Source organism: Rhizobium sp. Root483D2, from assembly GCF_001426685.1.
Lineage (GTDB): Bacteria > Pseudomonadota > Alphaproteobacteria > Rhizobiales > Rhizobiaceae > Pararhizobium > Pararhizobium qamdonense.
The window spans coordinates 1-41,849 of the sequence record NZ_LMFB01000030.1; the positions used below are offsets into that span (position 1 = coordinate 1).

The 41,849-nt window shown below is 55.5% G+C and carries 37 protein-coding genes and 4 pseudogenes; 24 read left to right on the top strand and 17 right to left on the bottom strand.

The genetic code is table 11. The features are described from left to right. Positions 1–1,205: 1,205 nt before the first annotated feature. Positions 1,206–1,460: pseudogene (locus ASD32_RS20750) on the top strand (transposase); the annotation flags it as partial. 450 nt (positions 1,461–1,910) lie between these two features. Here the strand turns inward: ASD32_RS20750 and ASD32_RS20755 are convergent. Next, the gene (locus ASD32_RS20755; protein ID WP_060639962.1) at positions 1,911–2,327 is read right to left on the bottom strand and encodes a hypothetical protein; all 417 of its coding nucleotides are present in this window, start codon (positions 2,325–2,327) and stop codon (positions 1,911–1,913) included. Between the two features lie 252 nt (positions 2,328–2,579). On the opposite strand from ASD32_RS20755, the gene ASD32_RS20760 reads away from it, so the two are divergent. Next, the gene (locus ASD32_RS20760) at positions 2,580–2,792 is read left to right on the top strand and encodes a hypothetical protein (RefSeq protein WP_060639963.1); all 213 of its coding nucleotides are present in this window, start codon (positions 2,580–2,582) and stop codon (positions 2,790–2,792) included. A 140-nt stretch (positions 2,793–2,932) separates the two neighbouring features. Here the strand turns inward: ASD32_RS20760 and ASD32_RS29735 are convergent, their stop codons facing one another. Further along, the gene (locus tag ASD32_RS29735; RefSeq protein WP_156383275.1) at positions 2,933–3,076 is read right to left on the bottom strand and encodes a hypothetical protein; all 144 of its coding nucleotides are present in this window, start codon (positions 3,074–3,076) and stop codon (positions 2,933–2,935) included. A 435-nt stretch (positions 3,077–3,511) separates the two neighbouring features. On the opposite strand from ASD32_RS29735, the gene ASD32_RS20765 reads away from it, so the two are divergent. The 5 genes from ASD32_RS20765 to ASD32_RS20785 all read left to right on the top strand — a co-directional run bounded on the left by ASD32_RS20765 (position 3,512) and on the right by ASD32_RS20785 (position 7,903). Beyond that, entirely contained in the window at positions 3,512–4,126 is a 615-nt protein-coding gene (locus tag ASD32_RS20765; protein ID WP_244490217.1) for an RNA polymerase sigma factor, read from the top strand. After that, positions 4,119–4,517 carry a hypothetical protein gene (locus ASD32_RS20770; RefSeq protein ID WP_060639964.1) on the top strand — a complete coding sequence of 133 codons (399 nt, stop codon included), beginning with the start codon at positions 4,119–4,121 and terminating at the stop codon, positions 4,515–4,517. Before ASD32_RS20765 ends, ASD32_RS20770 begins: the two co-directional genes overlap by 8 nt. Before the next feature lie 3 nt (positions 4,518–4,520). Next, complete coding sequence (locus ASD32_RS20775) at positions 4,521–4,967, top strand: periplasmic heavy metal sensor (protein ID WP_060639965.1); 447 nt, start codon at positions 4,521–4,523, stop codon at positions 4,965–4,967. Positions 4,968–5,357: 390 nt separating this feature from the next. Beyond that, positions 5,358–7,124, top strand: a complete 1,767-nt coding sequence (locus ASD32_RS20780; protein WP_060639966.1) for an SLC13 family permease — start codon at positions 5,358–5,360, stop codon at positions 7,122–7,124. Positions 7,125–7,174: 50 nt separating this feature from the next. After that, positions 7,175–7,903, top strand: a complete 729-nt coding sequence (locus tag ASD32_RS20785; protein WP_060639967.1) for a DUF2270 domain-containing protein — start codon at positions 7,175–7,177, stop codon at positions 7,901–7,903. Positions 7,904–8,289: 386 nt separating this feature from the next. Here the strand turns inward: ASD32_RS20785 and ASD32_RS20790 are convergent, their stop codons facing one another. The 6 genes and pseudogenes from ASD32_RS20790 to ASD32_RS20815 form a co-directional block, all read right to left on the bottom strand. Further along, on the bottom strand, positions 8,290–9,228 hold the full coding sequence (locus ASD32_RS20790; RefSeq protein ID WP_060639968.1) for a fructose bisphosphate aldolase: 939 nt from the start codon (positions 9,226–9,228) through the stop codon (positions 8,290–8,292). Between the two features lie 130 nt (positions 9,229–9,358). Then, a complete protein-coding gene (locus ASD32_RS20795) occupies positions 9,359–10,174 on the bottom strand; it encodes a GNAT family N-acetyltransferase (protein ID WP_060639969.1) in 816 nt (271 codons plus the stop codon). 39 nt (positions 10,175–10,213) lie between these two features. Then, positions 10,214–10,686: pseudogene (locus ASD32_RS20800) on the bottom strand (nuclear transport factor 2 family protein). After that, entirely contained in the window at positions 10,683–11,306 is a 624-nt protein-coding gene (locus tag ASD32_RS20805) for a pyridoxamine 5'-phosphate oxidase family protein (protein ID WP_060639970.1), read from the bottom strand. The pseudogene ASD32_RS20800 and the gene ASD32_RS20805 overlap by 4 nt, the downstream one beginning before the upstream one ends. Before the next feature lie 88 nt (positions 11,307–11,394). Continuing rightward, entirely contained in the window at positions 11,395–12,381 is a 987-nt protein-coding gene (locus ASD32_RS20810; protein ID WP_060639971.1) for an MBL fold metallo-hydrolase, read from the bottom strand. Between the two features lie 122 nt (positions 12,382–12,503). Then, positions 12,504–13,223 carry an alpha/beta hydrolase gene (locus tag ASD32_RS20815; protein WP_060639972.1) on the bottom strand — a complete coding sequence of 240 codons (720 nt, stop codon included), beginning with the start codon at positions 13,221–13,223 and terminating at the stop codon, positions 12,504–12,506. Positions 13,224–13,527: 304 nt separating this feature from the next. On the opposite strand from ASD32_RS20815, the gene ASD32_RS20820 reads away from it, so the two are divergent. The 4 genes and pseudogenes from ASD32_RS20820 to ASD32_RS30730 all read left to right on the top strand — a co-directional run. Next, positions 13,528–15,429, top strand: a complete 1,902-nt coding sequence (locus ASD32_RS20820; protein WP_082546854.1) for a PAS domain S-box protein — start codon at positions 13,528–13,530, stop codon at positions 15,427–15,429. Further along, positions 15,419–16,039, top strand: coding sequence for a response regulator (locus ASD32_RS20825; RefSeq protein ID WP_060639974.1), 621 nt, complete (start codon positions 15,419–15,421; stop codon positions 16,037–16,039). Before ASD32_RS20820 ends, ASD32_RS20825 begins: the two co-directional genes overlap by 11 nt. Positions 16,040–16,508: 469 nt before the next feature. Beyond that, positions 16,509–17,414, top strand: a complete 906-nt coding sequence (locus ASD32_RS20830) for an Abi family protein (protein ID WP_060639975.1) — start codon at positions 16,509–16,511, stop codon at positions 17,412–17,414. A gap of 485 nt (positions 17,415–17,899) precedes the next feature. Then, positions 17,900–18,016: pseudogene (locus ASD32_RS30730) on the top strand (cytochrome b); the annotation flags it as partial. 66 nt (positions 18,017–18,082) lie between these two features. On the opposite strand, the gene ASD32_RS20835 reads toward ASD32_RS30730, so the two are convergent. Further along, on the bottom strand, positions 18,083–18,736 hold the full coding sequence (locus tag ASD32_RS20835; protein ID WP_060639995.1) for a hypothetical protein: 654 nt from the start codon (positions 18,734–18,736) through the stop codon (positions 18,083–18,085). Positions 18,737–19,374: 638 nt separating this feature from the next. Continuing rightward, positions 19,375–21,186: a sensor domain-containing phosphodiesterase gene (locus ASD32_RS20840; RefSeq protein ID WP_060639996.1), complete on the bottom strand. Its 1,812-nt coding sequence runs from the start codon at positions 21,184–21,186 to the stop codon at positions 19,375–19,377. A gap of 304 nt (positions 21,187–21,490) precedes the next feature. Here ASD32_RS20840 and ASD32_RS20845 point away from each other — a divergent pair, with 304 nt between their 5' ends. Further along, entirely contained in the window at positions 21,491–22,471 is a 981-nt protein-coding gene (locus tag ASD32_RS20845) for a L,D-transpeptidase (protein ID WP_060639997.1), read from the top strand. Positions 22,472–22,642: 171 nt separating this feature from the next. Continuing rightward, positions 22,643–23,392: an exonuclease domain-containing protein gene (locus ASD32_RS20850; RefSeq protein ID WP_060639976.1), complete on the top strand. Its 750-nt coding sequence runs from the start codon at positions 22,643–22,645 to the stop codon at positions 23,390–23,392. Positions 23,393–23,461: 69 nt separating this feature from the next. On the opposite strand, the gene ASD32_RS30735 is transcribed toward ASD32_RS20850, so the two are convergent. The 4 genes from ASD32_RS30735 to ASD32_RS20875 all read right to left on the bottom strand — a co-directional run bounded on the left by ASD32_RS30735 (position 23,462) and on the right by ASD32_RS20875 (position 27,347). Then, entirely contained in the window at positions 23,462–23,914 is a 453-nt protein-coding gene (locus ASD32_RS30735; RefSeq protein WP_244490219.1) for a helix-turn-helix domain-containing protein, read from the bottom strand. A gap of 660 nt (positions 23,915–24,574) precedes the next feature. After that, positions 24,575–24,757 carry a hypothetical protein gene (locus tag ASD32_RS20865; RefSeq protein WP_060639979.1) on the bottom strand — a complete coding sequence of 61 codons (183 nt, stop codon included), beginning with the start codon at positions 24,755–24,757 and terminating at the stop codon, positions 24,575–24,577. Positions 24,758–25,147: 390 nt separating this feature from the next. Next, positions 25,148–26,176: an HWE histidine kinase domain-containing protein gene (locus tag ASD32_RS20870; RefSeq protein ID WP_060639980.1), complete on the bottom strand. Its 1,029-nt coding sequence runs from the start codon at positions 26,174–26,176 to the stop codon at positions 25,148–25,150. Positions 26,177–26,579: 403 nt separating this feature from the next. Then, the gene (locus tag ASD32_RS20875) at positions 26,580–27,347 is read right to left on the bottom strand and encodes an EAL domain-containing protein (protein WP_060639981.1); all 768 of its coding nucleotides are present in this window, start codon (positions 27,345–27,347) and stop codon (positions 26,580–26,582) included. 161 nt (positions 27,348–27,508) lie between these two features. Here ASD32_RS20875 and ASD32_RS20880 point away from each other — a divergent pair, with 161 nt between their 5' ends. From ASD32_RS20880 to ASD32_RS20890, 3 genes and pseudogenes are all read left to right on the top strand, one after another. Continuing rightward, positions 27,509–27,748 (top strand): hypothetical protein, encoded by a 240-nt coding sequence (locus ASD32_RS20880; RefSeq protein ID WP_060639982.1) that lies wholly within the window; start codon positions 27,509–27,511, stop codon positions 27,746–27,748. Between the two features lie 25 nt (positions 27,749–27,773). Beyond that, positions 27,774–27,975 (top strand): annotated as a pseudogene (locus ASD32_RS20885) (hypothetical protein); the annotation flags it as partial. Between the two features lie 118 nt (positions 27,976–28,093). After that, positions 28,094–28,855 (top strand): YoaK family protein, encoded by a 762-nt coding sequence (locus ASD32_RS20890; protein ID WP_060639984.1) that lies wholly within the window; start codon positions 28,094–28,096, stop codon positions 28,853–28,855. 482 nt (positions 28,856–29,337) lie between these two features. On the opposite strand, the gene ASD32_RS20895 is transcribed toward ASD32_RS20890, so the two are convergent. The 3 genes from ASD32_RS20895 to ASD32_RS30480 all read right to left on the bottom strand — a co-directional run bounded on the left by ASD32_RS20895 (position 29,338) and on the right by ASD32_RS30480 (position 31,988). Then, positions 29,338–30,243, bottom strand: coding sequence for a sugar phosphate isomerase/epimerase (locus ASD32_RS20895; RefSeq protein WP_060639985.1), 906 nt, complete (start codon positions 30,241–30,243; stop codon positions 29,338–29,340). A 31-nt stretch (positions 30,244–30,274) separates the two neighbouring features. Then, a complete protein-coding gene (locus ASD32_RS20900; protein WP_060639986.1) occupies positions 30,275–31,207 on the bottom strand; it encodes a sugar ABC transporter substrate-binding protein in 933 nt (310 codons plus the stop codon). 622 nt (positions 31,208–31,829) lie between these two features. After that, entirely contained in the window at positions 31,830–31,988 is a 159-nt protein-coding gene (locus ASD32_RS30480; RefSeq protein ID WP_156383277.1) for a hypothetical protein, read from the bottom strand. Positions 31,989–32,722: 734 nt separating this feature from the next. On the opposite strand from ASD32_RS30480, the gene ASD32_RS20905 reads away from it, so the two are divergent. Genes ASD32_RS20905 through ASD32_RS20940 form a run of 8 tightly spaced genes read left to right on the top strand, consistent with a single transcriptional unit; the run spans position 32,723 to position 41,619 of the window. Beyond that, positions 32,723–33,592 (top strand): MurR/RpiR family transcriptional regulator, encoded by an 870-nt coding sequence (locus ASD32_RS20905; protein ID WP_060639987.1) that lies wholly within the window; start codon positions 32,723–32,725, stop codon positions 33,590–33,592. Positions 33,593–33,646: 54 nt separating this feature from the next. Further along, on the top strand, positions 33,647–35,233 hold the full coding sequence (locus ASD32_RS20910) for an ABC transporter substrate-binding protein (protein WP_060639988.1): 1,587 nt from the start codon (positions 33,647–33,649) through the stop codon (positions 35,231–35,233). 21 nt (positions 35,234–35,254) lie between these two features. Next, complete coding sequence (locus ASD32_RS20915; protein WP_060639989.1) at positions 35,255–36,184, top strand: ABC transporter permease; 930 nt, start codon at positions 35,255–35,257, stop codon at positions 36,182–36,184. Then, a complete protein-coding gene (locus tag ASD32_RS20920; protein ID WP_060639990.1) occupies positions 36,181–37,035 on the top strand; it encodes an ABC transporter permease in 855 nt (284 codons plus the stop codon). Before ASD32_RS20915 ends, ASD32_RS20920 begins: the two co-directional genes overlap by 4 nt. 2 nt (positions 37,036–37,037) lie before the next feature. Then, entirely contained in the window at positions 37,038–37,994 is a 957-nt protein-coding gene (locus tag ASD32_RS20925) for an ABC transporter ATP-binding protein (RefSeq protein WP_060639991.1), read from the top strand. Continuing rightward, a complete protein-coding gene (locus tag ASD32_RS20930) occupies positions 37,991–38,983 on the top strand; it encodes an ABC transporter ATP-binding protein (RefSeq protein WP_060639992.1) in 993 nt (330 codons plus the stop codon). Before ASD32_RS20925 ends, ASD32_RS20930 begins: the two co-directional genes overlap by 4 nt. Next, positions 38,973–40,463: a M81 family metallopeptidase gene (locus tag ASD32_RS20935; RefSeq protein WP_060639993.1), complete on the top strand. Its 1,491-nt coding sequence runs from the start codon at positions 38,973–38,975 to the stop codon at positions 40,461–40,463. The genes ASD32_RS20930 and ASD32_RS20935 overlap by 11 nt, the downstream gene beginning before the upstream one ends. A gap of 16 nt (positions 40,464–40,479) precedes the next feature. Further along, positions 40,480–41,619, top strand: a complete 1,140-nt coding sequence (locus ASD32_RS20940; RefSeq protein ID WP_244490220.1) for an FAD-binding oxidoreductase — start codon at positions 40,480–40,482, stop codon at positions 41,617–41,619. Positions 41,620–41,849: the final 230 nt, after the last annotated feature.

The following is a 41,849-nucleotide window of genomic DNA, read 5'->3' on the forward strand; positions in this document are numbered from 1 at the left end:
CGCCGCCGTCAAATTGGCAGCAGTAAGAATTTGGATCAGATCGTTATGAGTCCACGGCCTAGAAGATGTGACAGGGTCGGCGGGCGTGGCCGGAGATGATATTTCGGCAGCATGCGTGACGGCGAACTTTGAAGATCGTGTTTGCTATCTGCGTTGTGCTCGGAGTGGCGCAGGCTGCGGTTGCACTGTGGGTATACTTCGGCACCTGAAGAGCTCGTCAAACTCAATGCGGGCAGTTTGGTTAGCGCTTAGGATGGAAGATTCGAGAATGGATAGTCTTTAGAAAAAGCTGCCAATGCTGGACCCTGCCAGAAGATAGATGATTGTTCCAACATCGCCTCGCAGTCGGTTGGCTGCCGCTTGGACGGCCGGCCAGTCGCGGCGGCTGTTCCCTATATGCGGGTCCTTGATCAATCGAATACCAATTTTGTTCCTCTGAAGCAGCGGCATAAGACGCCATTGTGGCCTTGTATCTCGTGTTCTGCTGGTGAGCTGCGTCGATACGGTTGCCCGCGCCTGTTAGAGATATTGGCCGTCGTCACATTCGACGTGCTGCCAGCCGCGCTCGTATTTGTAGATCGGGAGATCGGTTTCGCCGCACTTGGGCACGGCTTCAGTCTCTGAATTATCATTGGCCGAGCCCTCCAACGCAGTGGCGAATAGCGTTCGCAGCCTACCTCTAATGGTTGATAGGGGATTAGGAGAACGAGGCGTATGGTCGATGCGTGACTTTCTCCTAAGTGGAGTTCCGCAGTGCCAGATACTGATAGAAAAAAATGGGATTTCGATAATAACGGGGCAATCAAGACGAGTCGGTTGGTCGAATGGGGCGTCGCGTCGGTCCTGGAGAAAGTTGTCCTGCGAATAGGATACGTTCGTTCGCAGCGCGAACACGAAATTTACAACACTGACGACAAGGCACCTCATCAAGTCCAAGTTGAGATTTCGGCGTCCGCCGCCAGGGCTCTGTCGGTCCAGTTGTCCAAATACGCTGATTGGGTTGAACTCAAACTTCCCGCGGGAACAGAGATCAACGGGCCATAAGTGGAACTCTCTAGTTCATTCGGCAAGGTCGAGCCATTTAACGCCGGCCGGCATCAGTGAGGCTTTGGCACGTCTTTCGCAAAGCGCTCTGGTCATCCCCCGCAAATTATCGGGCTCCAAAAGTAGAATTTTCTCGGGCTGAATGATCGAGGAGATTTTTGATGAAAACGAACAGATTTGGCGAACCGCAAATCCTTGCCATTCTGAGCCACGCAGAAGGCGGCGTTCCTGTGCCGGAGCTATGCCGGGAACACGCGATGAGCGCGGCCTCCTTTCAAGGGGCATTCGAAGTATGTATGGACGCCTCGATAATCAGCCAGATGAAGGCACTGGAGGTTGAGAACCGCCGGCTGAAGAAGATGTATGCCGAGATGAGCATGCAGGCAGAACTGGTGAACGAGGCTTTCAGAGAAAAATGACACGATCGTCTCAACGCCGAAAGCCTTACGTCAGAAGCGAGCATTTGCCTGTCAGCCAAGGGATGGCTGGAAAGCAGTGGCTTTGGGCAGAGTGAGCATTGTTGTTGATTAGCAGGTGAGATTAATCCACATTTTTTATTTCTACATGCTCCGGCTCAACCTGTGGTATTCGTTTGCATGCAATAAGTTACGACAAGTTATGTGGGCCAGACAAAGTTGTTAAATGGTTCAAATCGCGGAAAATTGACAGCATAGCGTGTTAAGCCCCCACAATCACGGCGCGATATCAATACTAAAAATATCCGACACACAAGGGTGCACCCTACCGGACGCATGTAACGCGATAGGTCAAGCCCGTGACTGCGAGTCTGAACGATTGAAAAAAATCGGCGGCTGGGGCAATGGGTTCAAGTCGGCACCACCCGTCTAAGGCGCAGGTTTACACTGTCAGGTATCACTGGATCGGGCATCAGGTTGCGGGATCGTTTTCATCTCGACCAGTTGGTCGACGCAACGCCCCGTCGCGCCTGGAACAGTCTCGACGCCCGCTATAGCCATCCAGCCGCCATCTTTCATGAACTTCTTTCGATCCCAGTTGGCGATGGCCTTTAGCGCACTGAGGTTACTCGTTGCATCTGATGAAGAGATAAACCTTTGAACGCAAATTTCCGCCGCAAGACGTGCACTGGCGTTCCTTGCTGCAATTTCCGCCATTACGGATGCCCTGCCAGCGGGCATCCAACCGGCAGCACCAAAGCCAAGGGCCATGGTCAGAACCGACGATCCGATTGTTGACCAGATCCAAATTTTTTTGGTCGGTTGATATTCACTCCAGCGAATTGAAAGCTTCTTTTTTTCTGACATATTGCTATCTCCAATTATGCTCCCAATAAAATATACCATATTTTATGAGTGCAACTGAGCTTCCAAGAGTTCACATTTTTTTTATTGCTTGGGGAAGAGTCTGTTTTCGAAAAATCGACGCGGGTTTCCATGCTGAATTGAGGAGGTTGGGCAGCTTTCCCAGGAAGCCCACAGTAACATGCCTCCTGACAACCAACCGCTAAAGGAACCAATTCCCTATTTCACGTGTTTCTTAAACAAAGGAGCACAAAAATGTCCGATAACATGAGCAACTCAAAATTCGATTACTCGCCTGAGGAACTCGCTGGAGAGTACGGGCTCAGCATCGAACAAGCACGTCGTCATATCAGCCGTTTTGGGGCCTCACGCGTGGAGCTCGACTGCTTTTTGGCATCGTCAAGCAGAACGGTGCAGCATCGCGAGGAAGACATTGAGAGAACGTTGGACGAGGTGACATTCGGGTAGCTCTTGACCGCTAGATGGTGGTGCACCCTCACGGCACGACCTGACAATTCATCATATGAATCAGCCACAGGCCAAAAGCTTCTCTGCTGAACGGCATTACCTTGACCGACAAATGGTAGAGAGTTGTTTTTACGGAACTGTCACATATCTGGTATTGCAGCCTTGGCATCCTCAAAAAATTTTGCCCTCATGCCGACGGAAGCGCCGCCCTCGGGCGTGTAAGTGATGTTCGGCGGCGCGTCCGCCGAGTTGAAGCTGAAAGAGGACACCATGAAAAACATCATATTGTCGGCCGTTGTGGCGATTGCGACCTTTGCGTCTATGTCGCCAGCTGAAGCGCGCCAAGGGTGCGGCAGGGGATTTCATCGCGGCGCGTACGGGGTATGCCGGCCAAACCAAGGCGTGATTGTTGTCCCTCCCCGCCACTTGGCAATTGGCGTGTTTTACCCGGGACGGGGTTATTGGGACGGCCACCGCTACTGGCAGCACCGTTACCGGCACCACAGCGGCTGGCGCTACCGGTAAATCCTTCCACCATGGCAAGGATATGCGGTTCTGGCTTATCGCTGGACCGCATATCGTTGAGTGGGTTGGAGGGCGGGAGGCAGATCCGATCATTGTGCGTCAGATTAAGCGTCACGACACAAACGGTGAAGGGTTCCTTTTGCTGATAAACGACGACGAAGCGCAGGCAAGCCGACCGATGTCAGACAATCGCATTGGGTCTTTTCTGGATATTGCAGGATATAGACGCCGAGGCGTCTGAGGCCGAGCCCCGACTGATGCATGAAGATTCAGATTCAGAATTGATGCGCGACGTTGCCCGTGGCGATTCCGAAGCGCTTAGACGCATGGTCGACACTTACCTGCCGCGCATCCATGGCTTTGCGTCGCGCATTTTACGAGATCGTGTGGAAGCAGAAGACGTGGTGCAAGAAGCGTTGATGCGTGCCGTCCGGCGTGCGGCAGACTGGAGACCCGGGGCTACGCGGTTCGATACCTGGCTTCATACAGTTGCGCTCAACCTTTGCCGCGACCGGCTGCGCAGATGCAGAGAGCATGTAATCGATCGGCTGCCGGAACGTGCTGATCCTGCCGCTGGTCCCGAGTTAGAGCTCTTGACCACTGAGCGCTCCCGATCGGTGGAGATCGCTGTGCACGCCTTGCCAGAACGACAGCGAGACGCAATCCTGCTGGTGCACTATCAGGATCTTTCCGGCGCGCAAGCAGCCGAAGTCCTCGGCGTCAGCACCGAAGCGCTGGAATCGCTTCTGTCGCGCGGGCGAAGAAGTTTAAGGGAAAAATTCAAAAATCAGGGTCCTGCCGATGACTGAACCTCTCCATATCAACCGCTTTCACGCGCTCGCTAATGCTTACGGTAGCAATCTTGCCCGCTGGCCTTCTGAGGTTCAGGCGGCGGCCAGGCAATCGGCGGAAAACGACGCTGAGAAAGTGATTTTGCGGGATGCAGCCGAGATGGACAATATCCTCGATCGGTGGGAGGCGCCTCCGATACCAATAAGCCTTTCGTGCAGTGTCACTGATATAGCTTCTTACCTGCCGGTACGAATGACCCGAAAAGTCCGGATTTGGTGGGCTAGTGTCGGCTTGGCGGCAGCGCTTTCCGGGGTTGCAGCAGGGACGGTTGTCGCCGTCACGTTTGGGCAGCAGCCGCAAATCTACAGCAGCACTGTCTTTGGCGACATAAGCGGCGATGGAGACTGATCGATGACGAAGATGCGTATTGGCTTGGCCATTTCCGTAATCCTCAACATCTTCCTTGTCGGCGCCCTCAGCGGTGGGGCGGCCTGGCTGAACTACGGGCATCGGATGATCTTTGCAGGATCGCTTCGTATAGCCGGGTCGGAGTTACCGGCTCCGGAGCGCCGGGCATTTCGTGCAGCGTTGCGCCAAGCGCGAGACGACATTTCAGATCAGATTGGCAATGCCCGAAATGCGCGTGCCGAAGCTGCGGAACTTCTCGTTCAGCCAACGCTTGATACCGCGGAAATCATGGCTGCCCTTGATAAGGCCCGCATCGCCGACTTTGCTGTTCGGGCAGCAATCGAGAAGCGTGCCGTGGTTTTTGCGGCGACGCTCTCAAAAGAAGATCGAGCCAAACTCGCTGACGCTATCAGAGAACGGATTCGACGGGGAATCCAAAACGGCCGCTGAAATCAATGTCAAGATAGCTGCAAACTTGTTTATACCATTGGCGCAGACATTCCGCAGTGCCGGCCATTGCGGGCAAAGCGGCTACGCACCAAACCTCCAAGTCGAGCGAATGTACGCGTTCAGGAACCAGCAGAAGACAGCGTCACTCTCAGCCAAACTATCGAGAAATCCCGTGTTGCCAGCCTAAATCGTTTCACACAGCCAGATTCAGCGCATAAAGGTTCAGGGAAACGAAGCCGTATAAGATCAGCTCGAAGAAAGATCTGCGGTTGCATTCGTGCGCCATTTTGTACGACGCATTTGATAATATTTATCAATTGTAAAACAATGTTCTGTGCTTGCATCGTTTTTCCGTTTCAAGCGTTATTGCGCACCCACCAGGATGGAAATATGCGCACAGACCAATGGCTTTCCCTTCTCATCATCGCTTTGATGATGGGCGCGTTCGTTTGGGGACGTTATCGCTACGATCTCGTTGCGGTCGCCTCACTTCTCGCTGCAGTTGTCGTGGGAATAGTCCCTGCCAAAAATGCATTTTCGGGCTTTGCCGATGACATTGTTATTATCGTCGGGAGTGCCCTAATCGTCAGCGCGGCGATATCCAGATCAGGACTTATGGATGTGGCGCTGCGCAGGTTTTCTCCTGAGAAACGTGGACCGCGGTCACAGTTAATCATTCTCGTGGTTATTGTTGCTGTCCTCTCTGCGTTTATTAAGAATATCGGGGCTCTTGCGATTATGATCCCCGTTGCCGTGCAAATGGCGCGAAAGTCCAGTGTGTCACCATCGATGTTCTTGATGCCAATGTCCTTTGCATCCCTGCTGGGAGGCTTGATGACGCAGATCGGCACATCGCCCAATATCATCGTTTCCCGCCTGCGGGAGGAGATCACGGGGCAGCCGTTCACAATGTTCGACTATACGCCTGTCGGCTTGGCGCTTGCCGTCATGGGCATCATATTCTTGGCGCTCTTCTACAAGCTTCTTCCTGAACGAGTTCGCGAAGAAACGTCCATGGAGGAGGCTGTGAAGATCAAGAATTATACGACCGAGGCCAGGATTACTGCATCATCGGGCGCGATCGGGCAGTCTGTCAGTTGGCTGCAGAAGCCGGCCGGTGGTGAAGCTATGGTGACAACGATCATCAGTGATGGCGGTCAGAAACGTAAGCCACTGCCCGATACAGTCTTGAAGGGTGGCGATCTGCTCATTATCGAGGGAGAGCAAAGTGCTCTCGACAAGATTGTCAGTGAAGCCAAACTCCAGCTCTCCGACCGTAAGCATGAGCTTCAAGCAGACAAAGATATCAGTTCCGTCGAAGCTATCGTGGGCGAACACTCGCGTCTCATTGACTTAAGCGCGAAGGACGTCTCACTCTTCGAAAACACTGGCCTCAATCTTCTTGCGGTCAGCCGCCGCGATAAACGCTTCACCGAACGTCTGGGAGAGATTAAGATTCGCAACGGTGATGTTGTCGTCCTGCAGGGCGATCTGCAAAAGCTGCCGGATCTCCTGCGAGAATGGGGATGTTTGCCTCTTGTCGAACGGGACCTAAAGCTTGGTAGCGTCCGAAAAGGGGCCGTTCCCGTGATTATATTGGCCGCCACGATGGGAGCAACAGCCTTTGGTGGCGTGCCAGTTGCCGCCGCATTCTTTGCTGCCGCCTTCATGATGGTCATAACCAAGTGCATTCCGCTACGTGATATTTACAGCCATCTCGACGCGCCAATTTTGATAATGTTGGCTGCTCTCATACCAATTAGCGATTCCCTGAAGACCACAGGGACCACCGACGTTATTGCCGATTTACTATCGCGCACCGCCGAAATGCTCCCCCCATACGGCGCCTTGGCGCTCATTCTGGTTGCTGCGATGGCAGTAACACCATTTCTGAACAACGCTGCGACGGTTTTGGTCATGGCTCCGATCGCCGCAACATTCGCTGCAAAACTCGGCTTCCAACCCGATGCCTTCCTGATGGCTGTCGCGATCGGAGCGGGCTGTGATTTCCTCACCCCCATTGGACACCAATGCAATACGCTGGTGATGGGACCCGGTGGATATCGATTTGGTGACTACGCGCGACTTGGCCTGCCTTTGTCGATTATCGTTCTGCTCGTCAGCGTCCCAATGCTGATGTTAGTCTGGCCGATATGAATAAGTGAACACTCGCACGATCGATCGTTTCAAGATGGGAGGGAAATACCATGGATCCTTTGATCGGACTGAAGCCGGCAGCCACGGGTGATGCGACCGCTTCGGTGGGCCCTCCCCTTCCCTTTAACTCGTCTGAAAAAGTCAACGCGGTTATCCATTACTATCGCGGTGAAATGGGGCGAATGACCAGTTGGCGCGATCGCATCGACCGAACGTCAAACTGGGCGATCACTGTGGTGGCGGCATTGTTATCGATCTCTTTGTCGACGCCCTCTTCTCACCATGGCGTAATTGTATTTGGCATGCTGATCGTCTCGCTCCTCCTGCTTATCGAAGCCCGTCGATATCGCTTTTTCGACGTTTATCGCAGTCGTGTTCGACAGTTGGAACGCTACTACTTTGCCCAGGTGCTGAGCCCGAAAGCGGAGCTCAATGCAGATTGGGCGGGTCCCATTGCACAGAGCCTGCGTAAACCAAGCTTTTTTATCAGCTACAGGGAGGCAGTGTTTCGACGGATCCGCCGCAATTACAGCTGGATGTATCTAATCCTTCTTCTGGCATGGGGCCTGAAGATCTCTTCACCGCAACTGCTTCCAGACGATACAAACGCCGAAGTCGTCAATCAGTGGAGCGACCTTGTTGCGAATGCTGCGCTAGGACCTGTGAGCGGATGGGGAGTCTTAGGTGCGGTTGCTGTTCTTTATACGGCAGTGCTAGCGGCTTCGGCTTACCGTGAAGCCGATGATGGCGAATTCGCTTTCGGCGAAGCACACGTTTAAATGGTGGCACGATAACTGGCGAAAGGATCTTAGTCTTTAAGCCAAATGACGGCCTTGCTGGCAGGCTCGGTGTTTGTCTAATGTTCGGTCGGCTTACCTCGATACAAGCCGTTGCTCGTTGACGCAAACCGGGGTCGCCTGCGCTCGCATGATCATTATCGTCGCCTTGAACGGATTAGAACTCTCGGCGCCATATTTGTCGTTGAAATTTCAAATTGATTCAACTCTTTGGCCTCCCAAGCCGAGATAATGTCCTACGGGTGAACCAACCGCCGACAAAGCCGTAGATCTGATCTCACCACCTGTCCGGTGGTTGAGGAGTGTCGCGTAAAGGCAAATTTGTCGTCGGTGCAACAGGGAACAGGCCTTGAAATTCACGTAGTGATTCATTGCAGTCTCGGATGCACCACGTCAGCGTTCTCGCCTTTCTGTGCACTAGCCAGATATATTTCCTCAATGTTTTGAGAGAGATTTCGGTCGAATTCGGCGTTCGGCATGGAAACACGTAGATTCTCAAACAGAGCCCGCGAGAAGCTTCCAATCACCCCGGTGTTCTCTCTGAGTTTTTCACAAGCGACCTTTAGACTATAGCCCCCGGATAAGGCAAAAACTCGGGCAACCTTGGGATGCTCGACAAGGGCTGCGTAGAGATCCGGCTGACTTGGCAAAGTAAGCTTCAATATGACCTGCGTTCCATGAGCAAGTTCGGAAAGGTTCTTGAGGATTTCCTTTACCAATATGTCTTCGGCAATCGCCTTATCCGGGCTGCTGACGAGAACCTCAGGCTCGATAATCGGGATCAATCCACTCTTTAAGATCGTCGATGCCACGTCAAATTGTTGCCTGACAGCAGCAGAAATCCCTTTTCCGGACGCTGAATGCACGACCGAGCGCATTTTCGTCCCAAGGCATCCCTTTTCCAACGCGCGCTCAAGCAAATTGCTAAGATTTGAAATGGGCTTCATCAATTGAACGCCATCGTGCTCGGCTTCTCGACCGCTGTCGACCTTCAGAAAGGAGAAGATTCCGCGATCTTCCCAAAGGTATGCCGGGATTGATTTGGCGCCGATGGAGCGATCCATGGTGTGTTCGAATAAGATGGCGCCAATTACACGTTCGCTCGAGAATGTGGGGGCGGTCATTATCCTCACGCGCATCGCATGGATAAGTTCAAGCATTTCCATTTCGCCCTGATAGGCTGTATTCGATATACCATATGAGCTCAAGGCTTCAGGGGTAGACCCTCCACTTTGATCGAGCGCTGCGATAACCCCGGGTGTTGAAGTCAGCCGAGCGGCCATTTCTTTGCGGGTTTCCGTATCCATGCGTACTTTCCCTTCAGGTCGAACAGAAACTTTGAGGAGTGGCTCAGCAAGAGCTACCGCGTGTCCTCGCGCCAGTGTGCCCCCGCCGGCGGGTAGATGGTGGGCGGGCCTATCGAGTAAGATTGCGATCTCACAACTTGAAGTTCTTCCGGTGAAAGGCGTGCCGGAAGCCTACTTTCCTAAGGTTATCGAAGGAAATATTAGGCTCTCCACCTACAGGTGCCAATGTCTCGACGGCAAATATCGACACGCCGTTGCTGAGCCCTTGTTCGACACGGCTTTTGATTAGCGCTTTTTGAACGCCACGATTTCGGAACTCCGGAAGTGTAGTGCCCCCGCCTAACCATGCGTAGGTGCCAGACTGATACATGGCGGCTGTGCCGACTGGATTGTCGTGATCCAGGGCAAAAAAACACGACCAGCCTACTTTTCCGACGATCGAAGACCACAGGCTCGTCAGGGCCGATGGAAAGTTAAAGCCTTTGCACACCATCGATCCAAAGAGCATGGCTTCCTCGACACGAACGAGCCGCGTTCGGAAATAGTTGGGCTCCAAGAGGTTCACTGACGAGCCGTCGTAGACAAGCTTCGCCCAGCCGACACCGTACTCGAGAAGACCCTTGGCGAGGATCCAGTCTTTAGTCCCGGCCGAAGCCTTATCTATATTTACCTGGAGAAACCGGTGGCCGGTCTTTCCAATCATCCACCCATAGGCTTCCTCAAGATCCTTCACGGAGCTCAGTCCCAATACACGGTTCAGACCGATCGCCGGCGCGCTTGGCAGTGAGATTGCGCATCCACGGTTGATGGGCAGGCATTCAAAATGCTCTTCGGCTTTGAGCGTTGCCGGTGAGACATTGTACAGATCAACGAAGGCTTTGGCCTCGATAGCCTCTTCTTCTGCCGGAGATGAATGTTGTGAAAAATGCGAATTCAAATTGACCATGCCGCTGTCTTTGACTGATGGAGATGGAAACGAGGTCGATCAGAAACCAAGCTCGCTGAGCCCCGGGTGGTCGTCGGGCCTACGGCCGAGGGGCCAGTGAAAGCGACGGTTTTCTACGCGGGTCGGCAGGTCGTTAATGCAGGCGTATCGCTTGCGCATCAGGCCACTGTCACTAAACTCCCAGTTCTCGTTGCCGAAAGATCGAAACCAATTGCCGCTGTCGTCGTGCCACTCATATGCAAACCTGACGGCAATCCTGTCGCCGTCGAACGCCCACAATTCTTTGATGAGACGGTAGTCGAGCTCCCGCCGCCACTTTCCTGCAAGAAAAGCAACGATTGCCTCCCGGCCATTGACGAACTCGGCGCGGTTACGCCACTGACTATCATCTGTGTAAGCCAACGCGACCGTGCCCGGGTCCCGGCTGTTCCAGCCATCTTCGGCAAGCCGCACCTTTCGGCAGCAGTCTCTGATGTAAACGGGGGCAGAGGCGGTCTTTGAGCGTCAGTCATTTGGAGCTTCCTTCTGATTTTGCCCGAAGCGCAGCATTTTCAGCTTCCAACTGTTGCAGCTTTTGACGAAGCGGTGCGACTGCTTGCTCAACCTGCTGTTCGGTATAGCGGGGAATAATGTGCTGTGGACAGTTCCAGTCGTATGCTTCGAGCCGGAGCTTAAATATCCGCTCTGCCCGGCCCCTGTACGTCGCGTCTGACACGAGATCAGTGAGTGATTGGTCGGCATCGAGCGTCAGCCGCTCGACATGGGCATAAATCTTGAGCCGGGTCCGTTGGACATAGTCCATTAGGAACAGACAGGCGCGGTCGTTGGCTGCGAAATTCCCTGCGCTGATGTACTGGCGGTTTCCGCGATAGTCGGCAAATGCCATCGTTTGCGGATCAACAACCTTGAGGAAACCGGTTCTCCCACCACGATGTTGAACGTACGGCCAACCTGTTTCCGACACAGACGCGATATAGAAGCTGTCGCGCGTAGCGATGAAAGCGATCTCGTTCTCCGTCAAAGTATCCGATGGACGATCGTGCTCGCCCAGCCATATCTGGTCCACCCCCATATCCGCCTGCGCGGCTCGGACGCTCGGTGTCACGGCGACTTCCAGAAAGTGGTACGGCATCCCTCGCCTCCAAACTTGCGCAGGCCCGCATCTGTGAACAATGCGGGCCCTGATCTATCTTCAGACGACCAATCGTTCGGCTAAAGGATCAGTCTTGCAAGGCCCAGTCGGCGACTTCCCAGCGCATCTGACCACGATCGGAGACCACGCGACCAAGACCGGGGAACGGCATATGGGTCGCAGCAATCAGCGCACCTTCCGAGGCAGCTAGTGGGAAGAAGCGATCGCGCATGGCTTTCGCGGCAGCCTGATCCTGTTCAAACAAGAAGAAGACGTCTGTTGCAGCGGGATGGACGACCGGGAAAATCATGTCGGAAACCATGATCAGGCTCTTGCCGCCATCCTCGATGCGGACGCCAATATGGCCAGGCGTATGGCCGGTCAGGTCGACAATCGAGACGCCTGGAACGATCTCGCGTTCTCCGTCGATCGCTTGCAGATTCGGATAGAGGCGCACCACCTCTTCAGCCATCTTGAAGCTGGGCTGCAGGAAATCAGGCGCCCCATTGCGCTTAGCCCGGTCGGTCCAGTGCTTGACGTCACGGCGGTCTATATAGACCTCGGCATCGGGGTAATTCTTCTTACCGCCGAGTACCAAACCGCCCATGTGGTCCTGGTGCATATGGGTCACGATCACAGCATCAATCTGGCTCGGCTTCAGACCGAGCGTGGCCAGCGCCCGCGGGAGATGCCCGGTTTCCCCGATGGAACCTGCAGCGCCGGCATCGATGAGGATGCGTTGCTTACCGTCCTCTACGAGGTATTGATTGAACAGGAAACGTACCCCGCCGGGTCTGCCCGTAAACTGGGAGTTCGCGACCTTTTCCACTTCGGAGGCTGAGCGTCCGGGGAAGTAGTTGTAGGGCATATCAGCATACCCATCCGTCAGTGCCGTTATCGTAAAGCGTCCGACATGAACCTGGGCGAACGGCGTTGTTGCGACCGGCTTTCGGGCAGCCTTGGGTGTTGCAGCCTGAGCAGTTAAGTCGCCGAGCAGACTTCCGCCGAGTACGGTTCCTCCGACGAGCCCAAGAGGCAGTGCGCTCGCGAAAGCGCGGCGTGAAAGCTGAGGCATGCCATTCTCCTCTGATTGGGTCGCTGATACTTGTGATGTCTGTGAGGGTTTCGGCGTAAGAAAGTTGCGCATCGTGTTCCCCTAGTCGGTGATTGATGTTGGACAGCAGCCTACGCTCAGCATCAGCTTTGCCGGTTCGGCTCAGCTGCTGTTTTAATAAGCGCTACGACTTCTTCAGGTTGGGACAGCATTACTGCATGGCTGCTGCTGACCTCTACGACCGTGGCTCCTGCGCGCGCGGCCATTGCCGCCTGCGCTTGAGCTGGAATCATTCGATCTTCCGTTGCGAGCAAGTAAAAGGATGGCTTGGCTTTCCATGCCGCAGAGGTGATCTTGCCCTGGACCGCTTCAAGGCCCCAAGGCCTCTGGGCGGCAGCCATGAACTGCGCTTCGGCGGGATCTATGTCGGCCGAGAATGCGGCCGCAAACTTCTGCGGATCGATTTTGATGAAGCCATCCTTCGGCGGAAGGAGTGGGGCTTTCTCCGCACCAGGGACCTCTTGCGAAGCAAGGTCGAAGACGGACTCCCCGGCTTTCGGAACGAAGGCTGCCAGATAAACGAGACTCACGACCTTTTCTTCGCTCCCTGCCTCCGTAATGACGGCACCACCATAAGAATGCCCGACAAGCACAACCGGGTGTGAAGCCTCTGCGATCACACCCTTCGTGCGCTCAACATCTTGGGCAAAGGTGACTGCGGAATTTTGCACGACAAGGACTTCATAACCGTCTTGCGACAAGTTCTCGTAGACCTTCCGCCAACCGGAAGCATCGACAAATGCACCGTGCACGAGCACAACCGAAACGGGTTTGGATGATTGGTTCGAACGATCTAGGGTCATTACGCGATCTCCGGGTGACATCATTTTCACTGTTCTGACCGCGAAAGCCCAACATCGTCGAGTTTTGGGCGGATATGCATTGCCGTCGATGAGTGTGGTGGTTTTGCTAAGGAGGGGCTCCCTTCTCGCTTGACTGATATCTTAGGGCTGATTGGGCCAACTCTCAATTGAGACCATGATCTCTTCGGACTAGACGAAGGGACTGCAGAAATAGACCTTGGTCTATAAATCTCAGCTAACCTAAAATCGCAAAACAGAGTATTTTTAGCCGCGCACCAGCGTTACAAGCAGCCGGGGAGCAGACTTGGAACACCCAATACACACTGACGCGATCATAGACATGATCCCGGCAATGGCTTGGTCGACAACATCCGATGGAATGCTGGATTTCGCCAATCAGCATTTCCTCGAATACGTCGGCCTGTCGCTTACTGACATTGCAGGCGAGAATTTTTACCGCCTCTTCCACCCCGACGATCTCGAGCATCTCGCAGCTGCGTGGTGGAACATCATGACTTCCAAGACTGCCAAGGAAGTCGAGGGGCGGATCAAGCGTGCAGACGGTGTGTTCCGGTGGTGTAGTCTTCGGCAAAAGCCGCGGTTCGATCCGGAAGGAACCGTCGTCAGATGGTACGGCGTGGTCCTCGATATCGAGGACCGTAGGCAAGCAGAGGATGCGCTCAAGGAAACGAAGGCCGCGCTTGCAGCGAGTGAGCAAAATCTTCGGCTCATTATCGACTCGCTTCCAGTTCTCGTCTGGTCGGCGCGGCCAGATGGCAGCGCGGACTTCGTCAACAAAAGCTGGCTTGATTATGCCGGGCTACCCGCTGAGCGAATTCTAGATTGGGGCTTTTTGGACCTATACCACCCCGAAGACATCCCTGAGATGGTCGAGATCTGGAAGAGAGACCTTGAGAGTTCAGACCACACGCAGCTGAAGGGTCGCATTCTCGGCGCGGATGGCCGGTATCGATGGTTCTACTTCTCTGGTCGAAAGCTGGAGGATGCCAACGGCATCGTACGCTGGTTCGGTGTGAACATCGACATTGAAGATCTGCAATGCGCCGAGAACGCCTTGCGCGCGAGCGAGACGGCACTCAGAGAGAGCGAGCACAAGCTATCCCTGATCATCAACACGATCCCTGCCATGGCTTGGTCATGCACCCCCGACGGGCGGCTTGAGTATTGGAATAAAAACCTTATCGATTTCGTCGGCCTTCCATTCGAAGAAATTGTCGATTTCGGCTTTTATCGGATGTTTCACCCTGATGACGTTGAGCGCATGCGAGCGAGTTGGGAGGAAGTCGTTGCCACCAAACGGCCTAATCCGGTCGACGCTCGCATCAGAAGGTTCGATGGCGAGTACAGGTGGTTCAACCTACGGCAAAACCCGTTGCTGGATGCGGATGGGAACGTCGTTCGGTGGTATGGCGTCGTCGTCGATATAGAGGACCGCAAGCGAGCCGAAGAGTCGCTTCGCCAGAGCCAAAGCGATCTGGCGCACGTTACCCGCCTGACCACGATCGGCGAACTAGCCGTCTCCATAGCCCACGAGATAAATCAGCCGCTCATGGCGATAGTAACCAACGCCGGAACCTGCCTTCGGTGGCTGCAAGAGGGGCAGACGGATCTCGAACAGGCACGCCTCGCCGCAGATCGCGTTGTGCATGACGGCCATCGCGCCGGGGAGATTGTCTCCAGCATACGCTCAATGGCTCAGAGAGCTCCGGTGCGGATGGAGAGGACCGACTTCAATAGCGCGCTTCGTGACGTGCTTTTTCTTCTGCGCGCAGAACTGCAATCGCGAGGTTTGGAGGTCGTCACGAATCTTTCGCCACACCCTCTCTATGTCCTGGGGGATCGCACGCAGTTGCAGCAGGTTCTTCTCAACCTGATCATTAATAGCGCTGAAGCGACACATCATGGCGCAGAAGCCACCATCAGGATCCATTGTACGCAACGCCAAGAGGGTGAAGTCGAAGTCAATGTTTCTGATACGGGGCAAGGCATAGCACCCGACCAGATCGACCGGGTATTCGAGGCATTCTACACCACCAAGTCTGACGGAATAGGAATGGGCCTTTCCATATGCCGCTCCATCGTCGAGGCGCATGGAGGGCGTATCTGGGCCAAGAGCAATTATCCTACCGGAGCGTCATTCAACTTCACGCTTTCCACCTACGAGGACACCGCCGTTGATCGATGACAGGAAGAACAGGCGCCCAACGGTGATCGTCATCGATGACGATCAAAGCGTCCGCGAAGCGCTCAAGGGGCTGTTTGAATCCGTAGGACTAATTGCTGAAACACATGGCTCTGTCAGAGAGTTCCTGGCCGCAGACGATCCCGAAAAAGCCGGCTGCATCGTTCTCGACATCCGCCTTCCCGGCCAAAGCGGACTTGAGTTTCAAGAAGCGCTGGCGCAGAGCGATCTTCCTCGATCTGTCATCCTGATAAGCGCTCACGTCGATGTGGCGATGGCAGTGCGGGCAATGAAGGCTGGTGCCATCGACGTACTGACGAAACCAGTCCGTGAACAGGATCTGCTGGAAGCCGTAAACCGCGCAATTGCCAATGATGCAGCGCGCCGAGAGGAAAGAACCTCGAAGACCGCCGCCCAGTTGAGATATACATCGCTTACCGAACGTGAACGCCAGATCCTGACCCTGGTCGTCGCCGGCAAGCTAAACAAGCAGATCGCCGCTGAGCTACGACTCGCGGAGCCCACCGTGAAACTTCATAGGGGTCACATGATGCGGAAGATGAAGGCGACGTCGGTCGCTGATTTGGTCAAGATCGTTGGTGGTCTATTTTAGCCCACCACTTAGCCGTATATCCGAGAGGTGTGGCGAGATGCTGTCCGCCCTGAGCGATCTTGGCTGGAACTCCAAGGTCTTGAAAGGATATGAACCCTGGCACTTGGCTCGGCGACACAGCTTTGGCGGAATATGCCCATGTTTCCCTCAGCTTAGAGAAGTAAACATCCGACTTTCGGCCGGAACCAATTTCGCTGCTGGGATGAAGCCATACCCCGGTTGTAGGCATGGCCGTGCGGCTTTGAGGACGCAGCGCGTTGATTGGTCGGAAGTCAAAGATGTCTTTAAAAGCTGGTGGAGAATCGATTGATCGCGCGCTAACATTATTTGGAAAATTATTCCGATCCGACTTATTGCTTTGTTAACGAGCATGGGCCATATCTCTCGTCAATAAGACCCGCCACGCCTCGGACTTAGCTTCGGCTTCGAACTGCGCACCCCGGCGGGTTTCTTTCGTTTTGGCCATGGTATGAAGTTCTCAAAGCCCTCACTTCCAATCGCCGATCAGATTGCTCTTCTTCAAGCACGCGGCATGATTATTGCCGATCGCAACAAGGCCGAACATTATCTGAAACATGTAAGTTACTACCGCCTCCGAGCATATTGGTTGCCATTCGAGGTGACGCCCCCGCTGCAAGAAGGAACCCATCGCTTCAAGGCCGAAACAAATTTTGACGACGCGCTTGAGCTCTACGTGTTTGATCGTCAGCTCCGATTGCTGGTCATGGATGCCTTAGAGCGCATCGAAGTCTCCCTTCGAGGAAACTGGGCTCACCATCTTGCTGTCAGGTATGGGCCACATGGATATCTTGACGCCGCACTGTACGACAGGCCTGATTTCTATGCGAAAGCTTTGACCGGATTGATGGAGGAGATCGAACGGTCAAAGGATACCTTCATTCTTCACTATCGCAGGAAATACGACGATCCCGTGCTTCCTCCCATCTGGATGGCGGCGGAAGTAATGTCGCTTGGACAGCTGTCAAAATGGCTGGGAAACCTTAAACTACGCGGTGATCGTCAGGCAATCGCCAAATCATATGGCCTGGATGAGAAAATCCTGATCTCATCAGCCCACCACCTGACTTACGTCCGAAATATATGCGCTCACCATGGCCGGCTGTGGAACAAGCAATTCACGGTCACGATGACGATTCCGAACGCTCCAGCGTCGCTGAAGCTGGCGATGAATCCTCCCGCCACCCGTAAGCTATATAACACGCTCGCCATCCTCGGATATCTCATGGCTGTGGTGGCGCCAGGGACCGACTGGCGAAAGCGGTTGATCGAGCTACTCGATAATTGTGCTCTGGCTGATACGACGTCGATGGGCTTTCCAGAAAACTGGAAACAGCTGCCTGCCTGGAGAATCTAAAGACCCGTCGGACTGGAAGCTGCGGTGTGGCAATCTTAAACGAGATTAAGCGCCTTGACAGGAACCGAACCATTGACCCGTGATCTAAACGTGGAATTTCGCAAGTCCGTGTTTTCGCTTTCACCCAAAACACGCACGACAGGATGATCGGCGAAGCAAGCTGGACAATCGCCGCCACTGGCAGAGGTGATTTGTTAGCTCGGAATACTTGCGCGACTTTGCGAAGACATTTCCAGTATTATTGGCGCGCCTGTCCACCTTGAATGCGGCGACGACATGATATTGCATGCCAAGCCTAAGAGGAGCCCGGCGGATAGCGGGAAGCTTCTTGTGGGCCGTCGCTCTAATCCTAACATCCGAGCACCTTAGCCGAGACCGCCGCTTCAGCAAACGCGCTGCAGGCAAACTCCGGCCTACCGTTCCTTGCTATCGCGTCGCCACAGCGGCGCTTGGCAATGGCAAATTCCGATTGACTGCTCGACGGCGTGCACGCCGATATCCTTAGGGTCGTCCTCTGGGTGCTGATCGCCGGCCATGTGCTGGGCGCTCTCTCGCACCGGTTCTACTGGAAAATGAATGTTCTCCGTCAAATGAGCGTAGGATGGTCCACTCCTGCAGATCACTCGGCAGGAGCAATAATGCGGTCGGCGCTTGGCCGCGTACGTCTTTCAGTCGAGCTTCAGCCGCTTACGCAGAACAACGTTTTCGCCCCGAAGTTTTTCCGCCAGTTGTTTGCGCAGTCTTTGGTTTTCCTCTTCCAGCTGCGAGATGTCCGTCATCTCATAACCCGCGGCCTCGCCAGGAGCCGGCGCAGTTTGCAGGGCCTTTGGAGAGCGTTTCGCAGGTGCACGCTTTGCAGTACCAGCGTTGTCAACGGGCTTCACTTTCCGTCCGCGCTTCTGCTTGCCAGAGAAAATGGACGAATCCGTTGCAGCGTCAACCGAGACTGATTCCGGAGTCGCCTTTGTCGCTCGAGGTTTGCGCTGCTTTTTTGGTACGACAGGCGTTTCCGCATCGGCCGGCACTTCGGTGGTGATCGTATGGATTTCGTCAGCCATTGTTGTCTCCGCTATCACTGCCACAGTTTTGTTCTGCCCAATTGGCGGTGTCAACAAGGACACTGCAGGCTCAGCGCTTGAAGGAGGAACTTCGCCGTCGGATGTTCTCGCAAGCTGGTTGACCGGCAAGAGCATCGTCTCTTCCTCCAACGCCAGCGCCACAGACTTGAGATCCATATTGCCCCAGATAGAGCTTTTCCTGGCATCTGGTCTTCGCCGATCGTTTTTATATTCAATGGCAAAACTGCGTTGGACTTTTTTCATTTTGAAGACCCTGGGTGACGACCGGATGCTCATCGACAGTCGCCGTCGAGTAAAGGCTCGGTGATATGCGATGCCGGTGTTTCAGTCCAGCCCCTTGCGCGATGGGAAGATCGAGCAGGTCGGTCGGCCGCTTGACCTCTATGATCGTCCTGCAAACCAGTTCGTCGCCGCAATCATTGGCTCACCGTCCATGAACTTTATCTCCTGCCGCGTTTCGGATGGACTGTTGATGGCGGCGGCGGCACGGCGCTGGCCGCAGCGCCTGTCGGCTTCGTGGAAGATATTGATTATGTTTTCGGCATTCGCCCTGAACAAGTTAAGCTGGACTCAGAGGGTATCCCCGCGAAAGTGGTGTTGTCGAGCCGATGGGTTCGGAAACGGTGCTCTCACTCGATCGTGCGGGGGAACGTATTTTGGCAAGTGTCCGCGCGCGTGTACGTCTCGATGTAGGCGCAACAGTTTCGATCTCATTCGAATTTTTGATGTGGCACGTCTTCGATAGTTTAGGTGGTGATATCGATTGTAAATGATTTCCGAACCCTTGGCCGGGATTGACAGCACATCTGAATCGGCGGGCTTCAGCCTGATCCCATTCTCGTCGAGCGTCACCGGTAACTTCGGAAAAACCTTGTGCAGAGTCATGCCCGCAGCGGTTCGATGAGCCCTCCGTCCCGTTGTCCAAAACGCTTCAGCAACAATGTTGCTTCAGATCGATCGACGGCGCGAGAAAACAAATACCCCTGCCCGAGTGTGCATCCGAACTTCAAAAGCTGAGCCAGTTGGTCGTCGGTTTCGATGCCTTCGGCAACGACGCGGATCCCGAGTTTGGTCGCGATACTCATCACGCCTTCAACGATGATGGCACCGGCGTCACCCGGCACAAGACGCTCGATGAACGAGCGGTCGATCTTGATGATATCAACCGGGACGGTCAGCAGGTGGGTCAATGACGCAAATCCGGTTCCAAAGTCATCAAGAGCCACACGCATCCCGCGCTCGCGCAGCGCCTTGATCTCGTCGGCGACAACGTGCTCGCGTTGCCCGAGGTAAACGGATTCGGTTACCTCTAGGATTACGTGCCTCAAGGGAACACCCGCATGTTTGAACGCCGAGCATAACCGATCCTGGAGGTTGCCAGCATGGAAGTCCGCCGCCGCCAGATTGATTCCGACATGCTGAAACGGAAGCCCCATATCCAACCATTTTCTCACATCAGAGGCTACGCGCAGCATCATGCACTGCGTCAGGTCGGCGGCCACATGGGCATCTTTGGTCGCCTCATGGAAATTGGCGGCCGAAATGACATCGCCTGACGGGGTCGTCATTCGACAAAGTGCCTCGAAGCCCACCACTTCTCCCGTATCGAGTCGAACAATTGGTTGATAATGCGCGTCGATACGATTCTCAGCCAAAGCCAGACCTACGTCGCGGATAGCGCGGAAGCGCCGCGTGAGAGCAGTCCCGAGACCTGCCGCATATTCGATATATTGGCCTCGACTTCGTTCCTTAGCGTGATAAAGCGCCACATCCGCACACTGGCGCACTTGATCGGGACTATCGCCCTGATCGGACGTACATCCTCCCAAGGTGGCCGCTGGAAAGATAACATGGCCGTTGCAGCGCGCCGGCTCCTTTAAAGCGGCAATAACTTTTCCTGCTTCAGCCGACAGGTCGAGGACTGTCGCGCTGCGCAGGATAACGGCGAATTCGTCTCCACCAATCCGAAAGGTCAGTGTCGGGTCCATGACGGAAGCAATGCGTTGAGCCGCTATCTGAATAAGACCATCACCGGTCGAGTGCCCGAAAGTATCATTCACGAGTTTGAGACTGTCGAGGTCGGCCAGCAGAATCCCCCACACGCCGCCTTTCGTCGTGTGCTGATCGAACAGGACCTGGTTGAACCTTGCCCGGTTTGGCAAACCGGTAAGTGCGTCGATGTATGTCAGGCGCTCCCGCTCGCGCACGCGCTCATCCCGTTCGATGGCAATTGCAGAAAGATGGACGCAGGCGTCGACAATGCGCAGTTCCAGATCGCTTGGTTGTCTTCGTTCCTGGTAATAGAACGCAAATGTCGCAATAACGCGTTCTGCACTGAAGATTGGTGTAGACCAGCAAGCTTTGAAACCCAGTGGCAAGGCGAGGTGTTTGAAATCTGCCCATCGCGGATCATGTTCTATATCCGTCACCGCAACCGGCGCCGCTGTGAAAGCCGCTGTACCACATGAACCTGCGCTCGGGCCGATCTTGAGGTTGTCCAGTGCTGCCGAATAGTGTGACGGTAGTGACGGCCCGGCGAGAGGATGGAGATAGCCAGCTTCTAGAGACAGGACGGAGCATACGATGCCCGGGACGATGGCCTCGACTTCGAGGCACAGCTGATCTATCGTCCTACTCAGAGGTTCGCCCCTGGCGATCATTTCTAGTATGACGTTTTGCAGCTCGAGTATCATGATACGCAACTCGTTAAGTGACATTCAGCTTACTGCGGCCGCCTTCAAGGAGCGTTGCCTAATCACTTAAAGGTTTAGTGACACGTTCTAGTTCCACCCGGCATGCGGGACCACAACGAACGGAGGCGCATTCGATCTGTTGTCAGACTACCCGATCGAAACGCTCTTCATCGGCAGGCCGGGTAAAATCCTTCCTCGGCAGACCGGGTGAAATCAGGACCGTATGCTGCGGGGTGGCTGTTTTGCCAAAAACATCATCTCACTCACGGCGGAACAAGTTTGCCCGATCGTCACTTCTACAGGCATGAAAAATCCAGTCCTCCATCTGCCACTTTTAACCGCCTTGACCCTCTGCACTCCAGCGCTCGCGGCTCCCATCGATGCACAGGCTATCAACACAGCCTCTTTCGAAGGTACCTCGAACGAAACTCCGGACGAAAAACTTAAAGATCGCGATCCTCGGATTGTGCGTCTTCAGATCATGCTGGATCGGGCCGGCGCTTCTCCAGGCGTCATCGACGGATACTTCGGAGCCAATCTAACCAAGGCCATTGCTGGCTTTGAGGCCCTGCAAGGGCTCCCGGTCGATGGTAGGCTGGATCCGGCAGTCGTCAGCAGGCTAGCGGATAATGTCCCTGCCGTTCAGGCTTATGCGATCATGGACGATGATGCCAAGGACTTGATAGAAAGCGTTCCAAAAGACTACGCAAAGCAGGCAGATATGGAGCACCTCGGTTATACGAGCATCCCGGAGAAACTCGGCGAGCGCTTTCACATGGACATCGGTCTCCTGAAAGCGCTTAACCCGACTGCTGCTTTCTCTCCTGGCGAAACGATTGCCGTAGCGATACCCGGCCCTGCGGAAACCGGCACTGTTAGGTCAATTGAGGTGCGAAGGCGTTCCGGAGAAGCACTCGCTTTCGCAGTGGACGGATCGCTGCTTGCCGTTTATCCAGCCACGATCGGCAGTGAGGACTCGCCCTCGCCTACCGGCACCCATAAGGTACAAGGGGTGTCGCGGATGCCGACGTACACTTACAATCCGAAGGTCAATTTTCAGCAAGGTAATAACAAGGAGGTATTGAAACTGCCAGGCGGCCCGAACGGACCTGTCGGCACGGTCTGGATAGACCTGACTGAACCGACCTATGGCATTCACGGGACGCCGGAGCCCGAACTTATCAATAAGGTTGGCTCGCATGGCTGCGTTCGCCTAACGAACTGGGATGTCGAGGAACTTTCCGGGATGGTCAAGCCTGGGGTTATCGTCAAATTCGTCGAATAGCTGAACCGCATGCTCCGATGCAGATGCGTAAAGAGTTCGGTTGAACCCACTGTGACATTTGTTTTCATTGCCGGCCTGGAGGATTGTCACGTCCGGTGGTGACGATGCGGAGCGGTCACGGCTCTAGAGTTCTATCACACTGGCGGAGCAAAAAGCGGTGGGGATTTTTGTATGAGCAATATACGTATCCGTGTGATCGATCTTGAGACCGGCGGCAACGGCGCGAACGAGGTTTGTGAGATTGGATGGCAGGATGTGGTGTTAGGCGAAAATGGCCGATGGTCGCTCAACCAGGAGCGCGGAGCGCTGTTGGTCAATCCCGGTCGCCCCATTTCACCCGACACGATGGCGGTGCATCATATTCTCGACGCTGAGGTCGCCGAGGCACCGTTTTGGAATGAAGTCGCGCCGAGTATCCTGCGACCGCAAGGCAGCGTAGCTGCGCTGGCAGCACACCGGGCAGCTTTTGAACAACGATACTGCATCCCACGGCTGGCGGGTGGTTTGCCTTGGATCTGCACGTGGAAATGCGCACTACGAGTTTGGCCCGATCTTCCACGCTTTTCAAACCAGATGCTTCGCTACCAGCGCATGCCCGAGGGTCTCAAACACGAGATCGGACTGCCAGCCCACCGGGCGATGCCCGATGCCTATGTTACGGCTCATCACTTGCGCGATCTTCTAAACATCGCGTCTCTCGAAGAGCTGTTGTTCTGGAGCAGCCAGCCGGGTCTTCTGCCACGGGTGCCATCTGGCCCCGATCGTGGCAAGGGATGGGATCGTATCGGTCAACAGTCACTTGAGGAGCTCTTACGCGATCGCGACATTGACGTCCGGTTTAGCGCCGAGACCGAGCGTGTTCGCCGCGGGGGCGGCGAGCAGCCTGCCGTCGTTGAGCCGGCTCAACAAAAACTATTGTGATAGGCATCGGATCGCGGCGGTCGCCACTCGCAGCTGACGTCTCCCTCGTCGTAACAGACGGACTTATTGTCATGTTGCTTCGACGAAATCGCTCGCTGGTCGAACGACATTAAAGCCCATCAATCGACGATATTCCACCTCAGCCGGCCCATAGGTACCTTCACCCGCCTCTATCAGACCCTCACGATCTTTGATCTCGATAGTACCGCAGGTCGATTTGATCAGATGATCGCCTTCGAGGATTTGCAACGCGACGGTAACGCCCTGACGGCGAACGCCGAGCATAAGGGAAAGGAGATCGTGGGTAATCGTGAAGCTATCGCCATCGACACGGTCGTGCACCATCACAAGCCAGCGTGCCAGCCGCTGCTCGATCTGGGCATGCCCTGTCGCCAGCGCTGTGAAGGTTGTTTGAAGAGAAAACGCCCGGGCATATTTTGATAGCGTGCCGCCCAGCGTGTCACTTCGCAAGCAAGCGCCAAGCAGCAGATCTGTCGGAATACGAAGAGCTGTACCGGGCACCTGCGCAAAAGATTCAAATGGAGACTCGTTGTCGCTGGCAAAGAGCGGCCGACTGACTCATATCGCGAGACGTTTGCGGATCCAGCCTCGTTCTCATACAGGGAGTGGGCATGCCGCTGTTGATTACAGAAACTCTACCGCGCGCGACTCTGTCGGTAGGAGTTGGGTCGGTGCAGTGAGATTCGGGAGAAATCTCGATGCAAAATTTTCGCTGACGCCCGCTCGATCTGAAAGATCGAAGGAGCTTCCGACAATAGATCCGTGCCGATCACTGCCGCCTGTTCTTCACGCCTGCACTGATCAGAGGGACGGCCGCCGCCGCGATGGACCCGATAGGCAAAGTTCGCAGCACTCTCGTCATCAAATATGGAACCACGGCAAGCGCCGCAAACTTCGCCCATGGATAGGGGCCGAATTGCTCCCGCGCGCTTGCGTGGGCCCAGGTAGCCCCTGACCTCGCAACAACGCCGACTTGTGTTCGGATAATGTCGAGACGTGCGTGCAAAAGATCGAGGTCCTTTTGAAGAACTTCGTGCCGCAGCCGTGCGTTCTCTTCAGCGGACGCCGCGGTTGCGACAACGGAGATGCCGTCATCCGATCTTGCCAGGAATACCTCCTCCTGGGGGATGTGTGCTGTTCTCAACGACATGGTCGAGTTCCCTATTTCGACGGATGGTGATCGCCCTTGTCACCTTCGCCGGGTTTCGCTTTCGTCTTCGATTTGGTCCTGCGATCCGCAGCCAGCGACTTGCCGACGTTAACTGACTGCTTGAAGCGCCCGTCTTCATCACGGCGCACGTATCGCTTATCACTTCCCGTATCGATCAGCTCGCGTTTCGACATCGCGTTTTCCCTTCGGTTGACTGCCGCTAAAACGCACGAGATTTAGAAAAGATGCGTGGGTTACCGATTTCTCGGCCCGACTGAAACCATCACCTGAAACCAGGGTTTTCGGCTCGTTGATTGAGGGTCACCCGTCTGGGTTTCAGTTTCGCTTTTCAGACCGGGAAGGCGATGTCGCCCCAGATGAGATCTACGAGTTTCTGAGCCTGCTCAAGGCCATCGACGAGGCCAAACGGGTTCTAACCGAAATGGGACTCGATGGCATACCAACGGAATCCGGCAGTTCCATTGCGGTGACCGTAATAAACTCCAGCGGATTGGTCGCTGCCACGGTTTGCCTGACCATGAATGTCCAGTACCCTTTGGCTAAAATCGTAGCCATGACCTCGCCTAATTGTCTATCTGGGCAAGGTCGTTGCGAAACTGTATTTTGGAAAACGGCATCTCGACTGTGACCACCAACCCACCGGGGTCGTATCGAATAATGGCCTCTCCATAAGCTTGCAGACTTGAAACTATAAGGCGCGAGCCGAAACCTTTGCGGGCCGGATCTCCTACTGACGGTCCGCCGATTTCTCGCCAGGATGATAAAAGGTATTTCTCGTCCGCACGCTGTTCGATTTGCCAAGACATCTCAATATACCCGTCGGAGTTCGCCAGAGCGCCGTATTTCGATGCGTTGGTAAGAAGCTCATGCAGAACCAGCGAAAATGACAGAGCGGCCTGAGGCCCCAGTTCGACGTCTGGCCCCTCCACCTTAATGCGATCGCTACCCTCAAGGCCTATGTTTACCTTTGCCGCCTCGACAATATTCCTGAGTGTCGCACTCATCCAGTTTTGCTGCAACAGAATGTCATGAGCCTTGGCGTAAGCCGAAATACGGGATTGAAGCTTTTCAGCGGCGTCATCGAGCGAGGCTGCGTTTCTGAGAGACTGCGTGGCGATCGACTGAACGACGGAAAGAGTATTTTTCATCCGATGACCCAGTTCGTGCATGAGAAGGCGCTGCCGGTCGGCCTGATCCCGTTCTTGGGTTCTGTCGCGAAGTATTTTGATGAAGCCGATGACTGTCTCGTCGGCTGCACGCAACGCCATCATTTCTCCGGACGCCCAGAAGGTTGTGCCGTCTTCTTTGAGGTGCCAGCGTTCGTCACTTCCGCGCCCCTTAGTGAGTGCAGCTGTCATTTCCCTTTGCGGAATGCCTACTTCCCGATCCTCCTGGATAAAGAACGCGGTAGCTGGGCGGCCGACCATCTCTTCTGCCGTCCACCCGAGGATACGGGTGGCGCCCTCGTTCCAGCTTGTGACAAGGCCGTCGAGGTCCATCGAAATGATGGCATAGTCAATCGCACTTTGAACAATCGCTTCAAGAAACCGCTCCCTGGAGGAAATCTTGTCGGAGTTGATTTCGATTTTCATGAGACCGCCCTAAACCGCTTGATGCGCTGGTTATGCCATAAACCAAAAAATCTGGGAGACCGACAATTATTTGAAGTTCGACAAGGGGTGAGCAAGCAATCGGCTCGGTATCTGAGTTGAAAATGGACAGCGCATTCTGGTTTGCGTAAGGCGATCATGGTTTATCAAATTGGGCAGTCCCACCCCAACGGGCTGGATTGAAGAGGTTTACCCCAACGCCAAGCGGCGGCATTCAATTCGTGACGGTGCTTTTGACGTCGGTCACCTATCACAAGGTCTGATATTTCTACGATAGACCGCCGGCGTTTGCGATCACCGGCAAACCAAGAGGTGGCCCTCGCATTTTGTCCTATCAGGCGATTTGCATCGGCGGCACACGCAGTTCCGAGAAACTGGTTACCGATTATGCTGCCCTGTTGATCAGCGTCTCGGGCGCGATCGGTACGGCCAACAATTCAAAACTTGGCTTTGCCAGCACATAACCCTGGATAAGAGACACGCCCAGATCTTTCAAGACTTGCAACTCACCTGCAGTCTCGACGCCCTCGCACAGCGGCACGATTGCCAGATCCTCGAGCAGATGGAGGGTGTGCTTGACGATTTTCCGTCTGATGGGATCCGTATCGATCCCGCGGATCATGTCCATGTCCAACTTGACAATGTCAGGTTGGAAATGGGCCAGCAGGCCGAGTCCGGAATGGCCGGCTCCAAAGTCGTCGATCGCCGTTTTGAACCCCATATCCCTATAGGTGCGCAGGATATGAAGGATATGCTTTGTGTCAAGCTGCTCGTTCTCGGTGAACTCGAAGATGATGCGATCGGTCGGAAAGCCCGTCTTCATGGCAGTTGCGAGCGTGAGGCGAATGCAGGCGCGCGGCTCGTAGACCGCATTCGGCATGAAATTGATCGATAGCTTCACATTGTCGGACGGATCAAAGAGTGCCGATGCCAACTCGATAGCCTTGACCCGGCATTGCTGATCGAATGCATATCGATTGTCGTCCTTGACCTGACCCAGAACAAAACCTGCCCCTTCCCCGTTGGGTCCACGCACCAAGGCCTCGTGAGCGAAGACAGCCCCGGATGTGATATCGACAATCGGCTGGAACGCCATTGAAAACGGCAGGTCGAACGCAGTACCATCGCGGCAACCATTGCATTGTGTCGGCATCAGAGCACTCCAATCTGTAGTCGAAACGATATCGGATTGCGATTAATCTTCCGTTGCTTCGGGCCACGACAATCTCGTGGCCCATCTGAGAAAATCGCTTCGCTGTCGGTGATCGAAATCATATAGGTCTTGCGCTGATCAATGGATGGAGAATTGAGAATATGGGACACGATTTGGCGCCGGACATCCGGCTTTGGGTCATCCTAGACGGCACAGTCACAAGACCGCCTGCACTTCTAACGATTGTTGGGCTGCGCCAGACGTTGCTGATGGATTTCGACTTCGAGGAAGACAAGGTAAATCTGATTTGTCGAAAGATTGAGATGACCGGCCAATGCCGCCTGGGGCAAGAGGGCAACAGTCGTGAGTTTCTGTTAGAGAAAATTGCGGCAATGCATTGAGTTCGTTGCCTTTCTTAACGTAATCTCTGCATTCGACATGGCCGTGTTCAACCAGCTTGACCGCTACCATCTGGCCATCGAGGCGATCGAGCGTGTGCCTGGCTTGAAAAGCAAGGGAGAGGACGAGATACTGAAATTTCGCGGCAAGCTGAAAGACTATAAACGCTACGTCTGCGAGTTCGGCGAGGACATGCCGGGAGATCAATGACTGGGTATGTCCCTATTGAAATCGCAGCTTAAACCGCCTTTGCTAGGCTCTCGCAGTCTGGGTCGAAGTCCTTCCATCATCTTTAGGCGCATTCGTGATATGTAGTCGCTTTCCACGATCATTTGAAAGTATGCCGAATGCTGGTGCAGCTCGGAACCGCTCGCAACGAACGCATCGACCTCAATCTTGCCTGCACGCTTGCGGGCATTGCCGGAGCGCTAAATGCATCGGCATTTTATTCCGTCGGCTTCTTCGCCGCCAACATGACCGGCAATGTGTCTGTGCTATCGGACCACTTTGCTATCGGACAATGGTCCTCAAGCCTGTTCTACCTGACCATCGTGATCGCCTTCATCGTTGGCGCTGGTGTTTCGACGCTGCTAATCAATGCCGGACGGCGGCGAAGCATTCATGGCATCTATGCCTACAGCATTCTCACTGAAGCCATTCTGCTGATGGCACTTGGCTTTGCCGATCTCTGGCTTCTCGGCACCTGGCGGGTCCCCGTGCTCGTGCTGGGTCTGGCTTTCCTGATGGGATTGCAGAATGCGGTCGTCACCAGGATTTCAGACGCCCGCGTTCGAACCACACACGTCTCCGGCATGGCGACCGACATCGGGATTGAGCTGGGGATTGCATTCGACATCTTGCTCGGCCGGGAACACGAAAGCGACGCTGCACACAACCGCTCGAAATTGCGACTTCATCTCTTCACGATTTCCGCCTTTTTGCTCGGTGGCGTTGCTGGTGTTGTGCTTTATCGTGCTATCGAAGGCCGGCTGTTTATTGTCGCGGCTATGACGCTATTCGTCATTGCTATGCTGGGGATTTCTCGAGCGCGCCGCACTTCAGGGCGTGTTGGGGCCGTCATCGCCGAAGAGGACTCCACAGAGACCTAAGTTTCGGGCTTAAATCCATCCGGTCAAGCCGAACGGAAAATGGTCGCTCGCCTGGCGAATATCGGGTGAGTTGCTGTTGGACAAGCAGACACACCACCTTCGCCCTGAAGAGATGCGGTCCGCCGACCTGCGTCGGATCCATGCTCTTGAAGGGATATGAACCAGTGACATGTGCTTTCAATCACAGACGCTACGGTTTTGTGATAGTACGTAGGTTTGAAAGTTCCTATGGACGTCCTAAGCGAGCGATATCGTCAGCGCATAGACCGCGCCGAGTTCGATCATCGCGTCAGGCTTGGATAAATTGGTTTTACGGGAAGATCTGCTTGAATTCGGGCGATCGCCTCAGGTGCTCGCGCGACGACTCCCGAGAGTTCGGCGCCGCGCACAGCGGCTACGAAGGGCGCATGAAGTGTCGCCCGCCGGTTCCGTATCCTACAAGCCCAACGCGTTTGCCGTTTCCTCCCTCTGCCGAACTTCGTTTAATTCCTAAAATACTTATCGACATATTTCTGGATTTCGCCGCGCATAATTTTGCCGGACGCGTCGGCGCGGTCTTCCCAGCCGAACACGCAGGCCGTGACGATGCCGTCAAAGCCAACTTCGGCCAGTGACGAGAAGAAGACGTCCCAATCGATCTCACCCTGATTCATGTCCATATGCTGGTGGATGGTCACCTTGGCGCCGGGTGGATTGATGATGTAGCGCAAGCCGGACGATGCCTTATGGTTATAGGTGTCGGCGACGTGCACATGATTGATGAGCGGCCCAGCGTCGCGGATCATCTTGGCCATGTCGTCGCCAAAGTAGAAGGTATGTGGTGCGCAATAGAGGAATTTGACGTTGTCGGAGCCGATCGTTTTCAGCATGTCGATCGCCGGATGCAGTGTTTCGCACCAGTCTTCCGGGTGCGGTTCCATGTTGAGCGTCACACCTTCCTTTTCAAAGACCGGAACAAGTTCCTCGATCGAGCGCCACCACGCGGCCTCGCTGTGCTCATGAGTGTGCATGCCGCCGCAGCAGCTTGATCGGTGACCGCGATCCGGCGAAGGGCCCCGTCCGAACTCGGAGTTCATCGTATCGCAATCCATCTCGACCGCGATACGAATGGCTTCCTTCCAGTAGCGGACAGCCGCTTGCCGCTCGTCCTCGTGAGGACTTGCCCAACGGTACATCGGCAAGATCGAGGCCAGCTTGACGCCGTGATCGGTCAACGCTTTCTTGAATTCGCGGATCCGCTCCTGGTGGGCGCGCGGACGCACCCACCACGGAATGAAGTCGTCGCGTGGCGACAATTCAATGTGCTCATAACCCAGCTCCGCCGCCTTGCGACACAGCTGATCGAGCGGCAGATGACGGTGCATATGGGGATCTAGGGCTATCTTCATGTCTTCCTCCCATAACGGGACGCCAATCCGCTCAGCGGTTGACGTCGGTGTATTTCTTCATGGTATCCGGCGTCACCAGTTCGAATGGAATCCAGATATTCCGCTCCACTTTTTCCTTACGTGACAGAGCGACGGCTGCGTCTACAGCACCAGCGCCCTGCGCGATCGCGTTTTGGAAAACGGTGACCTCGAGGTCACCCGCAGCCATTGCCGCGAGTCCATCCTGGGTGGCATCGATGCCACCGACCACCACCTTCGACAGGTCGGTCCCACCCGATTTCATAGCCTGTATCGCGCCGATCGCCATCTCGTCGTTATTGGCGATGACAGCATCAAATTGAGTGCCCGTGGACAGCCAGTTGGTCATGATGTTTGTCGCTTCCAAACGGTCCCAGTTGGCGGACTGTTTGTCGATAATACTCATGCCCTTGCATTCGTCCGTGGCCATCACCTCTTCGATATCCTTCGTACGGATCAACGAGGACTCATTGTTGAGGGGACCCATGAGAACGTAGACATTACCCTTGCCTCCGAGCAGGCGGCAGACTTCCTTGGTTTCCATCGTGCCGGAATCCTTCTCGTCGGAGCCAACAAAAGCGGCGGTCTCCGGTAGTGTCTTTGCGTCGGCCGGCGGATGCGTCACGTAGACGACAGGGATATTGGCATTTGACGCCATCTTGGTGATGGCAGGCGTTCCGTCACCGTCCACAGCGATCACAATGATCGCATCGACCCCTGACGAAATGAAATTCTGAACCTGATCGAGTTGGCGGCTCGTATCGTTCTGCGCATCCTCGACTTGAAGCGTTACGCCCTCTTTGGTTTTGGCGCGGTCTTCAAGGCCGTTGCGGACGATCGTCAGAAAGGCGCTGTCCGCACGCGCAATCGTTACGCCGATGTTTTCGGCATACGCTGTCGAAGCCAAAAAGGTGCTGCATGCCGCAGCCAGCATAAATCTTCTCATGGTTTCTCCTCCCGAACCGGCAAATCGCCGTCTGGATATTTATGGAATATTTATTTTATCTTGAAAAGTACGTGGAACGAAAATTCTGATTTCTCCGCGCTTCTTATTGCGGACTGTCATACGTTGCATAGTGACGCCTTGGGAACACTCCGGCCCGCTACGACGCTTAACTTTCGTTGGCTATCAATTGACGTCGACAAAAAACATTTTCGCCGGGGGTTTTGGTGTTAATCCCATCAAGATAACTGGACTGGATCTCTTGCGACAGACACTCCACGCCCACCTGAAATGGATTTAGAATCAATTCTCCTGTCCGACCAAGTCGGCTCTGGTGAAGGGCAAGCCGTACCGCCGGCGCGAACAGGCCAATCTGCAAACCTAAAAGGTACCGTGGAAGGCGCAGGTCCTGATAAACCGATTCATCTACGGGTCAGCAGCCGCTCGATCCGCTGACAAAGTGAGCCGTTTCTTTGTTAAAATTGCTTACTAGCATGTCTTTATTTGATGAATGAGCCTTGGACGGTTGGATTTTCACAATGCAAAGCATGCCCCAGTTGGGCGCGCGGAGATATGAGCTAGCGTGTCGCCGCAGGTCAGTGTTTTCGTCGGGATTCGGCACTGGCTATTCATCGGGAAACGGATCGGATGCATTTGCCCCTCCCGATCCATGCACTTCGACCATGATCGGAACGCGGCCGTCGCCAGGCGCCAGGACCAACCGTCCGTTGAGCTGGATTTCCCCCTGCCCGACGAACGTCGCGTTCCGTATGTCGAGGTCCATACGAAAACCGGCCCGGCCCTCGAAGGTGATCCGGCCCTCATCTCAAGTGCCCATTTGAAGTTGCGAGTGTACTGAACCAGAGGCCTTCGGCGTTGAGTGTCATCCTTCCCATGGTCCCATCCGGTCGACGCCACCGAAGACCCTTGTTAACGGCCGGTGCCACATCCACCCAGCTGCCGTCCCCCAGACGATAGACGCCGACATGACAGGTCGCGGTGGGATCCGGCCGGGCATTAACGTCCTCGCCCGGGACCTGAGCCATCGCTGGAAAAGCGGCAACAGATAGAGCAAATGTCAGGGCATTTAAAAACCAGGTTCGCGACATACAGCTTCCTCAACGAGATTGCGGATACTTACCAAAGTTAGTCGGGCAGTGTAGTGTAGCCACCCGTGTATGGACTGAGCGTGAGACGACTCCCCCGAGCCAAGCCAGTCATTTTTTCACCTCTGGGGCTCAGCGGATGCGATCCTAGAGCGATGCACAGCAACCCTAAATTGTTCCCGGCGCCTTAATAGGTAAATCCTCAAATTTGAAGCTTCCTACGTTTGAACCCGGATATCACACCGGCTTCTGAAGCGCGCCACCAATAAACGTGACTTTCCGATCGGTCGATGTTGTCAGCGTTAGAAGGCTATCCTCGGTCACATCGGCACGGGAATTATTTCCTTGACGTGATGTTATTTAAATATACCCTCTCGGTATAGAGATAGAAATACATCATAGCGAGTGGGCCATGACGACTGTGAAGGAGCGCCTGCAGGCAAGTCTGGAGAATTCTACCGTCGCCGGTCGCACCATTGCCAATTACATGCTCGCCAACCTCAGCGAGCTTCCTTTCGAAACAGCGGCGAGCATATCGACCAAGATCGGCATAGGCGAGATGACGGTTGGGCGCTTTTGCCGATCGATCGGCTACACGCACTTCAGGGAACTGAAGGCCGATCTTAAGGACGATTTCAGCAATAGCCCGTGGCTAGTCGGTGACCGGCTGAAGGAATTCGCAGCCAAGGCGCGTGAGCAAAACCACCATCTGGCGACTGGCCTGGAACTGGAAATCGGAGCACTCGTACGGGTCTACGAAATCGCCGAAACACCTGAATTCAACAGGTTCATCGAGCGGCTGAGCACCGCCCGCAAGGTTTTCTGTGCAGGGTTCCAAACTGAGCGCGGCGTTGCCTCGGTCCTTGCCCACCAGCTGCAATATCTGCGCGATGATGTTCATCTGGTTGATCTCGCTGCCGGCAATTTCGGTGATGTTCTGCTGACCGACCCGAGGGCTGTGGCGTTGGTGATCATTGATACAAGGCGCTATTCGCGCCAAAGCAAATTGCTCGCAGAAGCCGCCGGCAAACGCGGCATCGCTGTCACAATTATCACCGACACGTATTGCGACTGGGCAAGTGCGGTTGCCGGCGAGGTGTTTGCTGTGCCCACGACCCTCAACCACTTTTGGGACTCGCTCAGTCCCCTCGTGTCTCTCGTGCAATTGGCGGTCAACGGGGTCTTCGGGCAACTCGGCGCCGGCGTAGAGGAGAGATTGGGTGAGATCTTCAGTAATTACCGGACATTCACCGGCCACGCCGGGACCACTCTAGACGACTGACTATCATGCTGAATGCTCAACTTGCGTCAAACAAACCAAAAAGGGGAACGCATAATGACCAACCACAAACATCATCTCACTGGCACACTTCTAGCCCTCGTACTCGCGAGCGGCGGCGCGTTGCCGGCCGCTAGTGCAGCAGCAGCCGAGGCCGTTTTCGTGCTGCCCTCTGACGAGGCAGGTGCTCCGGCGCTCGATCCGATCCGTGGGTCCCTTGTCACTCTTGCCGATGCATTGATTTATGATGGCCTCGTCATTCAAGGCGCAGATCAGGCCTTCCATCCGCACCTCGCCACAAAATGGGAAACCTCTTCCGATGGCATGGTCTGGACCTTTCACCTGAAAGAGGGTGTGAAGTTCCATGACGGAGAGCCTTTCAACGCCAAGACCATCGCCTGGTGGATCCCGAAATTTGCGGGAACCGAAAACGCGTATCTGGTCGGCGGTATCGACAAAGTCGAAGTGATCGATGACTACACGGTTCGCTTCGCTATGAAACATCCCGATGCCAACCTCCTCTACAACCTGTCGAGCACGTTCATGGGCATCCCCAGCCCGAAGGCTTACGATGCAGAAGGAACCAACTACGGCGTCACTGTTGCCGTCGGCACTGGCCCCTACAAGTTAGAGAGCTTCACAACCGGCGTTGAATCAGTGCTGGTGCGCAACGATGAATACACCTGGGGCTCGGAACTTTCTGCCAACAAGGGCCCGGCCAAGATCGAGAAGCTGACACTGCGCGAGATCGCTGATTCCTCTAGTAGTTTCCTCGAGCTGAAGACCGGAGGAGTGGATGTCGTTATCGACGTGCCGAGCGATATTCTGCCGCAGTACGAAACACTGACCAACGCCACGATCAAGAGCCAATCCGGCTTCGGGATCTACTATCTGCCCATCAACACCACGGTCGAACCTTTCACCGACCTTAACGTCCGAAAGGCGGTTGCGCTGGCAGTCAACCAACAGGAAATCGTCGATAAGCTGTTTGGCGGCCGCGGCCTTGCGGCCCATAACTTCTTGATCGCATCGCTTCCGGAATCCAAAGTCAATCCCAAATACAATATCTCTTACGATCCGGACCAGGCCAAGACACTGCTCGAGAACGCCGGCTGGAAGGCGGGCGCAGACGGTAGCCGCACTAAAGATGGCAAGCCGCTCACCGTCACCCTTTGGAGCCAGAGCGACACAGAGTTCAAACGCCTTTCTGAGGTTATTCAGGCTCAACTAAAGGCGGTCGGTGTCAATGCTGAAATAACGGTCTTCGACACCTCGTCAATCCGCGCCGAGTACAAAAAGGGCACGCAGCAGCTGGCCGTACGTAGCTATGGTTGGAATAATGCCGATATCCTCGACTGGTTCTTCTCCGGCGAGCGCCTCGGCTACCCGAATGTGTCAATGTGGAAGGATGCAAAAGCAGACGAATTACGCGTCAAGGCACTCACCGGCTCCAAGACGCTGCAGGAGCGCATTGCAAACTTCATTACCTATCACGAGTATGTACTAAGCCAGTACCCGTTCGCACCGATTTACGAACCGGTTCAGACACTTGCCTACAGCAAGGATCGCGTCAGCCTGCCTGAGGTCATTGCCGGCCCGCAGTTTTCCGCGCAGACCGTGCTTGATATCGACGTCAAGGACTGATCGCAATCGGAGACGGCGAATATGCTCGGCTATGCTATCAGGCGCCTTCTGGCGTTGATCCCGGTCTTCTTCGTCGTCTCCGGCGTGGTTTTCCTTGTTGTGCACCTTGTCCCCGGTGATCCGGTCGACAACCTTATCCGGACCGGATCATCACCCGATCAGCGGGCGGAGATCATTGCCCGCTATGGCCTCGATCGCAGCCTGATCGAACAGTATATCAGCTGGCTGGGTCTGGTTATTTCCGGAGATCTCGGTAACGCCATCGTCATGCGCCGGCCGGTGGCGACGCTAATCTGGGATAATCTCGGCTATAGCCTGACGCTTGGTGGATGGGCACTGGCTTTCTCCGCAGTGGCCGGCGTCGCCGCAGGCACCATCGCCGCTTCTTTCCGGGACCGCTGGATCGACCACGCACTGATGGGCGTGTCGCTGCTCGGATCGACCGTGCCAACATTTTGGCTCGGGCTGCTTATGATCATGTTGTTCGCTGTCACGCTCGGATGGGTACCGGTATCCGGGGCCCGGCACTGGACATCCCTTATTCTGCCGGTGCTAACCGTCGGCCTTGGCGGCATGGCGTTGGTTGCGCGTGTCACCCGCATCGCCATGATCGAGACGGCACGCGAGGATTTCGTCATGCTTTTGTATGCCAAGGGCGTGTCGCGGTGGACCATCCAGATACGCCATGTTTTGCGGCACGCATTAATCCCCGTTGTCACCATCCTCAGCCTGCGGATTGGACTGATCATCGGCGGGTCGGTTACGGTGGAATACGTTTTTGCAAGGCCAGGCCTCGGGTCGCTTTTGATCCGGGCGCTATCGCAGCGCGACTATCCGCTCGTCCAGGGTTGTCTCCTATTCCTCGCTATGGCGGTAATGCTCGGCACCCTGATTGGCGACCTGCTGCAGGCGGCGATGGATCCCCGGCAGCGTGATGAGGCAATCGGATGACCGGACCCAATCCGCTAAAATTTCTGCTCGCCTTCACACCGACGCCACTTTCAGCACTCTCAGGCATCGCCCTTTTCGTGCTGATCGGTCTCGCGGTGTTCGCTCCATGGATATCTCCCTATCCATACGACGTTCAGAACCTCTCAATCGCCAATCAGGCGCCTTCGGCCCTGCATTGGTTTGGTACCGACGATTTTGGCCGGGATGTGCTGTCGCGGGTGATTTTCGGTGCCCGAACGTCTCTTAGCGTATCGCTGATCTCAATTTCGCTTTCTTTATTCGGCGGTGTGATCATCGGCGCATTCTGCGGTTATCTCGGCGGCTGGGTCGATCGGCTCGGCATGTCGGTGGTCGATCTTACATGGTTCTTTCCAGAAATCCTTTTGGCCTTGCTGATCGTGGCAATCCTCGGCCCCGGCTCAGAAAGCACCATCATTGCCATCGCCATTGCCTATCTGGCGCAGTTCACCCGGCTGACACGCACTCAGATCATCACACTAAAGCGCCAGACCTTCGTCGAAGCCAGCTTAAGCATGGGGGCTGGCTCGATGCACATCATGATGCGCCGGCTCTTACCCAACGCCATCGCTCCGGTGATCGTCGTCGCCATGCTATCAACCGGCAACGCGATACTGTTGGAGGCGACCCTTGGCTTTTTCGGCATGGGTGCGCAGCCGCCGGTCCCGAGCTGGGGCGGAATGATGAGCACGGGGTCGTCCCAGTTGTTCAACGCCCCTTGGGTTATTGTCTGGCCCGGCGTTTTCGTGGCCTTGTCGGTCATCTTCATAAATTTGTTCGGCGACGGCATCCTGCGTGCACTCGACGTTAAAGCGCGAATGAGGACGCAGTAGCCATGCTTCTATCAGTCGAAGACCTTAGGATAGGCTTTGGTCCGCTTGAGCCGCTGGTTGGCGTCGACCTCGGAGTTGACGCGGGCGAAATCCTCGGCTTGGTCGGTGAATCCGGATCCGGAAAATCAATGACCGCCATGAGTATCATGGGGATGCTGCCCCTGATGGGCGGGCGCATCAAACAGGGCCGCATCGTATTTGACGGTCTTGACCTCACCACGATCAGCGAGGCGTCCTATCGCAAGTTGAGGGGTGGCCGCATTGCCCTGATCACCCAGAACCCTATGACCTCGCTCGACCCGGTCGTGCGCGTGGGTCGCCAGATCGACCAGGCGTCACAGCTGCATCTTGGTCTGAACCGCAAAGAGGCAAAGTCACGAACCATCGAGCTGATGGATCGGATGCGTATTCCATCGCCGCAGCATGCTTACAACCTATTTCCGCATCAGCTCTCTGGCGGTTTACGTCAACGCATCGTCATTGCCATGGCGCTGGCCGGCGATCCCGATTTGTTAATCGCCGACGAGCCGACCACGGCCCTCGACGTGACGGTACAGGCGCAGATCATCCAACTGCTGGCGGAGCTGGTACGCGACCGCGGCCTCGGACTGATCCTGATCACCCACGACATGGGCGTTATCGCCCAGACCTGCGATCGCGTAGCCGTGATGTATTGCGGACGGGTTGTCGAATATGGGCCGGTCGCCACCCTCTTTGACGATCCGCGACATCCTTACACCAAGGCACTGATTTCCTGCATTCCTCAGCTGGGAATGGCACCGGGCACGCTCACAGGAATTCCCGGCATGGTGCCTTCGAGCCACGACATGCCCCGGGGCTGCCGCTTCAATCCGCGCTGTGACAGCGTCATGGATGAATGCCGTCTCAAAGAACCTCTTATGAAAACCGAAGAAGCGCGCTCTGTCGCCTGTTTTCTGCATGAAGGAGGTCAGCCATGATCCCGCTCTTGTCGGTGCGCGCGCTCAGCCGAGTATTTTCCAGCAACGCTGGCTTGCTGCGTAAAAAGCGGCAGTTCCGAGCCGTTAGCGGCGTTTCCTTCGATGTCCGGCGCGGCGAGGTCCTTGGCGTCGTTGGTGAGAGCGGCTGCGGAAAATCGACCTTGGCACGACTTGTCCTCCGCCTCATCGAGCCGTCAGCCGGCGCCGTATTTTTCGACGGGCAAGATATTGCCAACTTGTCGGCCCGCGCTATCCGGCCGCTGCGGCGCCATTTTCAAATGGTGTTCCAAGACCCATATTCCTCGATAGATCCGCGCCTGACGGTACGTGATGCTCTCCTGGAGCCCTTTCAGGTTCAGGGTATCGAGATGACCAAAGCCGCGGCAAAATCGAAGATCGATGCACTGCTGACTGAAGTATCGTTGCCCCTCTCCATGGCCGACAGCTATCAGCACCAATTGTCCGGTGGCCAGAAGCAACGCGTCGGGATCGCCCGGGCACTCGCACTTTCACCCGCCCTCGTCGTGCTGGACGAGCCTACCGCCTCGCTCGACGTTTCGATCCAAGCGCAGGTAATCTCTTTGCTGCAGGAACTGCGCGACCGTCTCGATCTTACTTACATGTTCATTTCCCACGATCTGGCATTGGTAGAGTATTTCTGCGACCGGACCCTGGTTATGTACCTCGGCCGCATCGTTGAAATCTTGCCGCGCGGGGAGCGACCAGTTCATCCCTACACTAGGGCCCTGATGGATAGCGCATTCATTCCCGATCCGAACCAGCGCCGGGATATCCCGCGGATTTCCGGAGAGATCCCGTCTGGTTACGACGAGCCGGCGGGTTGTGCCTTTGCCGGACGCTGTCCTTTGGCAGAAGCCCGCTGTTCAACGAGCCAACCACACCTGCAATCCTTGTCCGAAAACCATGCTGTAGCCTGCCATGTGCAGGGACCAGTCACCACCCCGATGGAGTTCAAGAATGCCCTTTAAAGTTCTGACCGCAGAATTCATGCACGAGTCAAATACCTTTAGCATCCGCACTACGGGGCTCGCGCAGTTTCAGCGGGAAACGCTCATGTTTGGTGACGAGGCCATCGAAAAGCGCAGCCAATCCAACACTGGCCTCGCCGGTGCACTGACCTGCAAAACCGAATTCGGCTGGGACATGACGCACACGGTAAGTGCTTGGAGCGAACCGGCCGGTCCCGTGACCGTCGAAGCTTATGAGTTCATCTCCGGCAAGATCGTTGAAGCCGCGAAGTCTCAAAAGTTCGATGGCATCCTGTTGTGCTTGCATGGTGCCATGGTTGCCCAACACACAGATGATGGGGAAGGTGAGCTTCTAACGAGGCTTCGCGATGTTGTAGGACCGGATCTTCCCATCGCCGTCACACTCGATCTACATGCCAATGTCACCGTGCGGATGTGTGAGCTGGCCCAAATTCTTGTCTCCTACAAGACCTACCCGCATATCGACCTGCGTGAAACCGCCTATCACGCCGGCACACTTCTCCACCGAATGATGGCCGGTGAAATCCAGCCTCAGACGCTGCGCGTCCATCTCCCTATGCTGGAAGAGGCAAATGGTGGACGCACCGACGTAGGAGCTATGGTCGAACGGATTGCCCGCGCCCGCGCTTACGAAAAGGAACAGTCTGGCGCGTTTGCCGTCAGCATCAACGGCGCCTTTCCCGAGGCAGATATCGCCGAAGTCGGCCCGACCGTTCTCGTCACCTATGAGGGCGACCCCGCACCTCACAAGGCATTTGCCGAAAGCCTAGCCGAAGATATCTGGGCCAAGCGCAACGACGTCATGAATGTCTTCCACACGGTCGATGCAGTCGCTGAAATCGCCAGGACCTACGCTAAGGCCGAAGGTCCTCTGATCGTTGCCGATTACGCAGACAACCCCGGCGGCGGTTCCTATGGCGACTCTACCAATCTGTTGCGGGCACTTCTGGCCGCAGGTGTTGGAGACGCAGCCTTTGGCCCGATGGTTGACCCGCAGGCATCGGAAGCGCTTGCGGCAGAAGGCGAAGGCGCCACTGTCACGATCGCGATTGGCGGCAAAACGGATCCGCGCTTTGGCGGCGCTCCACTGACCGTTACCGGAATCGTCAAATTGGTCTCCAACGGTGACTTTACTGGTGATGGCCCAATGATCGGTGGCCTGGACCAAAGCTTTGGAACGAGCGCCGTATTGGTGGTGGACGATATCGAAGTGCTTGTTACCAGTACACCGCTGCAGATGCTTGACCTCCAGCAATTTCGCGCCTTCGGCATCGACCCGGCGGCAAAGCGCGTCGTTGGGCTGAAATCGATGCAACATTTTCGCGCCGCCTTTGAGCCGATCGCCAGCAAGGTCGTGGTCTGCGACAGTGGCGCGCTATGCACTTTGGATTACGACCGCCTTCCGTTCACGAAGATTCCACGCCCCATCTTCCCGCTCGACCGCGGCATGGTTCGCTGACGGCGAGTGAGGACTGATGAAAGACATGAATAATGTATTTGACATTGCGGTCGTCGGTGGCGGTATCGCCGGCGCCTCTTTTGCCTATCGGGTGGCAAAACACCGGTCGCTCGTTATCCTGGAGCGGGAAGCCCATGTCGGCTATCACTCGACTGGGCGCTCGGCGGCCGAATTCTCGAGGCAGTTCCAGACGCCCTCCACCGGGCTATTGGCGGATGGCTCGTACGAGTTCCTCGCCAACCCGCCGCAAGGTTTCGCCGATGTACCGCTGCTCTTTCCACGCGGAAATCTTGTGATCGCGCAGGCCGAGCGGACGACCCTGCTGCAGTCCGCGTTCCGTGAGGTGCAGGGAACGTCACCGCAAACGCGTATTTTGCATCCCGACGACGCTCTTGCTATGGTGCCGTTCTTGAGACCTGACTACACTGCGGCCGCTTTCTACGACCCCGCCAATTGGGATATGGAGGTTGATAGCTTGCTGCAAGGCTATCTGCGCCAAGCTCGCCATGATGGTGCGGAAATCCGTACCAAAACCCGTGTAACGGCAGTCTACCGCGATAACGGCGCTTTTTGCCTGACGACGCCCACGGGTGACATCCACGCTCGCATCATAGTAAACGCCGCAGGCGCTTGGGCGGACGGCTTGGCACAGATGGCCGGTCTGGCACCGCTCGGTATCGTTCCGCATCGCCGCACTGCTATTACAGTTGATGTGCCGGTAACATACGATCTTGCCACAATGCCGGGCGTTTCCGAGGTGTCGGAGGACTTTTACTTCAAACCGGAATCCGGTCGCTTGATGGTATCCCCCGCCGACGCCACACCGAGCGATCCTTGCGACGCCCAACCGGAGGATCTGGATGTCGCCTACGCTGCACACTTCCTCGAACAATCGACGATCCTGCCGGTTCGAGCCATCGCCCACAAATGGGCCGGTCTGCGTAGCTTCGCGCCCGATAAGCGCCAAGTTGTAGGCTTTGATCCCCGTGACCCCGCGTTTTTCTGGCTCGCTGGCCAGGGAGGTAGTGGTATCCTCACCTCGCCTGCCCTCTCAGCCTGGGCCGCCGGAGTGTTCCTTACCGGCCGTCCACCACAGGATCTGATGGATTTGGGACTAACCGCAGACTATTTCGCCCCTAACCGGCTGTTAAGTTAGACATGCCGGCATAGGCACGACCAACCGGGACGACGCAATTCGGCCGCCTTGAACGCATCTGAAAACGGCAACGCCTTGCTCGAATGAGCTAATCTTTTGATAAGTCGGTGTTCGACAGCTAACGCCAATTTTTGGAATTGCACGTGCCGGACTTGACTTGCCAGTCTGCTAGGCCGCGCACTCATAAATCGGGTTTGCAAATCGGTTTGATTTTGATTCATTGAAGCCTT

What these genes read in the sequence shown, in the direction of transcription:
- ASD32_RS20910 (WP_060639988.1), top strand. Translation starts at nt 33,647, where the DNA reads ATGACCAACCACAAACATCATCTCACTGGCACACTTCTAGCCCTCGTA.
- ASD32_RS20775 (WP_060639965.1), top strand. Translation starts at nt 4,521, where the DNA reads ATGACGAAGATGCGTATTGGCTTGGCCATTTCCGTAATCCTCAACATC.
- ASD32_RS20870 (WP_060639980.1), bottom strand. Translation starts at nt 26,176, where the DNA reads ATGAAAATCGAAATCAACTCCGACAAGATTTCCTCCAGGGAGCGGTTT.
- ASD32_RS20880 (WP_060639982.1), top strand. Translation starts at nt 27,509, where the DNA reads ATGGGACACGATTTGGCGCCGGACATCCGGCTTTGGGTCATCCTAGAC.
- ASD32_RS30480 (WP_156383277.1), bottom strand. Translation starts at nt 31,988, where the DNA reads ATGGACCTCGACATACGGAACGCGACGTTCGTCGGGCAGGGGGAAATC.
- ASD32_RS20795 (WP_060639969.1), bottom strand. Translation starts at nt 10,174, where the DNA reads ATGGTCAATTTGAATTCGCATTTTTCACAACATTCATCTCCGGCAGAA.
- ASD32_RS20895 (WP_060639985.1), bottom strand. Translation starts at nt 30,243, where the DNA reads ATGAAGATAGCCCTAGATCCCCATATGCACCGTCATCTGCCGCTCGAT.
- ASD32_RS20815 (WP_060639972.1), bottom strand. Translation starts at nt 13,223, where the DNA reads ATGACCCTAGATCGTTCGAACCAATCATCCAAACCCGTTTCGGTTGTG.
- ASD32_RS20900 (WP_060639986.1), bottom strand. Translation starts at nt 31,207, where the DNA reads ATGAGAAGATTTATGCTGGCTGCGGCATGCAGCACCTTTTTGGCTTCG.
- ASD32_RS20935 (WP_060639993.1), top strand. Translation starts at nt 38,973, where the DNA reads ATGCCCTTTAAAGTTCTGACCGCAGAATTCATGCACGAGTCAAATACC.
- ASD32_RS20835 (WP_060639995.1), bottom strand. Translation starts at nt 18,736, where the DNA reads ATGAAAAAAGTCCAACGCAGTTTTGCCATTGAATATAAAAACGATCGG.
- ASD32_RS20940 (WP_244490220.1), top strand. Translation starts at nt 40,480, where the DNA reads ATGAAAGACATGAATAATGTATTTGACATTGCGGTCGTCGGTGGCGGT.
- ASD32_RS20790 (WP_060639968.1), bottom strand. Translation starts at nt 9,228, where the DNA reads ATGGATACGGAAACCCGCAAAGAAATGGCCGCTCGGCTGACTTCAACA.
- ASD32_RS20770 (WP_060639964.1), top strand. Translation starts at nt 4,119, where the DNA reads ATGACTGAACCTCTCCATATCAACCGCTTTCACGCGCTCGCTAATGCT.
- ASD32_RS20785 (WP_060639967.1), top strand. Translation starts at nt 7,175, where the DNA reads ATGGATCCTTTGATCGGACTGAAGCCGGCAGCCACGGGTGATGCGACC.
- ASD32_RS20925 (WP_060639991.1), top strand. Translation starts at nt 37,038, where the DNA reads ATGCTTCTATCAGTCGAAGACCTTAGGATAGGCTTTGGTCCGCTTGAG.
- ASD32_RS20865 (WP_060639979.1), bottom strand. Translation starts at nt 24,757, where the DNA reads ATGTCGAAACGCGAGCTGATCGATACGGGAAGTGATAAGCGATACGTG.
- ASD32_RS20755 (WP_060639962.1), bottom strand. Translation starts at nt 2,327, where the DNA reads ATGTCAGAAAAAAAGAAGCTTTCAATTCGCTGGAGTGAATATCAACCG.
- ASD32_RS20810 (WP_060639971.1), bottom strand. Translation starts at nt 12,381, where the DNA reads ATGCCTCAGCTTTCACGCCGCGCTTTCGCGAGCGCACTGCCTCTTGGG.
- ASD32_RS20915 (WP_060639989.1), top strand. Translation starts at nt 35,255, where the DNA reads ATGCTCGGCTATGCTATCAGGCGCCTTCTGGCGTTGATCCCGGTCTTC.
- ASD32_RS20905 (WP_060639987.1), top strand. Translation starts at nt 32,723, where the DNA reads ATGACGACTGTGAAGGAGCGCCTGCAGGCAAGTCTGGAGAATTCTACC.
- ASD32_RS20805 (WP_060639970.1), bottom strand. Translation starts at nt 11,306, where the DNA reads ATGCCGTACCACTTTCTGGAAGTCGCCGTGACACCGAGCGTCCGAGCC.
- ASD32_RS20840 (WP_060639996.1), bottom strand. Translation starts at nt 21,186, where the DNA reads ATGATACTCGAGCTGCAAAACGTCATACTAGAAATGATCGCCAGGGGC.
- ASD32_RS20845 (WP_060639997.1), top strand. Translation starts at nt 21,491, where the DNA reads ATGAAAAATCCAGTCCTCCATCTGCCACTTTTAACCGCCTTGACCCTC.
- ASD32_RS29735 (WP_156383275.1), bottom strand. Translation starts at nt 3,076, where the DNA reads ATGATGTTTTTCATGGTGTCCTCTTTCAGCTTCAACTCGGCGGACGCG.
- ASD32_RS20875 (WP_060639981.1), bottom strand. Translation starts at nt 27,347, where the DNA reads ATGCCGACACAATGCAATGGTTGCCGCGATGGTACTGCGTTCGACCTG.
- ASD32_RS20930 (WP_060639992.1), top strand. Translation starts at nt 37,991, where the DNA reads ATGATCCCGCTCTTGTCGGTGCGCGCGCTCAGCCGAGTATTTTCCAGC.
- ASD32_RS20780 (WP_060639966.1), top strand. Translation starts at nt 5,358, where the DNA reads ATGCGCACAGACCAATGGCTTTCCCTTCTCATCATCGCTTTGATGATG.
- ASD32_RS20920 (WP_060639990.1), top strand. Translation starts at nt 36,181, where the DNA reads ATGACCGGACCCAATCCGCTAAAATTTCTGCTCGCCTTCACACCGACG.
- ASD32_RS20830 (WP_060639975.1), top strand. Translation starts at nt 16,509, where the DNA reads ATGAAGTTCTCAAAGCCCTCACTTCCAATCGCCGATCAGATTGCTCTT.
- ASD32_RS20890 (WP_060639984.1), top strand. Translation starts at nt 28,094, where the DNA reads ATGCTGGTGCAGCTCGGAACCGCTCGCAACGAACGCATCGACCTCAAT.
- ASD32_RS20850 (WP_060639976.1), top strand. Translation starts at nt 22,643, where the DNA reads ATGAGCAATATACGTATCCGTGTGATCGATCTTGAGACCGGCGGCAAC.
- ASD32_RS20760 (WP_060639963.1), top strand. Translation starts at nt 2,580, where the DNA reads ATGTCCGATAACATGAGCAACTCAAAATTCGATTACTCGCCTGAGGAA.